The sequence below is a fragment of the Streptomyces sp. G7(2002) genome, assembly GCF_028870195.1.
GTDB lineage: Bacteria > Actinomycetota > Actinomycetes > Streptomycetales > Streptomycetaceae > Streptomyces > Streptomyces nigrescens.
In genome coordinates this window covers 7,213,203-7,270,873 of sequence record NZ_CP102609.1, presented here as the reverse complement: position 1 = coordinate 7,270,873, position 57,671 = coordinate 7,213,203, and the positions used below count along the sequence as shown (strand labels likewise).

The 57,671-nt window shown below is 68.8% G+C and carries 49 protein-coding genes and 2 pseudogenes (2 of these 51 cut by a window edge); 31 read left to right on the top strand and 20 right to left on the bottom strand.

What is annotated here, in order from left to right; genetic code table 11:
- Positions 1–1,748: the 5' portion of an aconitate hydratase AcnA gene (acnA, locus tag NUT86_RS31005; protein WP_018088863.1), read on the bottom strand. Its footprint begins 967 nt before the window's first position; only the first 1,748 of its 2,715 coding nucleotides appear in the window; it begins with the start codon at positions 1,746–1,748; its stop codon lies off the left edge, out of view.
- 278 nt (positions 1,749–2,026) lie between these two features.
- Positions 2,027–2,656 (bottom strand): TetR/AcrR family transcriptional regulator, encoded by a 630-nt coding sequence (locus NUT86_RS31000; RefSeq protein WP_274738568.1) that lies wholly within the window; start codon positions 2,654–2,656, stop codon positions 2,027–2,029.
- A 239-nt stretch (positions 2,657–2,895) separates the two neighbouring features.
- On the opposite strand from NUT86_RS31000, the gene NUT86_RS30995 reads away from it, so the two are divergent.
- From NUT86_RS30995 to sigJ, 7 genes are all read left to right on the top strand, one after another.
- Positions 2,896–3,639: a dienelactone hydrolase family protein gene (locus NUT86_RS30995; protein ID WP_148589787.1), complete on the top strand. Its 744-nt coding sequence runs from the start codon at positions 2,896–2,898 to the stop codon at positions 3,637–3,639.
- Between the two features lie 168 nt (positions 3,640–3,807).
- The gene (locus tag NUT86_RS30990) at positions 3,808–4,470 is read left to right on the top strand and encodes a HEAT repeat domain-containing protein (protein WP_148589786.1); all 663 of its coding nucleotides are present in this window, start codon (positions 3,808–3,810) and stop codon (positions 4,468–4,470) included.
- A gap of 6 nt (positions 4,471–4,476) precedes the next feature.
- Positions 4,477–5,586 carry a HEAT repeat domain-containing protein gene (locus NUT86_RS30985; protein WP_274738565.1) on the top strand — a complete coding sequence of 370 codons (1,110 nt, stop codon included), beginning with the start codon at positions 4,477–4,479 and terminating at the stop codon, positions 5,584–5,586.
- Between the two features lie 7 nt (positions 5,587–5,593).
- Positions 5,594–6,754 (top strand): GDSL-type esterase/lipase family protein, encoded by a 1,161-nt coding sequence (locus NUT86_RS30980; protein ID WP_274738563.1) that lies wholly within the window; start codon positions 5,594–5,596, stop codon positions 6,752–6,754.
- Positions 6,755–6,981: 227 nt separating this feature from the next.
- A complete protein-coding gene (locus NUT86_RS30975) occupies positions 6,982–7,575 on the top strand; it encodes a DinB family protein (RefSeq protein WP_018088857.1) in 594 nt (197 codons plus the stop codon).
- A 26-nt stretch (positions 7,576–7,601) separates the two neighbouring features.
- The gene (locus tag NUT86_RS30970) at positions 7,602–8,009 is read left to right on the top strand and encodes a RidA family protein (RefSeq protein ID WP_274738561.1); all 408 of its coding nucleotides are present in this window, start codon (positions 7,602–7,604) and stop codon (positions 8,007–8,009) included.
- A gap of 131 nt (positions 8,010–8,140) precedes the next feature.
- The gene (sigJ, locus tag NUT86_RS30965) at positions 8,141–9,025 is read left to right on the top strand and encodes an RNA polymerase sigma factor SigJ (RefSeq protein WP_018088855.1); all 885 of its coding nucleotides are present in this window, start codon (positions 8,141–8,143) and stop codon (positions 9,023–9,025) included.
- Positions 9,026–9,097: 72 nt separating this feature from the next.
- Here sigJ and NUT86_RS30960 read toward each other — a convergent pair.
- A pseudogene (locus NUT86_RS30960) lies at positions 9,098–9,912 on the bottom strand (S16 family serine protease).
- Between the two features lie 328 nt (positions 9,913–10,240).
- Complete coding sequence (locus NUT86_RS30955; RefSeq protein WP_274738559.1) at positions 10,241–11,179, bottom strand: nucleotidyltransferase domain-containing protein; 939 nt, start codon at positions 11,177–11,179, stop codon at positions 10,241–10,243.
- Between the two features lie 121 nt (positions 11,180–11,300).
- Here NUT86_RS30955 and NUT86_RS30950 point away from each other — a divergent pair, with 121 nt between their 5' ends.
- Entirely contained in the window at positions 11,301–12,620 is a 1,320-nt protein-coding gene (locus NUT86_RS30950; RefSeq protein ID WP_274738558.1) for an MFS transporter, read from the top strand.
- Positions 12,621–12,833: 213 nt separating this feature from the next.
- Here the strand turns inward: NUT86_RS30950 and NUT86_RS30945 are convergent, their stop codons facing one another.
- The gene (locus tag NUT86_RS30945; RefSeq protein WP_093648684.1) at positions 12,834–13,193 is read right to left on the bottom strand and encodes a GntR family transcriptional regulator; all 360 of its coding nucleotides are present in this window, start codon (positions 13,191–13,193) and stop codon (positions 12,834–12,836) included.
- Between the two features lies 1 nt (position 13,194).
- Positions 13,195–14,184 (bottom strand): DUF1648 domain-containing protein, encoded by a 990-nt coding sequence (locus tag NUT86_RS30940; protein ID WP_274738556.1) that lies wholly within the window; start codon positions 14,182–14,184, stop codon positions 13,195–13,197.
- Positions 14,185–14,271: 87 nt separating this feature from the next.
- On the opposite strand from NUT86_RS30940, the gene NUT86_RS30935 reads away from it, so the two are divergent.
- Positions 14,272–15,801 carry a helix-turn-helix domain-containing protein gene (locus tag NUT86_RS30935; protein WP_018088849.1) on the top strand — a complete coding sequence of 510 codons (1,530 nt, stop codon included), beginning with the start codon at positions 14,272–14,274 and terminating at the stop codon, positions 15,799–15,801.
- A gap of 124 nt (positions 15,802–15,925) precedes the next feature.
- Here NUT86_RS30935 and NUT86_RS30930 read toward each other — a convergent pair whose 3' ends face one another.
- The 3 genes from NUT86_RS30930 to NUT86_RS30920 all read right to left on the bottom strand — a co-directional run bounded on the left by NUT86_RS30930 (position 15,926) and on the right by NUT86_RS30920 (position 18,234).
- The gene (locus NUT86_RS30930; RefSeq protein WP_274738554.1) at positions 15,926–17,197 is read right to left on the bottom strand and encodes a tyrosine-type recombinase/integrase; all 1,272 of its coding nucleotides are present in this window, start codon (positions 17,195–17,197) and stop codon (positions 15,926–15,928) included.
- Between the two features lie 29 nt (positions 17,198–17,226).
- Complete coding sequence (locus NUT86_RS30925) at positions 17,227–17,529, bottom strand: helix-turn-helix transcriptional regulator (RefSeq protein ID WP_274738552.1); 303 nt, start codon at positions 17,527–17,529, stop codon at positions 17,227–17,229.
- 420 nt (positions 17,530–17,949) lie between these two features.
- Complete coding sequence (locus NUT86_RS30920) at positions 17,950–18,234, bottom strand: helix-turn-helix domain-containing protein (protein WP_274738550.1); 285 nt, start codon at positions 18,232–18,234, stop codon at positions 17,950–17,952.
- 260 nt (positions 18,235–18,494) lie between these two features.
- Between NUT86_RS30920 and NUT86_RS30915 the strand changes: the two genes are divergently transcribed.
- From NUT86_RS30915 to NUT86_RS30900, 4 genes are all read left to right on the top strand, one after another.
- Positions 18,495–19,388 carry a hypothetical protein gene (locus tag NUT86_RS30915; RefSeq protein ID WP_274740674.1) on the top strand — a complete coding sequence of 298 codons (894 nt, stop codon included), beginning with the start codon at positions 18,495–18,497 and terminating at the stop codon, positions 19,386–19,388.
- Positions 19,385–20,083, top strand: coding sequence for an ATP-binding protein (locus NUT86_RS30910; RefSeq protein WP_274738548.1), 699 nt, complete (start codon positions 19,385–19,387; stop codon positions 20,081–20,083). The genes NUT86_RS30915 and NUT86_RS30910 overlap by 4 nt, the downstream gene beginning before the upstream one ends.
- An 844-nt stretch (positions 20,084–20,927) precedes the next feature.
- Positions 20,928–21,269, top strand: coding sequence for a plasmid mobilization relaxosome protein MobC (locus tag NUT86_RS30905; protein WP_274738546.1), 342 nt, complete (start codon positions 20,928–20,930; stop codon positions 21,267–21,269).
- On the top strand, positions 21,266–22,981 hold the full coding sequence (locus NUT86_RS30900) for a relaxase/mobilization nuclease domain-containing protein (RefSeq protein WP_274738544.1): 1,716 nt from the start codon (positions 21,266–21,268) through the stop codon (positions 22,979–22,981). The genes NUT86_RS30905 and NUT86_RS30900 overlap by 4 nt, the downstream gene beginning before the upstream one ends.
- On the opposite strand, the gene NUT86_RS30895 is transcribed toward NUT86_RS30900, so the two are convergent.
- Both NUT86_RS30895 and NUT86_RS30890 read right to left on the bottom strand, forming a co-directional pair.
- Positions 22,982–23,539: a flavoprotein gene (locus tag NUT86_RS30895; RefSeq protein ID WP_274738542.1), complete on the bottom strand. Its 558-nt coding sequence runs from the start codon at positions 23,537–23,539 to the stop codon at positions 22,982–22,984.
- A complete protein-coding gene (locus NUT86_RS30890; RefSeq protein WP_274738540.1) occupies positions 23,536–24,807 on the bottom strand; it encodes a helix-turn-helix domain-containing protein in 1,272 nt (423 codons plus the stop codon). Before NUT86_RS30890 ends, NUT86_RS30895 begins: the two co-directional genes overlap by 4 nt.
- A gap of 176 nt (positions 24,808–24,983) precedes the next feature.
- Between NUT86_RS30890 and NUT86_RS30885 the strand changes: the two genes are divergently transcribed.
- The 12 genes from NUT86_RS30885 to NUT86_RS30830 all read left to right on the top strand — a co-directional run bounded on the left by NUT86_RS30885 (position 24,984) and on the right by NUT86_RS30830 (position 37,465).
- A complete protein-coding gene (locus tag NUT86_RS30885) occupies positions 24,984–25,427 on the top strand; it encodes an ATP-binding protein (protein ID WP_109893437.1) in 444 nt (147 codons plus the stop codon).
- Positions 25,424–26,746: a UDP-N-acetylglucosamine 1-carboxyvinyltransferase gene (locus tag NUT86_RS30880; RefSeq protein WP_274738537.1), complete on the top strand. Its 1,323-nt coding sequence runs from the start codon at positions 25,424–25,426 to the stop codon at positions 26,744–26,746. Before NUT86_RS30885 ends, NUT86_RS30880 begins: the two co-directional genes overlap by 4 nt.
- Positions 26,743–27,963, top strand: a complete 1,221-nt coding sequence (locus tag NUT86_RS30875; RefSeq protein WP_274738535.1) for a metallophosphoesterase — start codon at positions 26,743–26,745, stop codon at positions 27,961–27,963. Before NUT86_RS30880 ends, NUT86_RS30875 begins: the two co-directional genes overlap by 4 nt.
- Positions 27,960–28,499, top strand: a complete 540-nt coding sequence (gene dcd / locus NUT86_RS30870; RefSeq protein WP_274738534.1) for a dCTP deaminase — start codon at positions 27,960–27,962, stop codon at positions 28,497–28,499. The genes NUT86_RS30875 and dcd overlap by 4 nt, the downstream gene beginning before the upstream one ends.
- Positions 28,496–29,032: a dCTP deaminase gene (locus NUT86_RS30865; protein ID WP_274738532.1), complete on the top strand. Its 537-nt coding sequence runs from the start codon at positions 28,496–28,498 to the stop codon at positions 29,030–29,032. Before dcd ends, NUT86_RS30865 begins: the two co-directional genes overlap by 4 nt.
- Positions 29,029–30,126 carry a glycosyltransferase family 4 protein gene (locus NUT86_RS30860; protein WP_274738530.1) on the top strand — a complete coding sequence of 366 codons (1,098 nt, stop codon included), beginning with the start codon at positions 29,029–29,031 and terminating at the stop codon, positions 30,124–30,126. Before NUT86_RS30865 ends, NUT86_RS30860 begins: the two co-directional genes overlap by 4 nt.
- 84 nt (positions 30,127–30,210) lie before the next feature.
- Positions 30,211–31,257, top strand: coding sequence for a serine hydrolase domain-containing protein (locus NUT86_RS30855; protein ID WP_274738528.1), 1,047 nt, complete (start codon positions 30,211–30,213; stop codon positions 31,255–31,257).
- Between the two features lie 817 nt (positions 31,258–32,074).
- Positions 32,075–32,515: a hypothetical protein gene (locus NUT86_RS30850; RefSeq protein ID WP_274738526.1), complete on the top strand. Its 441-nt coding sequence runs from the start codon at positions 32,075–32,077 to the stop codon at positions 32,513–32,515.
- 35 nt (positions 32,516–32,550) lie between these two features.
- Complete coding sequence (locus NUT86_RS30845; protein ID WP_274738524.1) at positions 32,551–34,584, top strand: hypothetical protein; 2,034 nt, start codon at positions 32,551–32,553, stop codon at positions 34,582–34,584.
- Positions 34,581–35,369, top strand: coding sequence for a hypothetical protein (locus NUT86_RS30840; protein WP_274738522.1), 789 nt, complete (start codon positions 34,581–34,583; stop codon positions 35,367–35,369). Before NUT86_RS30845 ends, NUT86_RS30840 begins: the two co-directional genes overlap by 4 nt.
- A gap of 690 nt (positions 35,370–36,059) precedes the next feature.
- The gene (locus NUT86_RS30835) at positions 36,060–36,581 is read left to right on the top strand and encodes an SLATT domain-containing protein (protein WP_274738520.1); all 522 of its coding nucleotides are present in this window, start codon (positions 36,060–36,062) and stop codon (positions 36,579–36,581) included.
- On the top strand, positions 36,578–37,465 hold the full coding sequence (locus NUT86_RS30830) for an SMODS domain-containing nucleotidyltransferase (protein ID WP_274738518.1): 888 nt from the start codon (positions 36,578–36,580) through the stop codon (positions 37,463–37,465). The genes NUT86_RS30835 and NUT86_RS30830 overlap by 4 nt, the downstream gene beginning before the upstream one ends.
- Positions 37,466–37,936: 471 nt before the next feature.
- On the opposite strand, the gene NUT86_RS30825 is transcribed toward NUT86_RS30830, so the two are convergent.
- On the bottom strand, positions 37,937–38,182 hold the full coding sequence (locus NUT86_RS30825) for a hypothetical protein (RefSeq protein ID WP_274738516.1): 246 nt from the start codon (positions 38,180–38,182) through the stop codon (positions 37,937–37,939).
- 235 nt (positions 38,183–38,417) lie between these two features.
- Here NUT86_RS30825 and NUT86_RS30820 point away from each other — a divergent pair, with 235 nt between their 5' ends.
- Positions 38,418–40,193, top strand: coding sequence for an Hsp70 family protein (locus NUT86_RS30820; RefSeq protein ID WP_274738515.1), 1,776 nt, complete (start codon positions 38,418–38,420; stop codon positions 40,191–40,193).
- A 183-nt stretch (positions 40,194–40,376) separates the two neighbouring features.
- Complete coding sequence (locus NUT86_RS30815; protein ID WP_274738513.1) at positions 40,377–40,928, top strand: hypothetical protein; 552 nt, start codon at positions 40,377–40,379, stop codon at positions 40,926–40,928.
- Positions 40,929–41,238: 310 nt separating this feature from the next.
- Here the strand turns inward: NUT86_RS30815 and NUT86_RS30810 are convergent, their stop codons facing one another.
- The 5 genes and pseudogenes from NUT86_RS30810 to NUT86_RS30790 all read right to left on the bottom strand — a co-directional run bounded on the left by NUT86_RS30810 (position 41,239) and on the right by NUT86_RS30790 (position 46,565).
- On the bottom strand, positions 41,239–43,254 hold the full coding sequence (locus NUT86_RS30810; protein ID WP_274738512.1) for a DNA recombination protein RecN: 2,016 nt from the start codon (positions 43,252–43,254) through the stop codon (positions 41,239–41,241).
- Between the two features lie 5 nt (positions 43,255–43,259).
- Entirely contained in the window at positions 43,260–43,835 is a 576-nt protein-coding gene (locus tag NUT86_RS30805) for an ABC-three component system middle component 2 (RefSeq protein ID WP_274738510.1), read from the bottom strand.
- A gap of 47 nt (positions 43,836–43,882) precedes the next feature.
- Complete coding sequence (locus NUT86_RS30800) at positions 43,883–44,914, bottom strand: serine/threonine protein kinase (protein ID WP_274738508.1); 1,032 nt, start codon at positions 44,912–44,914, stop codon at positions 43,883–43,885.
- A 45-nt stretch (positions 44,915–44,959) separates the two neighbouring features.
- Positions 44,960–45,249, bottom strand: a pseudogene (locus NUT86_RS30795) (XdhC family protein); the annotation flags it as partial.
- Positions 45,250–45,707: 458 nt separating this feature from the next.
- Entirely contained in the window at positions 45,708–46,565 is an 858-nt protein-coding gene (locus NUT86_RS30790; RefSeq protein ID WP_274738507.1) for a hypothetical protein, read from the bottom strand.
- A gap of 216 nt (positions 46,566–46,781) precedes the next feature.
- Here NUT86_RS30790 and tsaD point away from each other — a divergent pair, with 216 nt between their 5' ends.
- Positions 46,782–47,849, top strand: a complete 1,068-nt coding sequence (gene tsaD / locus NUT86_RS30785; RefSeq protein WP_159485667.1) for a tRNA (adenosine(37)-N6)-threonylcarbamoyltransferase complex transferase subunit TsaD — start codon at positions 46,782–46,784, stop codon at positions 47,847–47,849.
- Positions 47,850–47,980: 131 nt separating this feature from the next.
- Here the strand turns inward: tsaD and NUT86_RS30780 are convergent, their stop codons facing one another.
- Positions 47,981–49,387, bottom strand: a complete 1,407-nt coding sequence (locus tag NUT86_RS30780) for a short-chain fatty acyl-CoA regulator family protein (protein WP_274738506.1) — start codon at positions 49,385–49,387, stop codon at positions 47,981–47,983.
- 375 nt (positions 49,388–49,762) lie between these two features.
- On the opposite strand from NUT86_RS30780, the gene aceA reads away from it, so the two are divergent.
- The 3 genes from aceA to NUT86_RS30765 all read left to right on the top strand — a co-directional run bounded on the left by aceA (position 49,763) and on the right by NUT86_RS30765 (position 53,641).
- Positions 49,763–51,046: an isocitrate lyase gene (gene aceA, locus NUT86_RS30775; RefSeq protein ID WP_274738505.1), complete on the top strand. Its 1,284-nt coding sequence runs from the start codon at positions 49,763–49,765 to the stop codon at positions 51,044–51,046.
- A 136-nt stretch (positions 51,047–51,182) separates the two neighbouring features.
- On the top strand, positions 51,183–52,775 hold the full coding sequence (aceB, locus tag NUT86_RS30770) for a malate synthase A (RefSeq protein ID WP_274738504.1): 1,593 nt from the start codon (positions 51,183–51,185) through the stop codon (positions 52,773–52,775).
- Positions 52,772–53,641, top strand: coding sequence for a 3-hydroxybutyryl-CoA dehydrogenase (locus NUT86_RS30765; RefSeq protein ID WP_274738502.1), 870 nt, complete (start codon positions 52,772–52,774; stop codon positions 53,639–53,641). Before aceB ends, NUT86_RS30765 begins: the two co-directional genes overlap by 4 nt.
- 301 nt (positions 53,642–53,942) lie before the next feature.
- Here the strand turns inward: NUT86_RS30765 and NUT86_RS30760 are convergent, their stop codons facing one another.
- Entirely contained in the window at positions 53,943–56,423 is a 2,481-nt protein-coding gene (locus tag NUT86_RS30760; RefSeq protein ID WP_274738500.1) for a hypothetical protein, read from the bottom strand.
- Between the two features lie 166 nt (positions 56,424–56,589).
- Positions 56,590–57,671, bottom strand: partial view of a caspase, EACC1-associated type gene (locus NUT86_RS30755; protein ID WP_274738499.1) — the 3' portion only. Its footprint extends 622 nt past the window's final position; the window shows 1,082 of its 1,704 coding nt (coding positions 623–1,704); its start codon lies off the right edge, out of view — the gene reads right to left on this strand; it ends in the stop codon at positions 56,590–56,592.

The following is a 57,671-nucleotide window of genomic DNA, read 5'->3' as shown; positions in this document are numbered from 1 at the left end:
AGGGCGTCCTCGGTGATGTTCACCTTCATGGAACCCGCGAGGGCGTACGCGACGACCAGCGGCGGGGACGCCAGGTAGTTCATCTTGACGTCGGGGTTGATCCGGCCCTCGAAGTTGCGGTTGCCGGAGAGCACCGAGGTGACGGCCAGGTCGTGCTCGTTGACGGCCTTGGAGACCTCCTCCGGCAGCGGGCCGGAGTTGCCGATGCAGGTGGTGCAGCCGTAGCCGACGAGGTTGAAGCCGACCTTGTCGAGGTACGGGGTCAGACCGGCCTTGTCGAAGTAGTCGGTGACGACCTTCGAGCCCGGGGCGAGGGTGGTCTTGACCCACGGCTTGCGGGTCAGGCCCTTCTCCACGGCCTTCTTCGCGACCAGCGCGGCGGCGACCATGACGTACGGGTTCGAGGTGTTGGTGCAGGAGGTGATGGCCGCGACCGTCACCGCACCGTGGTCGATCTCGTAGGTCGAGCCGTCGGGGGCGGTGACCGTGGTCGGGCGGGTCGGCACGCCGTCGGTGGCGGCCGGGGAGTCGGAGGCCGGGAAGGACTCCTGGCCTGCCTCGTCGGCGTCGGAGACGTAGTTAAGGACGTCGCGCTCGAACTGCGTGGCGGCCTCGGCGAGGACGATGCGGTCCTGCGGGCGCTTGGGACCGGCGATCGACGGGACGACCGTCGACAGGTCCAGCTCCAGCTTCTCGGAGAAGTCGGGCTCGGCGGCCGGGTCGAGCCAGAGGCCCTGCTCCTTGGCGTACGCCTCGACGAGCGCGAGCTGCTGCTCGCTGCGGCCGGTCAGCTTCAGGTACTTGATGGTCTCGTCGTCGATCGGGAAGATCGCGGCGGTGGAGCCGAACTCCGGCGACATGTTGCCGATGGTGGCGCGGTTGGCCAGCGAGGTGGCGGCGACGCCCTCACCGTAGAACTCGACGAACTTGCCGACGACGCCGTGCTTGCGCAGCATCTCGGTGATGGTCAGCACGAGGTCGGTGGCGGTGGTGCCGGGCTTGAGCTCACCGGTCAGCTTGAAGCCGACGACGCGCGGGATGAGCATGGAGACCGGCTGGCCGAGCATCGCGGCCTCGGCCTCGATGCCGCCGACGCCCCAGCCCAGCACACCGAGGCCGTTGACCATGGTGGTGTGCGAGTCGGTGCCGACGAGGGTGTCGGGGTAGGCCTGGCCGTTGCGGACCATGACCGTACGGGCCAGGTGCTCGATGTTGACCTGGTGCACGATGCCGGTGCCGGGCGGGACGACCTTGAACTCGTCGAAGGCGGTCTGGCCCCAGCGCAGGAACTGGTAACGCTCCTTGTTGCGGCCGTACTCCAGCTCCACGTTCTGGCCGAAGGCGTCCTTCGTGCCGAACTTGTCGGCGATGACGGAGTGGTCGATGACCAGCTCGGCCGGCGCCAGCGGGTTGATCTTCGCCGGGTCGCCGCCGAGCTCCTTGACGGCCTCACGCATGGTGGCGAGGTCGACCACACAGGGCACGCCGGTGAAGTCCTGCATGATCACGCGGGCCGGCGTGAACTGGATCTCCTGGCTGGGCTGGGCCTGCGAGTCCCAGCCGCCGAGCGCCCGGATGTGGTCGGCGGTGATGTTCGCGCCGTCCTCAGTGCGGAGCAGGTTCTCCAGCAGCACCTTCAGGCTGTACGGAAGACGGGCGGACCCCTCGACCTTGTCCAGCTTGAAGATCTCGTACGACTCGTCGCCCACCTGCAGCGTGCTGCGGGCGTCGAAGCTGTTCGCCGACACGACAGTCTCCTTCATGCATGAATTCGCGCGTACCACCGCAATGCTGCCGTCACCGTCCTTGCCCCATCCGCTAAGGTGGGCCTAAGTTAGGTATGCCTTAGTTGCGCGGCAGCGGTACGCCTCTCGGCAGATATCTCGATGTCGAGATAACTCTAGTACATCGTTGCGGCCTGGTCATGCCCTGACCGGGATGACCGCGCTCACTACCGGGCCGTCGATCACACCCCGGGCGCGGAAGGTACTGCCGCGCCGAAGGATGCGCTCGACGCGAGGACGCATCACCGCGGCGCGTATCCCTGCAGGAAGGCCCGTACGCCCGACTCGATGATCGTGCCCTCCGCCTCCTCCGAGAGCGGCAACGCCCCGTGGAAGCTCCGGTCGTCGATCTCGGCCACCGTGAGCAGCAGCAAATGGCGGGCCGCCCGCGCCGGATCGTCCGCCGCGAGCAGCCCGTCGGCGGCCAGCCGCTCGAACCGCTCGGCCACCGCCTCGGCCGCTCGCTGCGGTCCGCTGCGCCGCCAGGCCGTGAGGAACTCCTCCGGCACATGGGCACTCTCGACCCGCATCTGCCGGACGACCGCGAAGTGATCGGAGAACCGGTGCAACGGGGCGACCCAGGCCCGTACGAACTCGACGAGGTCCTGCTCCAGGTCGGCCGCGGTCACCTTGTGCAGCCGTCGGTCGATCGCGTCGAGACGCGCCTCGACGACCGTTTCCGAGCCCTCGACCACCACGGCCCGGAAGAGCTGGGCCTTGCCGTCGGGGAAGTGGTTGTAGATCGTGCGGGTGGAGACCACGGCCTCCTTGGCGATCGAATCGATACTCGTGCGCGTATAGCCGTCACGCCCGAAGACCTTGCGCGCGCCCCGCACGATGGCCGCCCGCTTCTCCGCCATGCCCTGCCTCATGGGTGACTTCCCTCTCTGCCGCTGCCGCCCTGGTCAAGGTATCCGCCCGAAGAAAAAGTACAACGGGCGTTGCATTCACTGCCATACACGTTGTACTTTACTCTGCGTGACGAAGTGCGCGGGCACCGAGGCCGAGGAGCCGGCGGACAGCCGTCGCCGCTGAGAATGATCAACGGGGTGACCTCACCCCTGGCAGGGGCTGTGCACCGGCATCAGCCCAAGGAAAAGAGAGGAAGAGCTTGCCCACCAAGACACTGCAGATTCCCACCGCGGACGGCCGGGCCGACGCCTTCGCCGTCTTCCCCGACCACGGCGAGCGGCACCCAGGGGTGCTGATGTACGCGGACGCCTTCGGCATCCGGCCCGTGCTGCGGGAGATGGCCCGCGAGCTGGCCGAGCACGGGTATTACGTACTCGTCCCCAACTTCTTCTACCGGCACGGCCCGGCACCGCTGATCGAACTTCCCGAGTACATCGGAGAAGAGGTCCGGCCCGCGGTCGTCGACAAGCTGATGCCCTTGATCGAGGCACACACCGCCGAACGTGTGCTGAGCGACGCCGACGCCTACCTCAGGTTCCTCACCAGCCGGCCCGAGGTCGGCGACGGACCGGTCGCGGTGACCGGCTACTGCATAGGCGGCCTGCTGGCGATGCGCACCGCGGCGGCCCACCCCGGCCTGGTGGCGGCCGTCGCCAACTTCCACGGCCCCGTGGGCGCCGACGGGCCCGACAGCCACCGTCTCCTCTCCAAGCTCACCGCCCAGGTCCACCTCGGCCACGCCGAAACCGATATGACGCCCGAGGCCCTCGGCGAGCTCAACCAGGCCCTGGACGCGGCGGGTGTCGACTACACCTCCGAGATCTACCCCGGCACCCTCCACGGCTTCACCATGTCCGACACCGACGCCTTCAACCCCGCCGCGCTGCAGCACCACTGGGACCGCCTGCTCCCCCTCCTCAACCGCACCCTGACCAACAACTGAGGCTCCGGCTCGGAACTCAAGCCTGAAAGGACACGGCTCCGGAGTGCTCGGCGCACACGCCGGCCGCACCGTAACGGCCTGCTCCTGGTGAGCTCGCGGCCTGGCTCCGCTTGACCTTGACACCGTGACAAGGTCTTCACTGGCGTCAAGGAGGTGGTCCGGACGACCATGCAGAAACAGGACACGGACACGACGCGAGCTCTCCAGGGGCTGGAGGACAACCGCTCGTCGGTGCGGCTGCGGGCAGCGCTTGCGGTCGGCACGACCCCTGACCCACGGTTCATCGACAAACTCATCGAACGATGCGCGAGCGAGCCCGAGTTCTACGTGCGCGAAATGCTGACATGGGCACTCACCCGCCACTCACCCTCAATGACGGTTCCGGAGCTTCTCCATGAAGTCCGCTCGGAGCGTGCGCAGGCACGGAGTCAGGCGTTGCACACGCTGTCCAAGATCGGGGACCGGCAGGCCTGGCCGGCGATCACCCGGGCACTGCTGTCCGACGCCGACGAGGAGGTGGCGCGGAGCGCTTGGCGGGCAGCGGTCGTGCTCGTGCCCGAAGGTGAAGAGGCCGAGTTGGCCGCAGTGTTGACGACACAGCTCGGGCGCGGCGAACGGGAGACGCAACTGAGCCTCAGCCGGGCGCTGATCGCGCTCGGAGAGGTGATGTTGCCGGCTCTGCGCCCGGCGATGACGGATGTCGACCCTCGTGTGCGGGCACACGCGATCGCCACGGAACGGCTGTTGCGCGATCCGGATGCGGGTTTCGAGTTCGCGATCGAAGAGGCGAAGCGCGTCGTGGCCCTCGGCAGGACCGGCCAGGAGGAGTGAGAGGCAGTGTTGATCGGTGAGGTGGCACGACGGTCGGGGGTCAGCGCCCGCATGCTCAGGCATTACGACTCGCTCGGCCTCGTGCGGCCCACGGGACGTACCGACGGTGGCTATCGCGAGTACTCCGGCGAGGACATCCGGCGGATCTTCCATATCGAGAGCCTGCGGTCCTTGGGGCTGTCGCTGCGTGACGTCAGCCGCGCGCTCGATGATCCCGGCTTCACGCCATCGGAGCTCGTCGACGACCTCATCCGCCAGACGCGAGAACGCATCGCAGGGGAAACGGAGTTGCTCACACGACTTCGCCGGATCGGTACCGCGGAACCCGACGGCTGGGAGGACGTCCTCCAGATCGTTGCCCTCCTCCAGGCGTTGGGGTCGAAGAGCGCCGGGACGCGCCAGCGCGCGGCCTTGTCCTCAGTGGAAGAGGTGGGGGTGCCAGTGGAGGCACTGGTCGAGGCAGCGCTGAACGAGACGGACGAGAACGTCGCCGGAGCACTTCGATGGGCTCTGGCGCAGTCGGGCGAGGGCGCACCGGCGCTGCTGGCGGAGGGCCTCGGCTCACCGGTGGCCGAGGTACGGAAACGTGCCGTCCGCTCCCTCGCTGAGATGCCGAACGGTGAGGCGACCGCGCTGCTGCAGGACGCCCTCGCGAACCCCGACCTCGTGGTCCGCAGGTATGCAGCGCTGGCGCTCGGGGCACGTGGAGTGGCCGATGCGGTCCCGACGCTCGTCGATATGGTCGTCGAGGACTCGAATGACGTCGACGCAGCCGATGCGCTGAGCACCCTGGCGAGCGATCCCGCGTTGGCGGAGCAGATCGCCACCGGGCTCATTGATTGCCTTGCCCGCACCACCCTTGAATCGTCTGCCCGGCGACGGCTGACACAGGCGCTCGCGGACATCCCGGGAAGCACCACGTCACGTGCCCTCGCGGAGCTGTCCCATGACGAAGACCGTGTCGTTGCGCTGACTGCGGCCTACATTCTCGGGATACGCGAGTCTCATCGACGCGGCCACCACACACGATCGAAGGTTGCTGCGGGTCGTGAGGGACCGGCGGCCGGCGCCGCACATCCGGAGCTTGGAGTGCGGGACACGGGACGGGAGAGGTGAGGTGACGATGAAGGCGGTTCAGCTGGTGGGCGGGCCCGTGGAGTTACGGGGTGCGCTGGACCTGGAGGTCACGGAGGCGGGGGTGATGCCGCGCCGGTTGCCCGCGTGGACCAAGGAGCAGTACCAGGACCCGTCGGTCCACGGGGTGACCGTGATGCCTTCGGGCGTGCGGCTGGTGTTCCGTACCGATGCGCGCGAGCTGGAGTTCGAGGTGCTGACCTCCACGGGGCAGCTCGCCACCGACCCCCGGCCCCGCCCGACCGGGATGCTGGAACTGCTGGTGGACGGCGCCCCGGCCGGGCGACGGCAAGCGCCGGTGGGCAATGTGCTGCTGATGGCGGGCCCCGGGACCGTACAGCGAGTGATCCCGGGCGAGCCGGGGACCGTACGGTTCGCCGGGCTGCCGGCCGGGATGAAGCAGATCGAGCTGTGGCTGCCGCAGCAGACCCCCACGGAGCTGGTGGCACTGCGCGCCGACGGCGAGGTGCTGGCGCCGCTGCCGGACGGGCGGCGCCACTGGGTGCACCACGGCAGTTCCATCAGCCACTGCCTCGAGGCGGACGGCCCGACCGGCACCTGGCCGGTGGTGGCGGCCGCGCTCGGGGGCGTGGAGGTGATCAACCTCAGCCAGGCGGGCAACGCGCTGCTGGATCCCTATGTGGCCCGGACGATCCGCGATATGCCCGCCGATCTGATCAGCCTCAAGGCCGGCATCAACATCGTGAGCCTGGCCGCCTTCCGGCTGCGGACGTTCGGCCCGGCGGTACACGGATTCCTGGACACGATCCGGGACGGGCACCCGGACACCCCGCTGCTCCTGATGTCCCCGGTGAGCTGTCCGGCCCTTGAGGAGACGCCCGGTCCGACCGCGACGGGCCCGGACGGAAAGCTCACCGCCCTGGGCGACCCTGCCGAGGTGGCCGGTGGGGCGTTGTCGCTGACGGTGGTCCGCGCCGAACTGGCCCGGATCGTGGCGGCCCGGCAGACACACGATCCCCACCTGCACTATCTCGACGGACGCGAACTGCTCGGCCCCGACGAGACGGATGACCTGACCGACGGCCTGCACCCCGGCGCCGCCGCGTACCGCCGGATGGGCAGACGCTTCGCCGCCCATGCCTTCGGGGACGAGGGTCCCTTTCACGGAAGCGGTGCCGAACCCGGGTGACTTGCGCGGGCCACCCGGGTGCCTGGGAACCCGGGCACCGGGGACATGGCACCGGCGACATGGCGCCGGTCTCAAGTGGCCCGTCCGATGCGGTCGTTGCGTCACCTGACCCGGTTCGCCGCGGGCGGGGACAAAACGGCGGGGACAAACAACAGGGACAAGCAGCAGGGACAAGCAGCAGGGACAAAAACGGTGGACAGAGATCATGCGAACCGCAGACTTGGCACATGACCGCATCGGGCCCCAAGGCCGACCTTCACCGCTACCTGCAGTCCGCCCGCGATGCCCTGCTGTGGAAGCTCGAAGGGCTTTCGGAGTACGACATCCGCCGCCCGCTGACGCCGACCGGCACCAACCTCCTGGGCATGGTGAAACACGTGGCGAGTGTGGAGCTGGGCTACCTCGGCGACACCTTCGGACGGCCGTCCGGCGAGCCGCTGCCCTGGCTCGAAGACGGCGCTGAGCTCAACGCGGACATGTGGGCCACCGCCGACGAGTCACGCGAGCAGATGGTGGGGCTCTACCGCCGGGCGTGGGCACACGCGGACGCGACGATCGACGCACTGGCGCTGGACACCATCGGCAGGGTGCCGTGGTGGCCGAGCGACAAGAACGAGGTGACGTTGCATCATGCCGTGGTGCGCGTGATCGCCGATACCCACCGGCACGCGGGACACGCCGATGTCCTCCGGGAACTCATGGACGGCGCCGTGGGGATGAACAAGGGCAAAGACGACATGCCGCCAGTCGACTCGGCGTGGTGGGAGAACTACCGCAGCCGGCTGGAGCGTGCGGCGCGGGAAGCCGACCGAGGGGCGTAACTCCGGGCCGGAGGGTAGCGCCGAGGGTGGCGTTCACCGGAACCACGGTCGCTGTATCGGGACAGGTCCCGGTGGACGGCGACGGCCGCCTCGTCGGTGAAGGGGACGCCGAGGCGCAGGTCCGCCAGGTCTACGCGAATCTGGCCACCGCGCTGGAGGCGGCGTCCTGCACCCTGGACGATGTGGTCAAGCTGACGGTCTATCTGACCGATCTGGCAGACCTGCCCGCGTTCCGCCGCGTACGGGACGAGCACCAGGACGCGCGGCGCCCACCGGCCTGCTCGCTGGTCCAGGTCGCCGGCCTGGTCCAGCCCGGCTTCCGGGTCGAGATCGAGGCGCTGGCCGTCCGCCCGGCGCCGGCGGAATCCAACGACCGGCGAGACCCAACGACCGGTGAGACCCGCCAACCGGTGAGACCCGCCACTTGCCTGTGAGACCGGGCCTGTGAGAGCGGACAACGGGCGGGGCGCAACTCGCACACCCTCACCGGGGCTCCCCCGTGTCACGTTCGGCCCGTGACATCCGTCAGTGCGGTGACGGACACCGACGGGGAGGAATGAGGCCCATGAACGACCACGAGTGGCTGGCGGAACGCTTCGAGGAGAACCGCAGGCATCTGCGGGCGGTGGCCTACCGCATGCTCGGCTCGCTGAGCGAGGCGGACGACGCCGTCCAGGAGGCCTGGCTGCGGCTGAGCCGGTCCGGTGCGGACGACGTGGAGAACCTCGGCGGATGGCTAACGACGGTCGTCGGGCGGGTGTGCCTGGACCAGCTGCGGATGCGCAAGGCCCGCCGGGAGGACTCTCTGGAGGTGCATGTCCCCGAACCCCTCGTGAGCCGTCCGGACGCCCTCGACCCGGAACAAGAGGCACTGCTGGCCGACTCGGTCGGACTCGCGCTGCTCGTCGTCCTGGAAACCCTCACCCCCGTCGAGCGGCTGGCGTTCGTCCTGCACGACATGTTCGCGGTGCCCTTCGACGAGGTCGCGCCGCTCGTCGACCGCACCCCCGCCGCCGCGCGGCAGCTCGCCAGCCGCGCCCGCCGCCGTGTCCAGGGCGCCGCCCCGGCACCGGACACCGATCTCGCGCGCCAGCGGGAGGTGGTCGATGCCTTCCTCGCCGCCTCGCGCGGCGGTGACTTCGAGGGGCTGCTCGCGGTCCTCGACCCGGATGTCGTGCTGCGCGCCGACGCCGGTGGTACGCCCGAGGGACTGTCGAAGCTGGTCCGCGGAGCGCGCGCGGTCGTCGAGCAGGCGCTCACCTTCTCCCGGTTCGCCCCGTTCGCCCGCCCGGCACTGGTCAACGGCACCCCGGGGCTCGTCACGGCGCAAGGCGGGCAGCCGCTGTCCGTCCTGGGCTTCACCATCGCCCACGGGAAGATCGTCGAGATCAATATCCTCGCCGACCTCGCGCGGCTGAGCCGGCTGGATCTGTCGATCCTCGACGACTGACGGAGCGGGACCGGGGCGGGGCGGGCGAACCGGTCGGAGGGCGAGCGGGGCCGGGCGGCGGGGCGGCCGGGTTCAGCAGCCGGGGACCGGGCCGCCCTTCGCCAGTGCGCGCAACGCCTGCACCGCGCCCTTGAGGTTGCTGACGGGGACCAGCCGCAGCCCCTCCGGCGCGGGCCGCACCTGCGCGCACTCCGCCTTCGGTACGAGGAAGACGCTCGCCCCGTCGCGGCGGGCCGCCTGCATCTTGAGCGGCGCCCCGCCGACCGCGCCCACCGTTCCGTCGGCGTCAATCGTCCCCGTGCCGGCGATGGTGCGGCCGCCGGTGAGATCGCCGCCGCTGCCGTCGCCCACCAGCTTGTCGACGATGCCGAGCGAGAACATCAGTCCGGCGCTGGGCCCGCCCACATCGTCGAGCCGCAGCCGCACCTTCACCCGGTCCGGGTCCCGGTGCAGAAAGCGGAGCGCGGCCGTGGTCGCGTCCCGCTGCGAGGACTTCATCTCCGCGACATTGTGCTGCGCGATCTCCGCATCGGACATGCCGGAGGGAAAGACCGCCTCCAGGGGCATCACCGCACGGTCCTTGCGGAACCACCCCTCGATTCCGCCCCCACGCGGATACCGGCGTCCGGCGCGGTCGCCTGGATCGCCACCATCCGCAGCTGCCCGGAGGTCTTGCGCACCGCGGCACCGCTCGGCGAGATGACCTCCCCGCCGCCGTGCGTACCCAGCACATCCGTGGTCTGGCCCGGCCGCGCCACCGAGTACGGCAGCGGCGCGAACCCCGCAACGGCCAGCAGCGCCACGACAGGCACAGCGCCGAACACGAGGGCACGGGGGCGCGAGAGGGTGCGGCGGCGGGCCGGGGTTCCGGTGCGGGAGGGGCGCAGGGTCGTCACCCCGCAAATCTAGGGCAGGGCAATTGTCCGGCTTCATCCGACCCGGCACGACTGCCTTGAGGGGGTGCCGGGGTCCGGCTGACCTATCTTCCGGCACCACACGGCGAGTTCACGTCGTACCGGTCGAATTGCCGGTCGTGCGTCACCCGTTGAGGGTCAGGCGCACCACAGACGGGCGAGCGGACCCGCCACCGCCTCCGTACGCGTACGCCACTCCCCCGGTTGCCGTACACGCGCCGAAGGGCCGTACACGAGTGGCCCGTTGGAGCGGGCGGCGGTCAGCGCACACCGGACACCGGACCGGGCTTTCGGACGACGGTCAGCCGGGTGGGGCCGGAAAGGTGTGGCCGTACGTCGCCAGGGTGCGGTCGATGGCCGGGCCGAGGAACGCCCGGGTCAGGTCGGCGCGGCGGCCGAGCCGGTCGGAGGGGCGAGCGGGGCCGGGCGGAGGGGGCGGTGCCGCGGGCCCGTAGCGGCGGTGCCGGATGTCGGCGATGACCTCGTCCGGGGCGCCGAGTTCACCGAGGACGGCCAGCGCCTCGCCCTTGCTGATGAGCGTGCCGTCGCGGAGGGTCACCGTGGCGCGGGCCAGGGTCAGCATGCCGAGGTCGACCCAGATGTCCTGGAGCCACTCTTCCGGCTCGTCCAGGGCGGGCCGCCAGAATTCCCGCAGGTCGGTGCGGATGAACGTGGCGAGCTCCGCGTCGGTCACCGGCGGGAGGAGGGTAGTGGGGGCGTCACCGTACAGGACGCGTCCGAACGTGTGGAGTTCGCGTCGGGTGACCGGAGTGACCGTGCGGCGCTTGAGTTCCCGGTGGGCCCAGGTGAGGTGGATATGTGCGGGGTCGGCCGTCTCGTCGGCCGCCAAGTAGCTGCAGTGCAGCTTCGCGGCGAGGGGGTCGGTACGGTCCAGGGTCGCGTGCAGCTCGCCCAGTTGCCGTTCCTCCTCCGGCGTACACGGGCGGTCGACGATCGCGATCAGGTCGAGGTCACTGCGGCCCTGCTGGTAGTCGCCGCCTGCGAGGGAGCCGTGTGCCCAGAGCGCCCTGAGCGGGAGCCGGGGCCGGAGGGCGGCCAGAAAGCGGTCCAGGAGATGGGCCGTTGCCCGGTCGGTGGCCGGCCGGACAGGGGTGACTCGGTCAGGGGGGACTCCGTCAGGGGTGGTCCGGTCAGCAGGGTTCCGTTCGCCGGTGGCTTCGGCGGCCGCCCCGGGCGGGGCGGGCTCGGGGAGCGGGGCGGGTCCAGGGGTGGAGGTCATGACCGCAGTCTGGCCCTGACAAGGAGGCGGCGGCAGGAGGGCGGCCCCGTGCACCGCACATTCCCGGCCGATGTACGGAGTTCCGCGCGCGGCACGGACATCCGGCTCCTACGCTGACGCCGTGACGGCCACTCCGGAACCCGCGCCCGCCTGCCCGTCCCCGCCCGCCGCCACCGCCCCGCCATCTGCCGACCCGCCTCTCTGGCGTGACCGGCGGTTCGTCCTGCTGGCTGCCGCCCGCATAATCTCGGTCCTCGGGAACGGCTTCGCCCGGGTGGCGCTGTCCTTCGCGGTGCTGGCGCTGCCGGGGGCGGGTCCCGGGCAGCTGTCGCTGGTGCTGGCCTGTCAGGCGGTGCCCCAGCTGGTGTTCATCCTCGCCGGCGGGGTGATGGCGGACCGGATGTCGCGCTCCCGGCTGATGATCGTCACCGATCTCGTCGGCGCCGCCGCCTACGCCGGTCTCGCCGCCATGGCGCTGACCGGGCATGCCCCGTTGATGGCGCTCTGCGCACTGGCGGCGCTGGCGGGAACGGCCACCGCGCTGTTCTCCCCCGCGATGGACGGCGTCATTCCGCTGCTCGTCCCCGCCGGACGGCTGCAGCAGGCGAACGGGCTGCTGCGGGTCGGTATGAACAGCTCGATGCTGCTGGGGCTCGCACTGTCCGGTGTGGCCGTCGCCGTCGTCGGCGCGGGCTGGGCCCTGGCGCTCAATGCCGTGTCGTTCGTGGTGAGCGCGCTGCTGGTCCGGGGCCTCCGGCTGCCCGCGCGGGCCCGTACGGGGTCCTCGGGGTGGGCCGATCTGCGGGACGGCTGGCGGGAGTTCGCCGGACGGCAGTGGCTGTGGGTGGTCGTCGCGCAGTACTCGGTCGTCGTCGCCGCGCTCAATGCCAATGCCGGAGTGCTGGGGCCGCTGGTGGCCGAGAACGAACTGGGCGGGGCACGCTCCTGGTCACTGATCGTCGCCGCGCAGGCGCTGGGCACCATCACGGGCGCCGGGCTGGCCGCCCGTATCCGGGTGCGCCGGCCGGTGCTGATCGCGGTGCTGGCCACCTTCCCGCTGGCCCTCCCGATCGCGCTGCTCGCCGTGCGGGCGCCGGTGCCGTGGATCGCGCTGGCCATGTTCGGTTCGGGTATCGCCGCCGACATCTTCGGTGTGCTGTGGGCGACCACCATCCAGCGCGAGGTCCCGGTGGCGGCGCTGTCCCGCGTCAGCTCGTACGACTGGTTCGGCTCACTGGCCTTCGCGCCGCTCGGCCTGCTGATCGCCGGGCCGGTCGCGGCACGGACCGGCGTCGGCCCCGCCCTCGCCGGCTGCGCCGCCCTGATCGTCCTCGCCTCGGCTGCCGCCCTGCTCTCCCCCCAGGTACGCGGCCTACGCGCACCGGGGCCGGCGCCGACGGGCGAGGAGAGGGACGAGTGCGAAGCCGAGCGACCCCGCTGAAGTCCGGTGCGGGGAGGGGGGCGTCCCCAAGGGCGCAGGTATCCGCGCGACCAGCCACGACGCAGCCACAGCCGCAGCCACAGCCACATGACGCCACCTCTCGGCACTTCCCACGAAGCACTCGGCAGGGCGGAGGAGCCTCGGCAATGCGGAGGAGCCTCAGCAGCGCGGCGGAGCCTCGACGGTGAGGTAGGTGACATTGCCCGCTTCGCCTTACCGTCCCGCGAGCCCCACCCGTACCACCGTCACGATCTCCTCGTCGGAGAGCCCCAGCTTGCGGGCCTCGGCGATCAGCCGCTCCGCGGTTTCCCCGAGGCGGGCGCGGGCGGGGGCGGCCCCACCGATGACCACCGCACCTCGGCCACGGCGGAGTTCAATCAGCCCCTCCTCCTTGAGGCGCTGATAGCCGCGCAGCACGGTATGGACGTTCACGCCGAGGGACGCGGCGAGCTCGCGGGCGGCCGGCAGCCGCTCCCCGGTGTCCACCGTGCCGTCGGCGATGGCGCCGCGGACCGAGGCCGCGATCTGGTCGCCGAGCGGGACGGACGACCCGGGGTCGACCCGGAAGAGCACCTCAGCCTCCTTGCCGCGCCTGCGCGCGGTCCGCATACGTGTTGAGCAGTGCGGCGGCCGTCGAGGCATCATCGACCGTCACCGCGAACTCCCTGCCGTTGGTCAGCCGCACCACGACACCCTCCCCCGAGCGCAGTACGAGGCCGCTGGCGCCGGACCGGATGCGGTAGCCCCAGCCGCCGAACTCGGCGAAGCAGGCGATCCGGCGGCTGCCGGCCTCGGCGATACGGTCGACGGGGATGCGCCGCAGCCGGAAGCGACCCGGAAGCAGCGTCGGCGACAGGGCCAGCCCGCGCCGGTCCACGGTCACCCGCACAGAGGCCAGGGGCAGCACCACGGCGCCGCCGAAGAGCAGTCCGGCGGCCGGGAACCAGCCGGCGAGGATACCCACGACGAGTCCGGCGCCGAGCAGCAGGACACCCAGCATGATCAGCGGGGGTGAGCTGATGGTACGTGACCAGCCGGCGGTCGTGCCGGCGGGGACGTCGAGCCGGGACGTCGCACCGGGTGCCCGCCGGGGCCATGGGGGCGCCGCCCCGGCGAGCAGCCGCCCGAGCGCGCCGGCGAACAGCGCCACACCGAGACCCACGGGCAGTTGCCACCACGGTTCCCGGACGGCCGAGGCGTCGCTGACGTCGGCGTTGGCGAGCAGCGTCTCGCAGAAGACGTAACCGAGCTCAGCGGAGGTGAAGTAGCAGCCGGCGATCAGCCACGGTATGTGGGGGGCCGGTACCCGCAGATGGATGAGCAGGCCGAAGACGGAGCCGAGGGCGAGGAGCAGGGCGAGGGACCCGGTCAGAAAGCCCGGAACCGAGGAGAAGCCGTCGGCGCGTTCGTCGCGGAAGTGGGTGGCCAGCGGATCGGGCAGCCGGTCGGCCACCCCCATATAGATACCGGCGAAGACCACGATCACGACAACGAAGGGGACGGCGGCGAGCCAGGTCCGCGCGGAGCCGTCCGAGGGCGAGGGGGAACGTAATGCACTCTTCATGACTACCTCTCAGTTGTTCGCATAGTAGTAGAACAACTCGGCATGTCGCAATACAGCTCCATCTCATATCTGAGATACGGTCACCCCATGGCAGACGACTACCTCGTACGCATCGGCAGGCTCATCCGTGACGCCCGGCAACACCGTGGCTGGACACAGACGCAGCTTGCGGAGGCTCTGGGCACCAGCCAGAGCGCCGTCAACCGCATCGAACGCGGGAATCAGAACATCAGTCTTGAGATGATCGCCAGGATCGGCGAGGCTCTCGACAGCGAAATCGTCTCGCTCGGCTACGCCGGGCCGATGCATCTGCGGGTGGTCGGCGGACGCCGGCTGTCCGGCAGCATCGATGTGAAGACGAGCAAGAATGCCTGTGTGGCGCTGCTGTGCGCCACACTGCTCAATGCGGGCCGCACAACTCTGCGCCGGGTGGCCCGTATTGAGGAGGTCTACCGCATCCTCGAAGTACTGGGCAGCATCGGCGTACGGACCCGGTGGATCAACGACGGCAACGATCTGGAGATCGTCCCGCCCGCGGAGCTCGACCTCGACTCGATGGACACCGAGGCGGCACGCCGCACCCGCAGCGTCATCATGTTCCTCGGCCCGCTGCTGCACCGCATGGACCACTTCAAACTGCCGTACGCGGGCGGCTGCGATCTCGGCACCCGCACCGTCACGCCCCACATGACGGCACTGCGCCACTTCGGCCTGGAGATCACCGCGACCGACGGCACCTACATCGCCGAGGTGGACCGCAGCGTCGCCCCCAAGCGCGCGATCGTACTGACCGAGCGCGGCGACACCGTCACCGAGAACGCGCTGCTGGCCGCCGCCCGGCACGACGGCGTCACGGTCATCCGCAACGCCTCCTCCAACTACATGGTCCAGGACCTCTGCTTCTTCCTGGAGGAGCTGGGCGTCCGGGTCGACGGCATCGGCACCACCACGCTCACCGTCCACGGCGCCGCACACATCGAACGCGATGTGGACTTCGCGCCGTCCGAGGACCCGGTCGAGGCAATGAGCCTGCTGGCAGCGGCAGTTGTCACCGAGTCCGAGCTGACGATCCGCCGGGTCCCGGTCGAGTTCCTGGAGATCGAACTCGCCGTCCTGGAGGAAATGGGCCTGGACCACGAGCGCAGCACGGAGTACGCCGCCGACAACGGCCGCACCCGGCTCATCGACCTGACGGTCCGCCCCTCCAAGCTCCAGGCCCCGCTCGACAAGATCCACCCGATGCCCTTCCCGGGCCTCAACATCGACAACGTCCCCTTCTTCGCGGCCATCGCGGCCAGCGCCCAGGGCCAGACCCTCATCCACGACTGGGTCTACGACAACCGCGCGATCTACCTGACCGACCTCAACCGCCTCGGCGCACAGGTCAAACTCCTCGACCCGCACCGCGTCCTGGTCGACGGCACGACCCGCTGGCGCTCCGCAGAAATGATGTGCCCCCCGGCCCTGCGCCCGGCCGTCGTCGTCCTCCTGGCCATGATGGCCGCCGAGGGCACCTCCGTCCTGCGCAACGTCTATGTCATCAACCGCGGCTACGAGGACCTGGCGGAACGCCTCAACTCGATCGGGGCGCAGATCGAGATCTTCCGGGACATCTGAGGGGCGGATGCCGCCGCACCCTTTCTGACCTGCGTGAATACGGGCCAGGAGGGGGTGCGGCGGCATGCCTGGGACTTCTCTGGGACTTTGCGCCAGGACCGAGCTTCTGCCAGTCGGCTTGCGGCTACGCGAAGACCGCGTCGATGGCGACGCCGCCGCGTGCACCGGCGCGGGGCAGGAAGTGCGCGTACTTCCGGAGCGTGAAGCCGGGGTCAGAGTGCCCGAGCCACCTGGCCAGGGAGACGACCGACTCGCCTGCCTCCAACTGCTCGGAGGCGTAGAAGTGACGCAGGGCGTGATAACCGTGCTCCCGCGAGGGCTCCCAGACGCGGGATCCGTCCGGTGCGCTCTCCTCAAGCGCGGCGATCACGCCGACCTCGGCCAGGGCGGGCTTCCAGACGTAGGAGTTGAAGTAGTTCCGATTGATCGCCTTATGCTCGCGGCCCGTCACCAGGAGGTTGTACGTCCTGGGCCGGCGGTGCTTGGCTTCTACCGGGGTCTGCGGCGGGCGCGGATCGTCCCATGGCATGGTGACCGGCACGGGTGCGAGGAACTCCACATGCTGCCGTAGTGCCTTGGCCACGCTTGAGGGCAAGGGCACGTCGCGGACCTTGCGCCCCTTGGGAAGCGCGAAGCACAGCTTCGTCCCCACCATCTTGACCTGGCGCCGGACATGGACGGTCTCCGCGTCGAAGTCGATGTCCTCCACCGACAGGCCGAACGCCTCTCCCTGACGCAGGCCGAGTCCAGCACCAATCTCGACAAGCACGCGGTAGCGGTCCGGGATAGCTGCGCGTACGGCCAGCACACGCTCGGGCAACCATGCCTCGACCCGGCCCGGTGCAGCCGCCGGAGGGCGAACTGTGCTCGCACGGCACGGGTTACGTGCGAGGCGTCGGTCTTCGACAGCGGCCTGGAGAACACCAGACAGTGTGGCCCAGACGAGACGGATGGAGGTGGGGCCCAAATCCTTCTCGAGTCGCTTCTTCCAACTCCGCAGCACTTCGGTACCGACGCCATTGAGCGGCAGGGCACCGAGGTGCGGGACGATGTGCCGGCGGACCCGTTGCTCGATGCGTTCGAGGGTGGACGGGTCTCCACTCTGGGTGGGCCACCAGTGGGTCGCGATGTAGTCCTTGAGGGAGATGGCTCCATCGCGTGTATCGACGAACTCGCCCCGACGTGCGTCGGTCTGAGCCTGGGCGAGCCAGGTCTTGGCGTCCTGGAGTACGTCGAAGGAACGGTCCTTGACGCCGGGGATGCCCTTGACGCGGTAGCGGGTGCACTTGCCGTACATGGTCGTGCGTTCACGCTTGCCGGTCGTCGGGTTGGGGCGCTTCTTGAGCCACCGGTCTTCTATGTAGCCGGTCAGGTGGAACTCCTTGATGTAGAGCATGGAGACGGCGTTCTACGGCGCTGGGAGCGTCAAGCGCTGGTGAGGCGGGTGGACCGTTCCTGACGAGAAGCGTTCAGCGGGTTGAGAGCCTCGTTTGAGCGCGAGTCGGCCTGCTCCTGCTCGCGGACCCAGGCGTCGAGGGCTTCCAGTCGGTACATCACGCGACCTCGTGGACCCATGCGGAAGCTCGGAGGTCCCTGTCGACGGTGGCGCCAGACGTAGAGGGTGTGGGGTGAGAGGCCGAGGTACTCGGCGGCGTCCTTCACGGTCAGGAAGGCCGTGTGTAGGGCACCCGGGGAAGTTGTGGGGGCACGCAAAGATCGGGCAGGCATAGGAGGTTCTCTGTGAGGTACGGGAGGGAGCGGACCTTGAAGGGCCGGTTCGTCATGCGCGGCACTCGCAATCGGTGGGCCAGTTCTCCGGATGATTGCGGAGGATACGCAGAATGGCGTTCGGAAGTTTCACCCAGCGGGGCACCTGGCCCTTTTAGCGTCAGTCATGGAAAGTCGACCAGGAGACCTGAAGCTCGGCGCAGAGTTCGTCCACGGTCATTTTGTCGCGCGAGCGGCTGAAGCCATTCATCAGCACCCCGCCTCCTCGTTGCCGAGGGGGTTTCGGGCAGGGCTTATGAGGGGTCGGGGCAAAGGGTCTCCTCGCACAGAAAGAGCGGATTACCGAAAGAAGGCACGACGAGGTGCCGGGACATTCAATGATGCGGAGCATCGCCGGTTTGGCCAACCGGCGATCGTCGGCTATGTTTCCGCCCGCTCCGCATGGCCCCGGTCTCTCGGAGAGCTGGCGAGGAGGGTGTGCGGGGCGGCTCCGAGCGCGGTGGCGATGGCGACGAAGTCGTCGATGTCGCAGCGCCGGACCGTGCGTTCGATGCGGGAGAGCGCGGTGGCGGTCATGGGCCGGCCGAGGGCGGTGACGCGGGCGGCGAGCTGACGCTGGGAGTAGCCGCGGGCGGTACGGGCGCGCACGATGGCCCGAGCGGCGGTCTTTCCTGCGGGGCCGATTTCAAGGGAACGCGGTGGCATGGATGTGTTGTAGCTTGCGTTCCCCGGCGACGGGAACCCTTTCCCGTCTGCTGTGAGCGATGCACCGACCGTCAGAGATTTCGAAGGGCCGATTTCGGCAACCGGGGATCCGGGTCTATTGTTTCCGACCGACCCGGAAGTAGTACAGAGTTTGAGAACCAACTCTGGACTTTTGCGCCCCTGGTGTGGCTGTCTTGTCCATGGCCCCCGGCACCGCCGAATTCCCTGCCCCCGATCTGCGACGAAGGTGGTCGATCGACATCGCCCGTATCCGCACCATCAAGCCCGAGGCATTCCACTCGGAGTCCCTCGCGGCGGTCTCCCTGTCCGCCGAGCGGACGTTCTTCGGCTTGCTCACCCAGGCAGACGACCACGGCCGGTTCCGCGACCAGCCCGCCGTCATCGCCGGCCTGTTGTGGTCCCTGCGCCCCGAACACGGCCCTCTGGGCGTTGAAGACGACCTCGCCCAGCTCCACACTGCCGAGCTGATCTGCCGTTACCAAGGCGCCAACGGCAAGCGGTACCTGCACGTCGTCACCTTCGCCCAGCACCAGAAGGTCAACCGTCCCAGCGGGGTACGCCATCCTGCCTGCCCCCACCACGATCAGGGTGTTCCGCGTGAGCCCTCACCGCCGACGCACGCACCCCTCACTGAGCCCTCCGCACCGGCACCCGGAGGTGTCACGCAGGACGCGGTGAGCGACGAATCCGCAGGTCAGAAGCTATTCAGTGAGTCCTCATCGCCGACGCAGGGAGACCTCACGGAGCCCTCGACGAGTGCGCACGGTCCGGATCTAGGACCTAGGAACAAGGATCTAGGATCTACTCCGTTGGGGGGCGCGAGCGCCCCCGCGCCCCAGACCGTCTCGGCGAAGGACCTCATAGGCGAGTACGCCGCCGCCTGCAGCCACCGACCGCCTGCGGGCGTGCTCGGACACCTCGGCAGCGAGGTCAAAAAGCTCCTCGACGAGGGCATAGCCCCCGACCACATACGTGCCGGTCTTGACCGTCACCGGGCCAAGGCCATGCACCCCAGCACCCTGCCCAGCTTCGTCCACGAGGCCATGAACGCCGCCCCGACCGCATCCGGCACCGCCCACCGGTCGTGGACGAATCCGACCGACGTCGCCGCCGCCTACGGGGGTGACCTGTGACCGCCACCCTCACCCACGCCCCAGACCGCCTCGGCCCGCTCGCCGAGCGGCTCGGCGCCATCCTCACCGCACGCGGCATCGACCCCGAGGCAGCCACCACGCAGGAGCCACCGAGCGAACCGGTCACGGCCCTGGAGCTGGCCGATGCCCGCATCCCCGCCCGATACCGCCGCGCCCTGGGTGACGACCCACAGGTCACCGCCTGGACCGAGGCGATCGCCGCCGCCGGACGCCCCGGCCCCAGCGGCGCGCCGGGCATCGCCGAAGGCCCCTCCCTGCTGATCGTCGGTCCCACCGGCACCGGCAAGACCCACCAGGCGTATGGCGCCATCCGCACCCTGCTCTCCGCCGGAGTCCGGCTGCGCTGGGAGGGCGTCACCGCCGCCGACCTGTACGCCCGCCTGCGCCCTCGCTCCGGCCACGACGCCGAACGCGACCTGCAGACCCTGGCGCGCTGTCCGCTGCTGCTCCTGGACGACCTCGGCGCGGCCAAGAACAGCGAGTGGACCGAGGAGCTCACCTACCGGCTCGTCAATCACCGGTACGAGCACATGCGCCCCACCCTCATCACCACCAACCTCCCCACCGACGCCCTCCGCACCGCCCTCGGCGACCGCATCTCCTCCCGCCTCGCCGAGATGACAGAACGCGTCATCCTCACCGGTCCCGACCGCAGGCGCCCGTCCCAAAACTGACGGTCCCGGGGACCAGTCCCCACCGCACAGGGACCGGAAGCCCCAGACGGTTCGGGACCGTGCACCACCGACTCAGGGGACCGAGCAGGGACTCACCAGGGGACCGGTCCCGCTCGCGGTCCCCGCCGGAGACGGTCCCCCTGACACTCCGTCGGGGACCGGTCCCGCCAAGACCCGGGGACCGGTCCCGGTCGAAAGTTGGGACCGGTCCCCAGACGCTTCGGGGACCGGTCCCCATCGGACACAGCAGATTCGGGGACCGGTCCCAAGAAAGGCGCAGGTCACCCCGCCTAGGGTCACCAAGCCCCGGTCCTCGAACGGGGCTGAAAGGGCAATCCGAGGGCTTGGACCGTCGGGGCACTGCCGACCGCCGCGCTCGCGGGAAATGGAAACCAGGCACCAGAAGCGCGGTCCCCGAACTCAGTGATTCGCGGGGACCGGTCCCCGTCGTCGCCCCGGCCCCTGAGACAACCGCGCCCGGCCCCGGTCCCGACGACATCTCCTGCGCACAACCACTACGCGCTCACAGCCGAACTCCCCACCCGTCCCACTCCCCCAGAGAGGCCCCATGCACCATTCGCGCCACGAAACCCCCACCGATCCCAACGCGGAAGCCGCCACCCCGGCCCCAGGCGGAGCAAGTTGTACCGGGAGCAATGCTCCCGGGTCTCCCGCCCCGGGGGTGGCGGGAGCGGACCGGCGCCAGGGGGCACCGGACCGGCAAGCTGCGGCCGAGGGCGGACCGCAGCCTGGAGAGGGACGGCAGGCCGAGACCCTCTCGCCGAAGCGTCAGCGCGCCCGTCAGCCGAAGCCGCTCAAGCGTCTGCACCAGCCCAGCTGCCGCATGAACGAGCCCGAGTACGCGCGCTTCACCGCCGCAGCCGCCCACTGCAAGATGACCAACGCCGCCTTCCTCGCCTACGCCGTCGACAAGGCTGCCCGCGACCTGACCCGCACCGCCGCCGAGATCGCCACCGAACGGGAAGTCATCGACGAAATCTTCGCCGCCCGCCGGCACCTGGGCCGCATCCACGGCCTCTTCAACCAGGTCGCCAAGGCCCTCAACTCCGGCGCCGAAGCATCCCACCTCGACGCCACCGCCAGGGCGGTCCACGACGCGGCCCGCCGCATGGAGGAAGCCGCCGACGCCCTGCTCGCCCACCGCGACGGCGGCGAGTCGGCGTGATCCCCAGCATCCACAAGCGCGGCAGCGAGACGATCGGCTTGATCCGCTACCTCTACGGCCCCGGCACCCACGAGGAGCACATCGACCCGCACCTGGTCGCCGCCTTCGACCCGCTCACCCCGGATCCCGGCCGCGACCTCAGCGCCACCTATGAGCAGCTGCAGCGCCTGCTCGACCAGCCCGTCAACGCCCTGACCAAGAACCGTCGCCCCGACAAGCACGTGTGGCACATCTCCGTGCGGGTCAGCCCCGAGGACCCGGTGCTGTCCGACGAAGACTGGGCCGCCATCGCCCGCCGCACGGTCGCCGCCACCGGCATCGCCCCCGACGGCGACGAGCAAGCCTGCCGGTGGGCGGCCGTCCGTCACGCCGACGACCACATCCACATCATCGCCACCCTCGTCCGCGACGACGGCCGCCGCCCACGCCTCCACAACGAAGCCCGCCGCGCCCAGACCGAGGCTCGCCGCATCGAGGCTGACTACGGCCTCCGCCGCATCGCTCCGGGCGACGGCACCGCCGCCAAGCGCCCCACCAGTGCCGAGCGCCACAAGGCCGAACGTCGCGGTCAGGACGCCACCTCACGTGACCTCCTTCGTGAACGCGTCCATCGGGCGCTGGCCGGGGCCATGGACGAGAGCGAGTTCTTCGACCGACTCGCCGCCGAAGGCGTACGCGTCAAGAAGCGGATCGCGCCCTCCGGCGACGTGCTCGGCTACTCGGTCGCCATGGTCGGCGACCGCAACAAAGACAACGAACCCGTCTGGTTCTCCGGCTCCAAACTCGCCCCGGACCTGTCCCTGCCCAGGATCCGAAAGCGATTGACGGCCACGACGGACATGCCCGAGCCTCCCGCAGTCTTGGAGCGCAGCGCAGCCTCCGCGCCCGTCCGCGCCCGCCACTTCGCCGCCGAGGCCACTGGCTCCGCACTGGCGTCGATGTCGTCCGACGACGACAGCGCGACAGCGGCCCAGCTGATCGGAGTCGGCGAGGTCCTCGACGCCCTCGCCCAAACCTCGCTCGGCCCCACACAGACAGAACTGCGAGAAGCCGCTCGGTACTTCGAACGCGCCGCTCGCTCCCACATCCGCGCCAAGAACGAGGAGATGTACGCCCTGCGTCGTGCGGCCAACCAGATCGTCCACTCTGGGACCGCGCTCGGCAGCGGTCAGGACGGTGCCGCCACCGCTTTGGTCCTCGACGTCATGATCCTGGCCGTCATCGGCGCTGCCCGCTGGCACGCCGCCCGCGGCCATGCCCAACAGGCCGAGGCCGCTCAACAGGCCGCAGACCGCCTGCGCGCCGCGTACCAGGCAACTGCCGCCGGACCGCTGGCCGCCATGCGCACCTACGGACAGCGACTGTCCGGCCCGGCCCGGGGGCGTCACGCCGCCACGATCCGTGCCACGCTCCCCCACCTCGCCGACCGCCTCGAAGCCGAGCCTGGCCGGGACGCGCTGACTGCTGTACTCGACCAAGCCGAGCGTGCCGGCCACGACACCGTCGCCCTGCTGACTAAGGCCGCTCAGCAACGTGAACTGGGCAGCGCCGAGTCGATCAGTGACGTCCTGGTCTGGCGACTCCACCACCTCGGGTACATCGCCCCGACGGCGTCCGTACCCCGGCCGCAGCGTCCACACAGCAGTCCCCCTGCTGCTCCTGCCGCGGCGGCAGTCGTCCACCAGGAGGCGCCGCGGCCACGACTCCGGTGATCACGACCGCCCCGACACCTTCGGGGCGAGCAGTTCCAGCGCTTCGTCCCACCGGAAGTGGTCGGCCCCGCCGCCGGCCTTGGGCCGGTGAGGCTCGTACCCACCGATCAGGACGCCCATCTCGCGCAGCCGGTCCAAACTCTGCCGGTACGCGGGATGGGCGGCCTGGGCCGAGTTCAGATACGGCAAGACGGCGGTCGGAATACCGAAGCCGTACGCCTCGCACAGGATGCCCAGGGCCAGGGTGTCGGAGATCCCGGCCGCCCACTTGTTGATCGTGTTGAACGTGGCCGGGGCAACCGCTATGGCGTCGGCGGGCGGCAGAGGCCGGGGGTCACCGGGTGAGCGCCAGGCCGAGCGGATGGGATAGCCGGTCTGCGCTTCGATCGCCGTCGTGTCTATGAAGCCGAGGCCCTGTGGGGTGGCGACGACACCGACATCCCAGTTCGCCTCCTGCGCAGCCGTGATCAGCTTGCCGACGTCGTCGGCGATTCCGGACGCGCACACGACGACGTACAGGAAAGGCTTCTTGGTCTGCTGGTCAGGCTGATCGCTCACGCGGGGACTCCCAGTCGACGGCTGAAGTGATGCAGTTCCGGCAGGGTACGACGGCGGTCGCGGGCGGCCATGTCGGCAACTAGTTCCCGGATAGCCGGGCGGCGGATGTCCTGGGCCGCGCAGCTCTCGGCGATGCGCAGTGCCTGGTAGCCGTCGGCGAGGCGGCCCTGCTGACTGTAGGCACGGGCGGATTCGACCCACAGGGCAGCACGGCGCTCGGGCACAGGGATGTGGCGACGCATGAGGGGTCGGGCGGTCTGCAAGGCGATTCCCGCGTCGCCGAAGGCGACGGCTGCACTGACCCCGTGCAGGGCAACATTGGTCGGGCTGAAATTGGCCCAGGCATCGGGACGGTCCAGCGCGACATAGCGGGCGACTTCCTTCGCCTCGGTGAGGAAATCCTGGGTGGCGGAGCGGTCGTCGCCGGTGCTGGCGGCGGTGACGCCGCGCAGGAGCAGCAGGCCGAGCGCGGCGAGGTATTTCGGGGAGCGTTGGTCGTACGCACCTGTGAGCTGGTCGGCAGTGTGCCGGACGAGGGTGATGGCCTGGGCGGTGTGGCCGTCACGGGCGAGTACGTGGGCATGTACTCGGACACTGGACGCAAGTACCACCGGATCGCCGGAGCGCTCGGCCTCGGCCATGGCCCTGCCGACCGCGAGCCAGGCGTTGCCGTGATCACTCTGTTTGAGCAGCAGGCTTGCCGAGGTCTGGTAGGCCGTGGCCAGTAGTGCGGACAGGTCGGTCGAGCCGGGGGATTCGCCGATGGCTTGCCGGAGCTGCCCGATCAGTCCGGGCAGCGTGCGCTCCAGTTGCGTGTAGTGGCAGGTGCAGAAGAGGCGGCGTGCGGCGGCGACGTGAACTCGCATCTCCGGCAGACCCGGTACGGGGTCTGTGGCCGCAGGGCTCGGGCCGGGGAGAAGGGACTGGATCAGATCCTGGTGTGCGCCGGCGGGACTAGTCGGGGCCGCAAGCGCGGCGACGCCCGCAGCGAGAAAGGTACGGCGGTGCATGTCTTCTGTCTCTAGGTTGGAGGAAGTGGCATCCGGAGCAGCGCCGAGGCCGAGGTGGTGCGGCGGGATGCCCAACACCCGCGCGACCTCGCGCAGCATGTGGACGTCCTGGGCACCTCTGCCGGCTTCCAGGCGGCTCACTTTGGACTGGTGATACCCCAGTGCGGCAGCGACGTTCTTCTGCGAGCGCCGCTGTAACACGCGTGCCTGACGGATCGCTTCACCGATCCGTCTCGCTTCGCTCTGCGCTTCGGCCATCTGTGCCACGGCTCCTCCCGCCGTCGCCGATCCTGCCTGCTCAACCGAGCGTAATGGAAAGGTACTTGGCTGTGATGCAGCTCGTGCATAAGTGATGCAGCCCCAGCACACGGACTGGCTCCGCTTGCTCCTGGAGCGGTTGCGTGGAGCAGCCGCACCCATCCAGGAGGCCACTCATGGAAGTGCACGACATCCGCTTGTCTGTCTTCGGGACACCCGCTGCTGCGGCGTCCGCGCGACGTCGGCTCGTCGCCGCGATACGCGACTGGGGCCTGCCTGCCAGCAGCGAACCACTGCACGTCGCTGAGCTGATGGCCGGCGAACTGCTCTCGAACGCCGTGCAGCACGCAGGTCCCGGCGCAGTCACCGTGACTGCCCGCTGTGATGGCAACGCCATTCGGGTCGAGGTCAGCGACAGCAGTCGCGATCTGCCCCGGACTCGGTCGCCCAGCCAGGACGACGAGCACGGTCGGGGCCTGTCCATCGTCGCGGCCCTGGCCGACCGGTACGGCACCGAACCGACCGCTTCCGGCAAGCGGTGCTGGGCGGAGGTCCGCCTCCAAGCAGTCTCAAGTCCCGAAGTCGCACCACCCGTTCCACTTCCGAGGAGACGACCGTGACAACCGCTCGGACACCAGCCATTACCTCCGAGGTGATCGCCATCCGTCCCGGCCCGCCGCTTTCCGGGACCGTGACTGTCGACGGCTCCAAGAACGCCGCCCTGCCGCTCCTCGCTGCGGCAGCCGTACTGTGCCGGCCCGTCCAGCTGTCCAATGTCCCGGCCAACGACGATGTCCAGGCCATGCTCATGCTGCTCCAGCACGCTGGCCACGGCATCACCCACCCGGTCGGCAAGCCTGACACGGCCCTTGTACTGCCGAGCGACGGTGTGCACATCGCGCCGGACTTCCACGAAACCGCCGCTCGTATCCGGGCTTCGTACTACCTGGTTCCGGCTCTCCTCGCCGTTCACGGGCGGGCCGTGTTGCCGTGGCCGGGCGGCTGCCGGATCGGTGACCGCGGGATGGAGCAGCACTTCAAGGTGTACGAGGCGTTCGGCGACCGCACGCTCGTCAACGACCATGGCTACAGCGTCGAAGCTGGTGAGAGCCGCACCGGCTCGGTGTCGGTGATGCTGCCGTTCCGCTCCCGCGGCGCGAGCATCGCGGCAATACTGCGCGCCGCCGTCGCCGGGCGACCGCTGCGGCTGGGCCAGCCCAACCTCTCGCCCGAAGTCATCAGCGTCCTGCAAGCGCTCCAGGTGGCCGGTTGGGAGACACGGGCCGACGAGCGCGTTCTCTCCCTGACTCAGCCCGCCTCCGCATCACAGGAGCCGGTGGCCTGGGAAGTCCCCGGAGACAAGGTGGAAGCAGGCACCTTGGCCTGCGCCATCGCTGCCACCCGCGGAAACGGCCGCGTCAAGGGCGTACGCAGCAAGGACGTGGCGCCGATGGTGGCCGCATTGCGCTGGCTCGGCATTCCCGTCGACGCCCAGCACGACGCCCTCAACGTCCGTGCCGAGGGCGCTCGGCCCACCCACCAGCCCCTGCGAGCCATCGCCTCGCTCTCTCCCCGCGGGCTCGATGCCGACTTCGAACCCGCTCTGATGGCAGTGGCGCTGGGAATGCACGGCACCCATCTGTTCGCCGACGCGATCAACCCCGGGCGTCACAGCAATCTGATCCCCCAGCTCGCTCGCCTCGGTGCCGACATCCACCAGACCTCCCCCACCCAGTGCCGCCTGACCGGGCCACAGCAGCTGATCGGCACGGGAGTGGAGGCCACCGACATCCGCACCGGGTCGGCCCTGCTCATCGCCGGCCTCACCGCCCGCGGTGTCACGACCCTCGGCGGCCTCGAACAGCTCCGCCGAGGCCACGCCGACCTTCCCACCAAGCTGCTCGCACTCGGCGCCGACATCTGCGAGGTCTCCCCATGACCGGTCCACGCACCCTGCGACGGATCGCAGCCACCACCGACGTCCACAGCTCGTTCGACGACGTCCTGCCGATGCTGACCCATCTGCACGCCATCCGGCCGGACACGCTGATCGTCGATTGTGGCGACTTCTTCGAAGGCAGCGGCTACTACCGCCTCGGCCATGGCCGTATTGAGACAGCGATCCTCCTTGGCCTCTACGACGTGATCGCGCCCGGGAACCACGGCTGGATCCACCACTTCGAATCCCCGCTCCGGGACATCACCGTGTGCGCGAACGTTGTCGATGCCGCCACCGGCCAAACCCTTTTCCGCCGCCTGCGCACCACCCGCATCGGCGAACAGCGCGTCGCCATCACCGCGGTCATCGGCTCACAGGCATTCCACTCCATCCCCATCGACCAACGAGCAGGTCATCGCGTCACAGAGCCAGCCCAGGCTCTGCGCGAAGTGATGCTGGCGCACCACCACGAGGTCGATGCCTGGGTCGTGCTGAGCCACAGCGGCTTCGACGAGGACCTCGAACTGGCCGCCGCCTGCCCCTTCCTCGATGTGATCTTCGCCGGGCACTGCCACAGCGACCAGTACGGTCCCACCCAAGTAGGCGAGACCCTCGTCCTCAAGGGCCGCGAACTCGGCGTCGGCTACGCCCTCGCCGAACCGGCCCCCACGCGATGGACAGCGCACAACACCTGCTTCCTCAGCACCAGCACCGCAGCACTACCGTCCCAACTCGCCTCCATCCATGACTGGATCGAGGACCTCAGAGATCGCCTGGCACTGCCCATCGGCGCAGTCGCCAAGCCGTACCGAGGCCAGGTCCTCGATCGCCGACTCCTCCTCGGCGACCTCGCCACCCGACTCCACACGGCTCTCGGCGCCGAAGCCGTCATCCTCAACGAGACGGCCCTGCGCTCCACCCAGCTCGATGACGTCCTCACCTTCGGCGACCTCCTCACCATCGAGCCCTTCAACAACCAACTCGTCCACGCCCGCGTCCCCGAGACGCTGCGTACCAGCCCTCACGCTCTGCTGGCCCACCTCACCAAGAGCACCGGCCCCTTGGTCGCTGAACCGACCCCGTTGCCGCCGGAGCTACCGACAGCGCTGACCACCGACTACCTAGCCGAGAGCCATCTGGACGGCCGCACCCACCAAGCCGGCCTCCGTCTCCGCCAGGCCCTCCAGCGGATCCTGACCGAAGGACCTCATCGATGATCCTCACCGGCCCCGAGATCACCGCAGCCGCGACCGACGGCCGCCTGCGCATCGCCCCCTTCGACAATGCGCAGGTCAACCCCAACAGCTACAACGTCCGCCTGGGCCCGACCCTGCTCACCTACAAAACCCCTGTCCTCGACGCCCACCAGCCCAACCCGACCCACCGCATCAAGATCGGCGCCGACGGCTACGTCCTCAAACCCGGCCAGCTCTACCTGGGCCACACCGTCGAGCAGGTCGGCTCCGACACCTTCGTCCCCCTCCTGTTCGGCCGCTCCTCCGTCGGCCGGCTCGGCCTGTTCGTCGAGATCACCGCCCCCATCGGCGACATCGGCTTCCACGGCCAATGGACCCTGATGCTCTCCCCCATCCGCCCCTTACGCGTCTACGCGGGCATGAAGATCGGGCAGATCATGTTCTTCGTCGCCGTCGGGCCCATCACCCCGTACTCCGGCAAGTACCAGGCAGCCAGCGGGCCCAAGCCCTCCGCCTACTGGCGGGACGTCGCCCCACTGGAAGCGGTGGCGCCGTGATCCTCACTGGCGCCGCCATCGCCGCAGCCCACGCCGCGGGCGAGATCACCATCGACCCGTACGACCCCGACAGGCTCTCCCCCAATGCCTACGACTGGCGCCTCGGCACCCACCTGCGCATCTGCGATGGAGACCTCGACGCCGCCGCCCCAACCTCGTCCACCGAGATCGCCATCCCCCGCACGGGGTTCGTCCTGGAACCCGGTGTGCTCTACCTCGGCGTCACCCACGAGAAGACCGGCTCAGAGACCTACGCACAGCTCCTCAACGGCGACCGCGCTACCGGCGCCCTCGGCATCTGGGTCCATGTGTCCGCCCCACTCGGCCACCAGGGCCACGCCATCCGCTGGACCCTGGAGATCCGCGCCAGCCAGCCCGTTCGCATCTATCCCGGCATGACCTTCGGCAAGCTCGTCTTCCTGCAGCCCCTCGGTGCCACGGCCAGCTACCAGCAGCACGGCCTCAAGTACACAGCCAGCCAGGGCATCGAGACCTCCCGCCTGTTCGAGGAGATCTCCGGAGGCCAGCCATGAGCGCTGAGGTTGCCACGGTCCTCGACCTCCCCTTCCCCAGCCCCGGCGGAAGCGTCGAACTCTTTCTCGACCTCTACACCGGATCCCCGCCCCTCATCCCGGCTCGGGCATTCATGCTCGCCCCCGCCGGGCAGCGCCCGCGTACGCCCCACGGGCTGAACCTCCTACCTGTGACGGGCAAATGTCTGGAAGGCCCAGCCTTCCGCCGGTACACCGCCGATCTACGCCACACGCTGAGAACAGCCATCGACCCGACACGGATCAGCGTCCTCCACCTGCATCACCTGGCCTTCGGCGCGACACCCGCCCTCATCCAGGCCCTGCCCACACCTCCCCGCATCGCCCTCGTCCACGGAACCGACCTGCTCTTCGCCGAAACCCACCGCGATCAACTGGGTGTCCTCCAGCAATCCGCCCGCGCCGCCGACGCGATCGTCGTCCCCACCGGCGCCATGGCCGACCGCCTGCTCCAGCTCACCCCAAGGACCAACCCGCGAAAGATCGCGAAGATCCCCTGGGGCATCCCGGACCGGCTCCTCACCACCCCACCACCGCGACCGGCCCACCGACAGACCAACCGCCTGCGCCTGCTTTACGCCGGCCGCCTCAGCGCCGAGAAGGGCATCGAGGCTCTCCTCCATGCCATCCCGGTCACCCAGGGCGTAGAACTAAGCATCGCCGCCCCACCAGCCCAGCTCCACGCCCTCACTCCGCTACTGCGCCGCCTGGGGGTACGCGTGCAATACCTCGGCTGGCTCCGTCGCCCACAGCTGTGGAGAGCCTTCGGCGACCACGACGTGCTCGTCATGCCCTCCACCACTCTGGAGGCCATGGGGCTGGTCGCACTCGAAGCCCAAGCCTGCGGCCTGCCCGTCCTCTACCAGCCTGTGCCCGGCCTGAACGAGGCTCTCGCCGCCACCGGCCTGGCCACCGACTTCACTAATCCGGCCACCCTCACACGGGACCTCAACCGGCTCCGTACCACACCGGGCCTCATGCCCGCCCTCCGGGAAGCAGGCCAGGCCAACGCCAGACGATTCCCCCTCAGCGCCACGGCGGCCGCCCTGACCGACCTCGGCAAACAGCTCAGCTGACCCACGTTGTGGCGCAGCCGGGCACAACCCGGCTGCCTCACTACCCTGACCAACAGGGCACCCACGGCACACGATCGGGAGACCATGACGCTCGACATCGACAGCATCGACAAACTTCTGCATGACGGCGTCCGCGACGAGGTCTACCCCGGCGCCGTATGGGCCATCGGCGACGCCACCGGTACAAAGGCGAACGGCGCCGTCGGGCTACTCGATCCGAGGCAGCCCGACCAGCCGATGCGACTCGACACGATCTTCGATGTCGCCAGCCTCACCAAGGTCCTCGCCGTCTGGGCATCGATTGGCACCCTCGTCGAGGACGGCAAGCTCCAACTGAACCAGCCGCTCGACAACTTCTGGCCTGAGGTCCACGGCCACCCACTCGGTCAGGCCACCGCCCACCACCTTCTGACGCACACCGCCGGCCTCCCCCTCCGGGCCAACCTCAAGAACCTCTACGGAAGCGACGCCCAGGACATCCGCGACGGAGTCCTCCACGAGGCCCTGCACCGCCCGCCCGGCGAGGCCGTCGAATACACCGACCGCGCCGCCCTCGTGCTGGGCTACCTCGCCGAGTACCTCGCGGGGCAGCGTCTCGACCAGCTAGTCGAGAAGCGCGTCTGGCATCCCCTTGGCATGGCAGAGACGACCTTCGGTCCCCTTCCCGCCGGGGCTGCGGGCCGCTGCGCACCCACCGAGGTGAATGACGCCACGAGGCTTCACCTCCGGGGCACTGCCCATGACTTCTCCGCGCGCCTCCTCGGTGGCGTCTGCGGGATCGCTGGCGCCTTCTCCGTCCTTGCTGACCTCGCCGCCTTCCTGCGCCACATGCTGGATCCCGCAGCCGCTGCGGAGCAGCCGGGATTCGGGACCAGCTGGGTGGAGAGGTCCCTGCAGGTCCACACGGGTGAGCTCACGCCAGAGCGCGGTTTGTTCTGGCACCCAGCCCCGGGCACAGTTCCGGCAACGGACGACATCTGGGTGCACTACGGCTTCACCGGTACCGGCATGTGGATCTCGCCGTCGAAGGGCCGCTGGGCCATCCTCCTCACCAACAAGCTCTACTACACCCGCGACCGTGAATCCCTGGCCGTGATTCGCAATGCGTTCCGCACCACCGCATTCCTGTAACGGCAGCCTACGAACGACTACTCGCCGCCCTCATCAGTCGGCCCCATGATCAGGGCGGGCTCTCCTGACCTCCCCCTCAGAGCGGCCTCGGCCGAGCAGATTGGCCGAGAGGGGCCACTCGGCGCCATACAGCTGGGTCGAGCTCTCGTAGAACAGGCCACATGCGCCGGCCAAGGTCATCCGCGGTGTCGCCGACCCGCTCTGCAAGAACGCCGTCGTCGCCAGCCAAGTGGCGGGGAGCGACCGAGTACACCGGGTCCTGTGCGTCGGAGCCAAAGGGATCGGGTTGATGTGAGCCTACGGGCAGCGCGCCAGTCCGTTCCCAATCTCTTCCGTGCTCCGGGCGAACTGGAGAGGTGGCAGTCACAAGTCCGCATAGGACCGCTTATGCCGCACTGCAAGCGAGCGAAGCAGCGCCATCCTCACCCATCGGAGTGCGTGAGCCGCCCGCCGAATGCCACACGCCACCATGTCGTCCAACTGCTCATCGCCGGGGCCCGCGCTGTTGACGTCAAGTCCCCTGCTGAGCCCCACCGATGGCAAGGCCGCGAGTATCGCAGTGGTCCGAAAGCGGGTTCCACCCCACTGACATCGTCTCAACAGTCGTCTTAACATCCCAGGTCCTCTGCGGACAGTGGTCCTCAGCCTCCAACGCTCGTTGCCCACCGCAACATACGAAAAACCACACTCGAGGTGAGGTGGCATGTTTTGGTCACACAACACTCCGAATGCGTCAGCTTTCACTGTGTAACTGCGCGCCGGGCAGGCAAAGAGAAATGCTTCCCCTCGTCAGCGTCATCACAGGAGGGGGACTGCCTTGGATATGTCCGGGGAACTGGCGATGGTAGGGACGACCAGCGCATTGGCGCTGGTCACAGCCATGACGACGGACGGGTGGCGCAGCGTCAGGGACCGCGTTGCTCAATGGCTCGGTCGTGGGCGCACCGATGGTGGCTCAGCACTGTTGACGCGCTTGGACGGTGACCGGGAGTTGCTCCTCGCCACACGGGCTGGCGAGCAGGAAGCACTCGCGGGAGAGCTGGCCAGTCATTGGGGCGTGCGGCTGCAGGACCTCGCCGATACAGATGACGATACGGCGCGTGAGTTGCTGGAGTGGGTAAGGAGGTGGCAGGAGCAGAACCCACAGGAAGCTCAGCGGGCAAACGTCATCCGCCAAAACGCCAAAGCGAGCGGGCGAGCACGGATCACTCAGGTCGGTGGCAACCAAACCATCATCCGCCCGGAGCGTCGTTCATGACTGGAACCGGCCCAAAGGCGCAAGAGCATGTTCTGATGGAAGCTGAGGCGTCTGACAACGCAGTACTCACCCAAGTGGCTGGTGACTACGAAGAACATCACCACACCTATCAGCGTGCGTGGCAGTACCTACGCGCTTCTCACTTCGAAGAGGAGGAGATCGACCTCGTCCAACAGACCTACGTACACGAGGCCGCGTCCGCGGGGCAGGAGCGTCAGGTCGACCGTGCTGCGAAAGCGCTGTCCAGAGCCGAGGGCCAGCGGAACGTCATTGCGCTGCTGGGTCAGGCGGGGACGGGGCGCAGGACAACAGCCCTGCGTGTGCTGATGAACGCAGGCGTGCAGGGAAAGAACCTCTGCAGCTTGGTCCTGGACTGGGACCGACCGAACACGGAACAGATCCCTCATACGCCCCACCACGGGTTCATCCTGGACCTGTCCAACTATCGGAGCCTACCGGCCGACTTTTACCAAGGAATCGCCGACTACGAGAAGAAGGCCCGGTCGGTCGATGCGTATCTGGTCATCCTCGCAAGGCCCGACGCTTGGAACCCTGGCACGCTCACAACGGTTCCCCGTGTTGACCACGTGGCCCCGCCAGCCCTCGAGGTCGCCAGATGCCACTTGCGCCATCGCGAAACCCAGCGCCTGGACTGGCTCGCAGACGGCAGTGGCCCAGCTGGGCTCCTCAACGACGCGGCATCACCTGGGGACGCGGTCTGGCTGGCCGAGATCATCGCCAACTGCGCCGAAGTCGACAGGGATCAGGTCGAAGACGCCTACCGGGACTGGGCCAAACACCTGAGCACCTGGTTTAGGAACCACGACGCACCGGAGCACCTGCGTGAGCGCGCGCTGCTGATTTCCGCTGCACTGCTTGACGGATGCCCTGCCGACATCGTCATGCGAGCTGCCGACCGCCTATTCACTCTGGTTAAGGGCCATCTGCCGCCCGGCGGCGCACTGGCTGGGCCGGACCTGGAAGAGCGCTTGAAGCTCATCGAAGCGAAGCGAGTCGACGACACCATCTCCCTCGACGCTTCCCGTCGCGGACTGGACAAAGCCGTCCTGCTCCACGTTTGGGAGGAGCGACCGCCTCTGCGAGAGACTCTGCTGGACTGGGCCTCGCAGATCAGCGCCCCCAAAGGCGTCGCCGTGGGCCACCTGCCACGCATCGCCCAGGCCGTAACTCAGCTGGCTGCTGGTCCCGACGGACATACCGTCATGCAGATCGTCATGCAGTGGACCGAGGCAAACAGTGCTCAACACCAGCGCCTCGCCATTGGGGTCCTGGAAGCCATGGCCATCGATCCCGTGATCGGCGTCAGCGTCCGCAAGCTCCTGTACGACTGGGCGGGGAAGAAGACGGCGAGCGAGGCGCTCGTGGAAACAATCGCCGGTGTGTGCGCCGGAGCCCTCGGACTAAACTACCCGCGGGTCGCACTTACCCGCCTCAGGCTCCTCGCCTCCCGCTCCGACCAGCGCGGTGCCGCTGCTGTAGCCCAGGCCATCCGGTCGCTGGCCGAGGAGTCTGACCTCAGCGACTTGGTGCTGAGCGAAATCGTCGACTGGGCAGAATCCGATAGCCAGGCCATGCAACAGGCCGGCGCGACCGCGTTCCTCGCCTTGACCGACGTAACAGGCGAGGACCCCATCGGGCTGCAATTGGCCCAGAAATTGAGCGACGCCCCAAGCGACATTCTGGGGAAACAGCCGTTCGTCCGTGGATGGCGCGCAGCCTGGCGGCACCAGCCCACAGCCGCCCAGGCCACCACCTCCCTCACCGCGTGGCTCGACTCACCCAACGTGCCCGACGACCACGTCATCGACATCTGCGCAGCAGTACTCCGTGGCCGACTCTCCGACGCCACCGTGGCCGACCTCCTGGTTGGACAGAACGTCACCACGGAAGCCGGTCGAAAGCGCAGGATCAACTTGGTCGCGCGCCTGCTTCCTCCGCCGCCGGAGTCCCACATCGCGACCGACCGAGCCGAAAAGCCGCAGACGATTGATACCGAAGAGGAATTTCCTGATGGAGCGGCTGGAGGGCAGGACCCAACGACCGCATGAGCCTTTTCGCCCGTCGGTCGAGACGCCTGGAGCCTCCGCACGCCACGAGCACCACGACGGCTCCAGGCTGCGGCACTGGGGCACATCCCATCCGCATCCAGCAGGAACGGCTGCCCAGCCATGTGCCCAGTGTCTTCTTCACCGTCACTATTGACGGCATCTGGCAGGTCCCGGACGACACGACGCCTCCCCACAACGATCTCGCTGGGCTGGCACGCCACCACTTACGAGAACACGCTCGTCACACGCTTGCCGGGTACAGCGTTCTTGACGCCACTGCCGCGCAGGACGCCGTCAATTCCACCCTCAGCCAGCCGTTAGAGCCCGTGGCTCCCCTCACCACGCAGGGTATGGCTCAGCTCACCGTCTCTGACCACGACCGAGCCTTGGCCCAGGAACATGTGCGCAAGGAACAGCTAGGCGACCTCGACCGCGAGGAGACTCGCCGACGTATCGCCTTCCTCCAGCGTGTTCTGGCCGACCCTGATCAGCGCAGCGTGTGGTGGATCGACCAGTATCCCGACCGACTCGCCGAGCTCGATCTTCTCAACGACAAGGCAGGCACTATCCAGCCACCGCGCGAGACATCACCCAATGTCTTGCGCGATGAAGTCGTTCGCTTCATCGATCAACTGCTGAATGACATTCGCACCCCTCAGCAACGCGAAATCTTCCTGCGCGCTCTGACGCAAACGCTCCAGACGATCGGCACAGACGAACTACACAAGACAGCGACCCATTGGCTCGCCGCCATATCACTCCAGACAGAGAGCGGATCCGCATGAGCCCCCCGGTCAGACGCTGGCTACTAGCCCCGCTCCGCCAATGGCAGACCCACCGCCTGATGGCCCAGCACGGTCGCAGTCTGCCCTACCACACTGCCTGGGCCCTGGTGACACTGAGCAAAAAGCCCCGCGAGTTCCTTCTCCTGCAGCAGTGGGTGCACGAAAACCAGGGCCCCGGTCAAGCAGGGATTCATGTTGACGATTGGAACGACCTACCCGACCACGAACGCCGCCGTAGAAGACGCTGGCTCGCCCGCCATAGTCGCTCACCCATCCAATGCCTGGATATTTCGCAGGCACTTATCGAACGAAGTGGACTACGTATCGTCGACTGGGGAAGACCCAGTCCTGACTCGACGGATTGAATAGCAAGACCTGGCTAGCTGGGGTGACGAACTTCGGCCACTGGCCCGTCCGCGGCCGTAGGAATGCTGCTGATCTCCTTCCTCACGAGCGATATGTGAGCGGATTTCCGCACAGGCTCCAAGACCGATTTCGGCGCCATCGCCATCGAGGCAAACCTCCCAACCCCAGCCGCACTGATCACCCCCGCCACGAGGAAACCCCTCGTGGCCCACCTCAATTTCCATGCGGGCGGGTGGCGGCAGAAGGGCGACCCCAACTACACTGCCGCTCCCCCCACTTGTCATGATCCGCCCTAGATACCCGGCTGCGGCAGGTGAGGTGTGCGTGTCTCTGATCCCTGACGGCCTCCCCGAGTCGCATCGCTCCATCGCCCAGGAGGCCGACCGCATCCATGAGAGCGCCCTCTGGAGCGCGCAAGGCCAGTTCGAGCAGGCTAAGTTGTGGCGCCTCATCAACTTGATGCTCGGTGTTCCAGCTGCCTGCCTGGCCGCCGTGTCCGGCGGTACTGCGCTCGCCGGCGACGTTGGCATGTGGCCAGGTTTCCTCGCGCTGGCGGCTGCAGCCTTCAGCGCCACCCTAACGACCGTCAACGCCTCACGGAGGATGACGCAGGCCCAGGCGTCGGCGAACTCCTACCTGGAACTCCAGACAGCAGCCCGCCAGTTCCTCACAATTGACCTGGCCGACCTTGCCCGCGAGGACTCGCGGGGTGTCCTGCGCGGTCTGACCAACACGCGTGACGAGCTCAACAAGACCTCCGATCCCCCAGGACGCTGGGCCTTCAAACTGGCCGCTCGCAACATCGACAAGGGCCGGCAGACCTACGAAACCGATGAGAGGGCATGAGTATGGCGCTCACGGTGGCATCTGCATTCAACCAGTTTGATGAAAACATCAAGCCTGGTCAGTTGACCTGGAACAAGGTCTACGAACGGCGCGATGCCGTTGTGAAGGCACTACAAAGCGCCTTCCCCTCCACCAGCACCATCACCTACGAGTCGACGAAGATCATCGGTTCCTTGGGGCGTCACACGGCGAGTCGCCCCGTCAGCGACATCGACTTGCTGACGCACCTGTATGTCGACTCCGACCTATGGAATCGGAGCTACCGGGATAATTCCACCGACTTCCTCTATCGCGTACGGCGCAGCCTGAATGGCGCTTCCACTGTAAGGAAAATTGGCGCACGAGGTCAGGCAGTTCGACTCTTCTACGTCGACGGCCTAGAGGTGGACGTGGCAGCTGTCGTGAAATATGACAGCGGCAGTTACGGCATTCCGGACGGGTCCGGGAAGTGGCTCACCACCGATCCAGTGAAGCACGAGAATCACCTCAATGAAATCAACAATCGAGTAGACGGAGACATAAAGAAGATCATACGTTTCGTGAAGCAATGGAACAAAACGCACAGCAACCACTTCAGTTCCTTCCACCTCGAATCCTTGGTTGCTCGCACCTTTGAATGGTCACTCGGCACCGACTCACGCGACGCGCTGGAATATTTCTTCCGGCACAGCAAGGGGAACTTGTCGGTACACGACCCTGCCGGATACGGCGGCGATCTATCGAACGGCATGTCATGGACGACGCGATTTGCCGCTCAAACAGCGATGGAGCGAGCATGGGAACGCGCCGTAGCAGCGAACAGGGCAGAGATTGACGGGGACCACAAGGAAGCGTTGCGCCTGTGGCGCATCATCCTTGGCGAAAAGTTCCCCACTCGGGGATGACCGCTGCGTTAGCAGGTCGAACGGCGCTGCGGCGCGCCACCGCATGCAGTGTGGGGCATACCGCCGAAACGGGCGACGACACGTCTGGCCACGAGGGTGGCACGTGAGCGGTGCGTGAGCGAACTGCCGCGGAACCGGCCGGGTGGGTGCTGATCAGCAAGAACAGCACCCACACTGCCACCGGTTCAGCCGCCGCTAGTACGCGGGCCTCCGGGCTGAACCTCAACTCCACCGGCAGGAGTTGCCACGCCCTGCCGTTGTGGAAAACGAACTGGATGGCTGGAGACAGCAGGCCCAACACCCGCCCTGACCCAGGCGACCGCTCAGGCAACGGCGACAGCAGCGGCTCGATCAGCGTCCACAACCCGTCATCGACGATCCACCGCCGAGTAGCCACACCTCTCGAACGGCCGAACCCTCACACCAGTCACGACCAACCAGCATGCTTCACCAAGCTCGCGTTACGAGCCGCTAGCCGATCCCGTGGTTCTTCAAGACACTCCGAACCGTGTTACGGGAGTGTCCTGAGAGCTCGGCGATGGCCACCTCGCTGAGGCCCTCCTTCTTCGCTTCCAGAATGAGGCGATCCCGTTCCTCGCACATGCTCCGGTACTCCGCGAGCTTCGCACGGATCAATGCTTCGCCCGTTGGCTTCGCCGGCGGTGCGATCCAGGTCGGGGGACCTGGCGCGCACATGTTGCGCCTATCAAGTTCCATGCGAGGCAGCGTAGAACCGTCGGCGGCGAAACATAGGCCACCACGCTGTGCAGAAGTGAACAGAATGCTCAAAAGTGCACAACGATGTTGATCTGTATGGGTGAACTCCGCGCTCCTGTCAGGGCTTGAGGTTGAAGAGCGCAGCCGCCCCCTGGGACACCTTGGCTACTCCGCCCCACTGGCGGACTCGCCGGGGGAACTCATCCTGCGGTGCCATTCGAGTAAGGAACGCCCCGTGTTCGACGCTCGCGTCTTCGCCGCAGTAGACATCGGTACCTACGCGATCGGCGGAGGATGGACCACGGCCTCACCAGACAACGAGTCACCCGAATCGCGAAAGATCCACTTCTTCAACAGCTGGGAATCGCAGCCGGGACCCACCGTGAAAAACCTCTCGGCGCTCCTCTTGGACGCCAGAGGCGAGATGATCGCGTGGGGTTTCGAGGCTCGGCGCATGTGGCTCACCCAGGGCATGGCCCTGCGCACCGCAGGCGCCAGGTACTACCACGGCTTCAAGATGGACCTCGGCGCTCTGCAGGAAGCCACGAGTCCGGACAGGAGCGCGAACACGGATGACGATGCCTCCGAGCCCGGACGGACCGACAACGCCTGCGGCGTGAGCTCCCGCGACCTCTTGACCACGAACCTGCTCACCATGCTGTTGCGCCAGGTTGTTCAGACCATGCTCCATCAGATCATGGCCAGCGGCTACGACGAGGACGACATCCGCTGGGTGCTGACCGTGCCCGCGTGCTTCACCGACTACCAGAAGGCCATCTACCGCGATGTGATTAAGAACGCCGGACTGCCCGGCGAAGACGGCCGGGTTCTTCTCTCGCTGGAACCCGAAGCGGCAGCCCACTACGCCCGCGTATCCGGAGCACGCCAAGGCGACGGTGGCCCCCCGCTGATGGCCCCTGGCGCCCGCTTCATGGTCGTTGACTGCGGAGGCGGCACGGTCGACATCACCGCCTACCAGAACGACCAAGACGGCAAAATGATCGAGATCGGGCGCTCCCTGGGTGACCGCCTCGGCTCCGACTTCCTCAACCGCCGAGTCGAGAGCGAATACATCCACGAAGGCTTCGGCAAGGACGTCATGGAAGACATCCGCGAGGAGTGCCCAGACGCCCTACTGCACATGATCGACCAGTGGGAACGCGCCAAGGTCGCAGTGAGGCTCGACCAGGAGGAGAACATCAACCTCCTCATCCCCACCGGGATCGACCGGAAGGTGGGAGCAGCGGGCCGACGCCGGCTGGCCCGCCGCCAGAACAAGGTCGACGACGCCATCGTCCTCACCCCTGCCCAGCTGCACGCGCTCTTCGATACCGTCGTACCGGGGACCCTCGATCTCATCGAGGCGCAGCTGAGCGAGATGGAATCCACTCAGGACGACCCCGAGGTCCCAAACGTGATCGTCCTCGCCGGCGGCTTCAGTAACTCGCCGTACCTCCAGCAGGCCATCAGGGAGCGCTTCACCGCCCGGGCCACCATCGTCGTGCCACCGAACCCCGACATCGCCGTCCTAGCTGGGGCCGTCCACTTCTGCTACGACCCTCAAACCCGCGCCCGCCGCAGCCGGTTTACCTACGGCATCGATACCTCCATGCTCTTCGAAGAAGGCGTCGACCCCGAATCGTCCCGCCTGAGCACACCGGACGGGGACAGGTGCGCGGACCGCTTCAACGTCTTCGCCACAGCCGGACAGTCAGTGCCGACGGACGCCGAGGTCTGCCACGTGATCTTCCCCCTGTTCGACGAGCAGAAAAGGATCACGTTCGGTGTCTTCGCCACCCGGGACGCCGAGCCCCGATATGTCACCGACGACGGCTGCGACCAGCTGGCAGAGGTCACCATCGACCTCGGCCCGGTCATGCGTTTCGATCGAAAAGAGCGCGGAGTACGTACCTTCATGAAGTTCGGCGAGACCGAAGTCAAGGTGCGCTCCGAGCTCGTGCAGGGAGGCGGCGAAGCCGCTACACAGGTCCGCTTCCACTCCAACTACTGATCCGAGACCATGTTCTTCCTTGAGCCCAGGCAACCGAAGCGGCAGTCTGCCAGCTGGCCAACAGACGCCGAGTACGTCCCTCCGGCCCCCGCGCCAAGCACCGAAGAAGCTCTGGAGACCGCCCTTCAGCGGATCGGAGCGCTGGAGTTCGAGGTGCAGCGCGGGGCCACTGAGCATAAGCGCATGTGGGCACACATCAACCGCCTCGAACGGCAGCTCGGCACCCTCCTTGCCTCCCAACTCGATCAACGTGACGATCTCGCAGGAACACAGCACTGCGAACACCAGGAGCTCTCCCGGCAGACCCGGACACTGATTGAGCAGCAGTGCCAGAACTTCGCCCGCCGGTACAGCGACAAAACCGACATCGCCCGAGACCGGCCCCACCGGGAACGCACCGCCTACCTGATGTCCATGCTCATCCGACAGCTCCTGAACAACAGTCCAGCGTCCAGCTGGTCCATCCAGCAGTCGCTACGCCTAGCGGAGGACTCTGGCATCGAGGGTGCGATCAACCGGCTGCGGACCGACTGCGTCACCCTGATGGAGCGCATCGCCAGAGTCGGGCTCGCACATGAATGGAACTACGACCACTTCGCAGGAAGGCATCTAGACCTCGACAGACAGGAAGCCTGGGGGGCATGCGACCCTGATGCGCCGATGTCCTTCCTCGTAGCGCCGGCGTACCTCGTCAACGGGCGCGTCTACGGCCGCCAGCTCGTCTACACCGTCTGATGGATCGGGGCCCATGGCTGTGGGCCCCGATCCATCTTGCCTCCGGCGACAGGTAACCGAGCCGACGATCGCCAGGCCCACGGAGCTGACTGCGGAGCTCTTCAGCTTGCGCTTCCTATAGTCGGCGATCTTGAGCTGCGACTCCCCGGGCTCCACGTCGACGTCTCGCGCTGCTGGTCGGTCTGCTCAGCGTTTCCGGGCCCGTTCCGGCCCCTGCGGGCGGCCTGATGGTCGTAGACCGAAGCCAGCTGGCCCCTTTCGTTCTCCCCTGCCTCGCACCAACAGCGAGGCGCTTAGCCGTGATCACGTGTCAGAGGTCGGCCTCCGCCTCTTCGTCCGCACTGGTTTCGTCCTCGATTAGCCCGTACGGCGGACGGTCTTCGGTGCGGCTGTAGCGCACCACCACACTGTTCTCCACCGCCGGTGGCGGGCTGTTGTCGGCGACGATGAGCTGTGCTCGGCTGCCGCGGTCTGCGAGCCAGAGGGAGAGGTGGTGGTAGAAGTCGTCGATGGCGACGGCGTCCGCGATCACGGCATCGAGGGTGCCTCCGTGGCCGAGGTTCTTCTGAGGGCTGTCGATCATGAGGAATCCGGGGTGCGCGGCCCCTTCTTCGAGGGCTATCTCGAAGACGGCGAGCTGCCAGGCCAGGGTCAGCAGGGTGCGGGCGCCGGACGAGGCTTCCTGGTACGGCTCGCCGCGTACGAAGGGGGTGAGGTCGGTCTTGATGAAGGGCGTACTGACCTTGGGGTAGCGCCAGGCTCGCAGGAGCTCGCCGTATCGGCTGCTGATCTTGGCTATGACACGGTCGCGGTCGTGGGAGGCGTCGCCGAGCCGTGCGAGTTCCTCCCGGAGGCGACCGATCTCAGTTTCGTGGCGTTCCACGACGTCGGCCCTTTTGGTGAGTCCTTCGCGGAGCTTGACCGCGCTCTCGGCCTGTTCGAGTTGGCGCAGGACCTGTTCGCGCCTTCGGTGAAGGTCGTCGCGTGCGGCGAGGAACGGTGAGACGGAGGGAGACGTCGCGGCGTCCAGCGCGGCGGCGGCTTCCTCTTCTCGGAGGGCCGCGTCTTCGGCCTGGAGCTTGAGTGCGGCAAGCGAGCCACCGAGCTCATCGATGTAGCTGGTGATCTCTTTGAGGCGGGCCTTGGTGGACCGGGTCTCGGCCGCGACATCCACCCTGCTGTCCCCGGCCTGGCTGCCGGTGTCGGCAGCGCCCAGGACCAACGCCCCCTCTTCTGTGGTCAGTCCGTGACGGCACAGACTGCAGCGTCCGCTGTCGGCGGTGGGGGGAGCCGACAGCCGGTTCAGGCAGGCGGGGCAGGTGGTGACGCTCAGGGGGTCGAAGAGCTGCTGTGCTTCGCCGAGCATGCCGAGCTTGAGGAGATCATCCGCGTACTGTGCCCGGAGAGGCATCAGGCGTTGGAGCTGCGTTTCGCAGTCCCGCAGGACCGCTGCCGCCCGGCGAGAGGTCTGGGCCGCCGTTTTGTGCTGGTTGCGCAGCTGGGCCGCGAACTCCGTTCCCGCCTGCGCTCGCCGGTCCAACTCCTCGAGTTGGCTGGTGATGTCGGCCAGCTCCCGTTCGTGGACGGCAGGTGTTGGTTCGCCGTCCACCGCGGTGGGAGCCTGCTCCACCACGAAGGTGCGAGCTGCTGCGAGTTCGGCCTTGGCGCGGTTGAGCCGGCCGCCGAGTTCCTGGATGCGCTGGCCGAGTTCGACGGCGCGGTCGTCGTGGACTCCGAAGGCGACGTCGAGGACCTGCCGCAGTTTGTGCTTGCGCATGTAGTCGTTCTCAAACAGGAAGTTCTTGTCCGCGACGCGTTCGTTGGGAAGGAAGGCGAGCCACATCAGGTCGCGGAAGCTGAGCGGGTCTGTGCGCGATTCGCTGTTGGTGGGTGCTTCGCGTAGTTGGACCCCTTCGAGCTTGCAGTGCCTCAGCAGGAGGGAGGACAGGCTCTCCGGTGCTCCGGGCGGGTCGATGGGCCTGCTCTCGGCCCTGGATGCGGGCCTGTTTTCGAGCGTTCCGCGGCGGACGAAGGCGACCTTCGAGGGTTCTCCGACCGACCGCTCGATCACGTGCGGCTCGCCGGAGAGCTCGACTTCCAGGAGGCATGAACGGACCCTGCGCAGCACCTCCTGGTGGCGGGGGTGCCGTTTCGCGCCGAGGCCGTAGGCGATGAACTCCAGTACCGCCGTTTTGCCGGAGCTGAACGCCCCGGCAATGACGGAGAGGTTCCGCACCCGCTGTTCGGCGGTGAAGTCGACGTCGTAGGACCGTTCCATGCCGACCAGGCGCAGGCGGCGGATGCGGATGCCGGGAAGCGGCTCCATGGTGATCATCCCTCCCAGGACGTTTCCAGCACGGGCCCTGGCCCCAGGACGCTCATGAGGGCAGTAGCGGGTCCGTCGGTTCCGTCCGGCCTCAGCCACCGTGCGGTCTGCTCGCGCAGCCTTTTGTCGCTGAGTTTGCGGAGCTGGCGGACGACGATGCCGGCAGCGGTGGTGAAGGAGGTGGCGTAGGTAGCGGTGAACTGCCCGCCGAGGTGCTGACCGGCCTCGGTGATCGAGTAGGTGAGGAAGCCGTTGCGATTACGGATGCGGCAGCACCCATAGGCCACCAGGAGCGTCAGGTCGTGCTGGATCCGTTCTCGTCGGCTCGTGAATCGCTGTGATGAGGACGCGTAGGCGAGGACCTGCGGATCGAATCCGGCCAGCCGCAGGAGGCTTGCGTCCCGGCCCTCAGAGGGAACGACGAGGAAGGGGTTCGCGGACAGGAAGTCGTAGTACCCGATGCGTTCCAGGGTCGCCCCGTTCGCATCCTGCGCGGCAACGGCGTCCAAGAGCAGCAGCAGTTGAGCGAGGCGGAAAGGCACCTCGTCCTCGGGCATCACGACCGGCCGGTCTGCGTGCACGGCATGCTCCTCATCAGTGGTCGAGCGGTACGGGCGGTCGGGAGATCTCAGTCGTCGGCGTGACCGCTCGCGATCTGCCGCCAGTGCGTGACCCACCCCGCCCGACGGTTGTCGACCAGCCGGTGGACCAGACCCCAGCTGTGCGTCACCTCCAGACGCAGCACCTTGGGTAGTTTGTCGTGCTCTGAGCGCACCTCGCGCCATACCCGGCCGTGCAGAGCTGGGAGGGTGCCCTCGGCCGAGCACTCGTTGAACTGCATCTCCCACACTCCGTGAAGGGTGGCGTCGGCAGAGCTCAGTGCGGCAACCTCGGCCAGCACGCCCTTGTGTGCGACTTCGCGCGCCACCAGGTCGGCGTTGAAGAACTGACGTTTGGCCGAGTCCAGTTCGACGTGGCCGGCCTCGGTCATCTGGCGCACGAACAGGGCCGAGTCAAGCGCCGCGGCCTTGTTCTCCTCCACGTCCAGCACGAGGCGCATCTGCTCCTGGGCGGGGGCGGCGCGTGCCGTGAAAACTTCGTAGTAGGCGCGGCGTACCTGGTCAGCTTCGGGGCTCTGCAGCTTCTTCACGAGCGTGGTCTCGTCCCACAGCTCGATGACGAGGCCGTGCTCCTTTTCCTTCCGCTTCTTCCAGCTGTCCCACCATTTGGTTGTCGGACCGTCCATGCTGGAGGGGATGCACAGGATCCAGAGCGTGATGGTGTGACCGTTGGCCGCCGCGGCTTTCAGCCCGTTCGCGAGAGACTCGCGAATCTGCTGTGACTGGCTGGTTGTGGTCTTCGGCATGAAGTACTTGGCCTGCCACACCGTGATCGAGCCCCCAAGGTCACCCGCGAAAGCGTCGATTCCCCAGTCGCCCGGATTCACCGCGATCATCCGGACGTTCGGATTGGTCGCACTGGCGAGCTGAGCAAGCATCTGCTCGAAGTCGGCCCGTGCCCCGTCCGCGCTTCCAGTCCGCACCTCGTGCACGCCGAAATGGATGGGCGGAACACCGGCCGCCACCGGCATGGAGCTGTCCAACCCGCACCCCCGAACCCCCAGGCAACCCGAACGAACCGCGTTCAGCGTGCTGTTCACCCTGCGCCACGCACAGTAACGGGCGTCAGCGTACGTGGTGCGGAATCATCCGATCAAGGTGCTTGCGGTGGGCAGTATCCCGGCGGCAGCGGAACAGTGGATGGGGCCGGTGCGCAGCGACAGCGGCAGTCCGCTCGCCCCGTTGGCGTGGGCGATGATCTCGGCGGTGATGGACGCGGCCGTCTCCTCGGGCGTACGAGCTCCCAGGTCGAGGCCGATGGGGAACGCAGTGCGGCCAGCTGCTGTGCCTCGATGACGGCCTCCCGCAGGAGGCGTAGGCGTTCGTCGCGGGTGCGGCGGGAACCCATCACGCCGACGCAGCCGACGGGCAGGCGGTCCAGGGAGCCGTGCTGCCGTTCGATCAAGGCGACCGCTAGCGCACAGGTCCCGGCGTCGACGCACCGTCCTACGTCCAGGAGAATCGAAAAGGCGCCGTCAGCAGTGGGAGTCCCCTGGGACTTTTCTGGGACTTCCGGCCCCATCAAGCGGCACGAGCGTGAAACAGCCGAAAGGCCATCAGCGCAGGTCAGCGCCCCAAAGCCGCCCATCGCAGCAGGTCACGGCGCCCCCTGGTCTCTTCCGGGACATTTGAGGGGCGGGTGCCGCCGCGTCCTTCCTGAACCGCAGTGATGTGGGCCGGGAGCGGGTGCGGCGGCATCTGTGGGGTGCATGCGGCGATACGTGCACCACGTTCACCTTCCTGCGCGAGGGGCGTCGGGACACCCTGCGTCGTGGCGGCTTCTCTCGCGTTCTCTCACGGCGTGCCGTACCGCGATCCTCGCGTCCTGAGCCGTCAGGTGGAATGCGGCAACCGCCCCGCCGCGTTGGCCGGTTCGGTCTCGAAGGCCGAGAGGACCAGGCCGGTGACGTGCATGACGGCGTTCCATTCGTCTTGGTTCAGGTCCGGGAATTCCTCCAGTACTGAGCCAGGCACAGGACAGCCGTCGGCGCTCAGCAGTACCTGCCCGAGCGAGAGACCCGAGCGGCTCAGGCACAGGCGCATCGCCGGCTGCGGGGGTGCTGTGGACAGTACTGCGATGTGTTGAGCGGCCTCCTGGTTGTCGGGAGTCTCTGACGCGAAGGCCAGAAGCGTGGTGCGCAGCAGGGCTGTGAGTTCGTCCTGCGGATTCCCGTGTTCCGCGATGGCGGTCAGCGACCGGCAGAAGCTCTCCCTGCCCGGCGCTCGGGCCGGCCGCGGGAGGCGCTGCGGATGCGGTACGGCCTTATCGCGTACGGGTACGGGTTCGGGGGCAGGGGCGGGGTCGGGCTCCGACTCGAGCACTATGAGGATGAGCTTGCCGACCAGTAGCGCGGCTTCCCACTCGTCCTGGCGCAGCGCCGGGTGCGTCTCCCGTACCCGTGCCGGGAGAGCGCTCCCGTCCGCTTTCCAGAGCAGGTTCGGCAGCCCCACGTCATGGCCGGCAAGCCGCAAACCGAGGTTCCGCCCCCAGGTGTGGTCCGCGCTGCCGAGGGTGACCGAGCCGACGCGGGAGCGCTCGCCCAGCATCTCCTCGGCCAGTTCGGACAGTGCGCATTCGAGGTCGGTACGGAGGTCGGCCTCGGGGGCGTGCCGCCCCGCTCCGATGCGCAGCAGCGCGTGGCGCAGGCGGGCGCGCGGCGATGGCGATGGCGATGGCGATGGCGAATTCATCGTCTCCTTCTACGGGAACCACCGGTTCCTACGGGAGCCGCCGGTCGGCGCCGTGTGGCACTCGATGATGACTGGGCATTCCTGGCGTGTGCGTCCGGTGCCGGTTCTGGCTCCGTTCCGAGGATCTGTGCGCTAATTGGAGTGCTTATTGCGCATCGTTAGCAATAGCGAGAGGGAGGCAATTAACCTGTTCCCAGTAAGTGAGAGGAGCAGTGCATGCGTGGGGCACCCGTGGTGCTGGGCATTGAGTCGTCCTGTGATGAGACGGGGGCCGGGCTGGTGCGGAACGGCCGGCTGCTGGGGCATGCGGTGGCGTCGAGCATGGATGAGCATGCGCGGTTCGGGGGTGTGGTGCCGGAGATCGCGGCACGTGCCCATGTCCACTCGTTCAACCCGGTGGTGCGGCGGGCGCTGGACGAGGCCGGGCTGGGGATGTCCGATATCGGGGCGGTCGCGGTGACGACCGGGCCGGGGCTCTCCGGGGCGCTCCAGGTCGGGCTGGCCGGGGCGAAGAGCCTGGCGTATGCGCTGGATGTGCCGCTGTACGGGGTTCACCACCTGGCCGGTCATGTCGCCGCCGACACCCTCGCACACGGCCCGCTGCCCGATCCCTGTGTGGTGCTGATCGTCTCCGGGGGCCACACCTCGCTGCTCCTCGTCCGGGACCTGGCCCGCGAGCCGATCATGCATCTCGGCGACACCCTGGACGACGCCGCCGGGGAGTGCTTCGACAAGGTCGCCCGGGTCTTCGGGCTGCCGTACCCCGGTGGCCCGGCCATCGACCGGGCGGCGCGCGAAGGTGATGCCCGCGCCGTGAGCTTTCCCCGGCCGCTGACCGGTCCGCGCGACGATCCGTACGGCTTCTCCTTCTCGGGGCTGAAGACGGCCGCCGCGCGGTGGGCGGAGCGGCACCGGGGGCAGGTCCTGCCGGTGGCGGACGGGGCGGCCTCGTTGCAGGAGGCGGTCGCCGATGTGCTGACCCGTAAGGCTGTTGCCGCCTGCACCGCCCACGGGGTCAGCACTCTCGTCGTGGTGGGCGGGGTGGCCGCCAACTCCCGTGTCCGGAGCCTTGCGGAGGAGCGGTGTGCCGCGGCCGGAATCGCGTTGCGGGTGCCGCCGCTGCGGCTGTGCACGGACAACGGGGCGATGATCGCCGCCATTGGGGATCTGCTGGTCCGGGCGGGTGCCGAACCCGCCCCGCTGGATGTTTCGATCGATCCGTCGGCGCCGTTGGAGTACGCCGCGCTGCATCCGGTGGCCCGCGCCGCCGCGATGGTGTCCTGACGGCCGAAGGGCCGGGAGTTGCCCCCCGCTAGCGGCTTGCACCGGAAGCGGAAGCGGAGGCGGAGGGTGCCCATGCCGCGTACGCCGATGCCTTGGCGGGCGGCCGGGCGTGTAGGAGGCCGGTCAGGCCGTCATGCCGAGTGATCCGCCACCGGATACGGGATGAACGTGCCGCTGTTCTGGTCGATCTTCAGGGGTCGACCCAGGGGCGGGGCGGCGCGCTGGGGGCAGTCGAGGCGTTCGCAGACCCGGCAGCCCATGCCGATGGGTGTGGCGGCGGAGGCGCTGTCGAGGTCGAGGCCGTCGGAGTAGACCAGGCGTGCGGCGTGGCGGATTTCGCAGCCGAGGCCGATGGCGAAGGTCTTGCCCGGTTCGCCCCAGCCTCCTCGGTGGCGGGTGACCGCGCGGGCCGTCCACAAGTAGCGCTGCCCGTCCGGCATTTCGGCGATCTGGACGTGGATGCGGCCGGGTGCGGCGAAGGCTTCGTAGACGTTCCAGAGCGGGCAGGTGCCGCCGGCGCGGGAGAAGTGGAATCCGGTCGCGGACTGCCGCTTGGACATGTTGCCGGCGCGGTCGACGCGGACGAAGGAGAACGGCACACCGCGCAGGCGGGGCCGCTGGAGGGTGCTCAGGCGGTGGCAGACGGTCTCGTAGCCGAGGCCGTAGCGGTCGGTGAGGCGTTCGATGTCGTAGCGCGCCTCTTCGGCCGCCTCGTGGAAAGGGCGGTAGGGCAGGATCAACGCGGCGGCGAAGTAGTTGGCGATGCCGATGCGGGCCAGGGCGTGGGTGGGTGAGCCGGCCGGGAAGTCCTGGGCGGCCTGGCGGTCCAGTTCGTCGCCGTATTCGAGCAGGGCCAGCTGGGTCGCCATACGGAACGCGCGCTGTCCGGGGCGGAGGCGGCCGGAGAGGTGGAGGGTGCGGGACGCTTCGTCGTAGTGGTGGAGGTGGTTGCCGGTCCGGGCGGCCAGGCGCACGCCGTGGCCGTCGGCGAGGCGCGCCGTGAGGGCCCGTACGACGTCGCCGGGCCGGATGCCGATCTCCTCGGCCAGGTGCTCCGCCGCGAGGTCGGTGTCGTGCAGGTAGTTCTGGCGGCGGTAGAAGAAGTCCCGGATCTCTTCGTGCGGTGAGCGGGGTGCCTCCTGTGCGGTGTCCCGGCCGTCCGCGGCGTCGGCGAGCCGTTCGGCCAGGAGTTGGTTGCGGCGGCCCAGGTCGAGCAGGACCTTGGCGACCGCGGGCATCCGTGCGGAGAGTTCCGCGAGGTCGGCCGGGGACACCCGGGCCTCGGTGAGCTCCGTGGCCAGCGCCTCGCGCAGATCCGCCACCAGGCGGGTCGTGTCGCGCTCCGAGAAGAAGCCGGGGTCGACGCCGAAGGCTTCGGTCAGCCGCAGCAGAACCGGCACGGTGAGCGGGCGGGAGTCGTGCTCCATCTGGTTCAGATAGCTGGGTGAGATGCCCAGGACCCGGGCCAGCTCGGCCTGGCTCATCCGGCGCTCCTCGCGCAGCCGTCGCAGCCGCGCTCCCGCGTAGGTCTTGCTCACCGCGCACCTCCGTAGTCCGGGACGGTCGTCAGCGTACGTGAACCATGCGTCGCAACACCCTTCGCAAAGTTGGCAAATGCGGCCATGAAGATTCGCAGAAGTTGGCACACGGCCATAGTTGTTGGCACTCAGTGCCGGTGCCAGAGTTCCTGTGCGGCCCGCCGGACCATGGCGGCCAACGCGCCCCACCGGGTCCGATTCACGGCCCTGAAGTCGGAGATCCCGGCAACGGCAGCAGGCTGACCGGCGGCATTGCTCAGCTCCACCCAGCGGCGGGAAGGCGGGCCGCATCCCAGACAGGACACCCAGTGCCATTCCCTTTCGCGGGCAGCGGGGAGATTGGCAGACCGGACAACCGAGGAGACGGTGACGACCATGGCAGAGGCAAGGACGACGGCGGCCGAGGAGCTCGCGCAGCGCTGGGCCACCGATCCCCGGTGGCAGGGCATCGAGCGCACCTACGGCGCCGAGGAGGTGGTCCGGCTCTCCGGCAGCGTCCGCGAGGAGCACACCCTGGCCCGGCGCGGTGCCGAGCGGCTGTGGCGGCAGCTGCACGAGCGGGACTACATCCACGCGCTGGGCGCGCTGACCGGCGGGCAGGCGGTGCAGCAGGTCAAGGCCGGGCTGCAGGCGATCTACCTCTCCGGCTGGCAGGTCGCCGCCGACGCCAACCAGGCCGGCCACACCTACCCCGACCAGAGCCTGTACCCGGCCAACTCCGTTCCGCAGGTGGTGCGCCGGATCAACAACGCGCTGCTGCGCGCCGACCAGATCGCCACCGCCGAGGGCGGCAGCGACACCACCGACTGGCTCGCCCCGGTCGTCGCCGACGCGGAGGCCGGTTTCGGCGGTCCGCTCAACGCCTTCGAGCTGACCAAAGCCATGATCGCGGCCGGTGCCGCCGGCATCCACTACGAGGACCAGCTCGCCTCGGAGAAGAAGTGCGGCCACCTCGGCGGCAAGGTTCTCGTCCCCACCGGCCAGCACATCCGCACCCTCAACGCGGCCCGTCTCGCCGCCGACATCGCCGATGTGCCCACCGTGATCGTCGCCCGTACGGACGCCCTCGCGGCGAACCTGCTGACCAGCGACATCGACGAGCGCGACGCCGAGTTCGTCACCGGCGAGCGCACGGCGGAGGGCTTCTACCGGGTCCGCAACGGCATGGCACCCGTCATCGCGCGGGGCCTGGCCTACGCCCCGTACGCCGACCTGATCTGGGTCGAGACCGGCACCCCTGATCTCGCACAGGCCCGGGAGTTCGCCGAGGCGATCCACGCCCGGTACCCGGACCAGATGCTGGCGTACAACTGCTCGCCGTCCTTCAACTGGAAGGCGGCGCTGGACGACGACCAGATCGCCAAGTTCCAGCGGGAGCTGGCCGCGATGGGCTACCGCTTCCAGTTCATCACCCTGGCCGGCTTCCACTCCCTCAACCACGGCATGTTCGACCTCGCCCGAGGCTATGCCGAGCACGGGATGACCGCCTATGTCGACCTGCAGGAGCGGGAGTTCGCCGCCCAGGAGCACGGCTTCACCGCCGTCAAGCATCAGCGTGAGGTCGGCACCGGCTACTTCGACCAGGTCTCCACGGCCCTCAACCCCGCCTCCTCCACCACCGCGCTGACCGGCTCCACCGAAGAGGAGCAGTTCCACTAGGAGGCGTCTCCCTCTAGTAGGAGGTGTCTCCCCCTAGGCCGCCCTCGGGCGCCTGCCGTTCCGGCCCGTGACCGGGCGAGGGCCGGGCGACCGTCTCCGGCCGGCCCTCGCTCCGCTTCCCGATCAGGAGAACCTGATGTCCACCAGCGCACTGACACACCGCGTCCGGGTCCTCGCGGCGCCGGGCGACCGCCACGAGGAGATCCTCACGCCCGCGGCCCTGGACTTCGTCGGCCACCTGGCCGCCGCCTTCGGCGAGCGTCGCCTGGACGTCCTGCGGGAGCGCCGCCGCCAGGCGAGCCGTCTCGCGGCCGGCTCCCCGCTCGACTTCCGCCTCACCACCTCCGCCATCCGCGCGGACCGGTCCTGGCGCGTGGCGGCCCCGGCTCCGGGGCTGGCCGACCGCCGGGTCGAGATCACCGGCCCGCCGGACCGCCGTATGACCGTCAACGCCCTCAACTCCGGTGCGCACGTGTGGATGGCCGACTTCGAGGACGCCACCTCCCCCACCTGGGAGCACGTCATCGGCGGTCAGCTCAACCTGCTCGACGCCACCGAGCGCCGGATCGACTTCACCACCGAGGCGGGCAAGGAGTACCGGCTGGGCGACCGGCTCGCCACCGTCATGGTCCGGCCCCGCGGCTGGCACCTGGACGAGGAACACCTGGAGTTCGACGGCCGGCCCGTGCCCGCCTCCCTCGTCGACTTCGGGCTCTACTTCTTCCACTGCGCGCAGCGCCGGATCGACGCCGGCCACGGGCCGTACTTCTACCTGCCGAAGCTGGAGAACCGGGGCGAGGCCCGCCTGTGGAACGACGTGTTCGTCCTCGCCCAGGAACTGCTCGGCATTCCCCGCGGCACCGTCCGCGCCACCGTACTCATCGAGACGATCACCGCCGCCGTCGAGATGGAGGAGATCCTCTACGAGCTGCGCGAGCACAGCGCCGGGCTCAACGCCGGCCGCTGGGGCTACCTGTTCAGCCTGATCAAGACCTTCGGGCACCGTACGGACTTCCTGTTGCCGGACCGGGCCAAGGTGACGATGACCGCCCCGTTCCTGCGGGCGTACACGGAACTGCTGGTGCGCACCTGCCACCGGCGCGGCGCCCATGCGATCGGCGGCATGGCCGCGCAGGTGCCCGGCACGGACCGGGCCGCCCATGAGGCGGCGCCGGCCACGGTCCGGCTGGACAAGGAACGTGAGGCGGAGGACGGCTTCGACGGCTCCTGGGTCGCCCACCCCGGGCTCGTGCCCGTCTGCCGTGAGGTCTTCGACGGCGTCCTCGGGGACCGGCCGCACCAGATCGAGCGGACCCGCGACGATGTGGAGGTGACCGCCGCTGACCTGCTGTCGGTGCGCCGGATCAACGGTCCCCCCACACCGGAGGGGCTGCGCACCAACATCGCGGTCGCGCTGCGCTACTTCGACGCCTGGCTGCGCGGCAGCGGGGCCGTCGCCCTGTACGGCCTGATGGAGAACGCGGCAACCGCCGAGATCGCCCGTGCGCAGATCTGGCAGTGGCTGCGGCACCGCGTCGTCGACCGGGAGACGGTGCTGCGGATGCTCGACGAGGAGAGCGCCGCCCTGGGTGCCGAGTACCCCTGGGCGGATGTCGACGCGGTGCGGGATCTCTTCGAACGGACCGCCCTGGCACGGGAGTTGCCGGCTTTCTTCACCCCCGATGCCTACACCCGTCACCTGGTCCGGCACGCGGAGGCACGGTCATGAGCGGGAGCATCCAGCGCGTCGGGGTGGTGGGCGGTGGCCAGATGGGTGCGGGTATCGCCGAGGTGTGCGCACGGGCCGGACTGGACACCGTCGTGTGCGAGGTGGACGCCATGGCCGCCCGCGCCGCGGAGGAGCGGGTGGCGGCCTCGCTGGACCGCGCGGTACGGCACGGAAAGCTGGAGCGGGACGCGGCGCAGGACGCCCTCGCGCGGACGGTCTTCACCGCCGGTCTCGACGGCCTCGCCGACCGGCAGCTCGTCGTCGAGGCCGTCGTGGAGAACGCGGACGCCAAGACCGAGATCTTCACCGCGCTCGACAAGATCGTCGAGGATCCCGGTGCCGTCCTCGCGTCGAACACCTCTTCCCTCCCCGTGATGCGCCTGGGGATGGCGACGCGGCGCGCCGACCGGGTCGTCGGCCTGCACTTCTTCAACCCCGTGCCCGTGCTGCCGCTGGTGGAGGTCGTGACCTCCCTCCACACGGCGCCCGAGACGGTCACGGCCGTCGAGGACTTCGCCACCCGGACCCTCGGCAAGAGCGTCATCCGCTCGCAGGACCGGGCGGGCTTCGTCGTCAACGCCCTGCTCATCCCGTATCTGCTGTCGGCCGTGCGGATGACGGAGTCCGGCTTCGCCTCCGCCGCCGACGTCGACGCGGGTATGGAGCTCGGCTGTGCCCACCCCATGGGACCGCTGAAGCTCGCGGACCTGATCGGCCTGGACACCGTCGCCGCGATCGCCCGGTCCCTGTACGACGAGTTCAAGGAACCCCTTTACGCGCCGCCCCCGCTGCTCCAGCGCATGGTGGAGGCGGGCCTGCTGGGCCGCAAGACGGGCCGGGGGTTCCACACCTACCACCGGGGCTGAGGGGCCCCGGTCCGCCGCCGGGCAGAGGGACCCGCGCGGCTGCTGTGGAACGGGGTGCGGAGCAGAGGGGGGCCGAACCGAACTGCTCCGCACCCCGTCACGGGGCCGTCCCGGCCGCAGCTGATGGCCTGGTCGGTCTCGGAGAGGGGAGGTGGGTGGTGGTCGGCCCGTGGTGGTCCGCCCGTGGTGGTCCTCCTGCGGTGGTCCTCCCTGTTGGCGCTCCCGCGGCGGTCCTCCCCCGTTTCTCCTCCCCGTTGGCCCTCCCGCAGCGGGCGCCCCGTCAAAATCAGGCACTCGCCGCTCAGGCCGGAACACGGGTCACTGCTCCGGCCGTTGCGGCGAGTTCGGGGAGGGTGCCGACGAATGTCGGGAGCAGCCGGAGGAAGACGGACCAGGCTTCGACGTCCGTGCCCAGATGTTCCCGGACTAGCGCCGCGGCCCGCTCCCGCACGGGCCGCCACATCTCTTCGGGGAACCGGTCGTCGCGGTGCCCGTAGCGGTAGCGGTGCAGGAGGTCGAGCGCCGCTTGGGCGGGGGCCGTGTGGTCGAGGAGGTCCTCCAGGGTGAGTGATCCGTTCCGCAGCGCGGTATCGGTCCAGCTTCCCCATCGCTCGGGGGAGTTGGCCAGCCCTGCCAGCAGCAGTTCGCGGGGGCAGTCCGGGTGCTCCGTCACGAGGGCGTTCACCAGGTCAGCGGAGAGCGGACCGGCGCGGTGCGCCGCCACCAGGGCTTCCCAGGGCAGCTCCATGCCCTCGCTGAGAAGCCGGTTCAGCCGTATATCGGGCCGGTCGCCCGGCCTGGTGAGATACGCCGCCAGCCGCTCCGGCGCCGCTTCCTCGGCGAGCCGGGCCCGCAGCCGCTCCAGACCGTCGGGGACGTCCAGCAGTTTTTCGGTCCAGCGGCGGAGGGTGACCGGGAGGCGGTTCATGGCCAGGATCTCCCGTACGGCGTCCGGCCCGCCGCGCTCCCACACGGCGCTCAGCAGCCGCAGCCGGCCGGCCGGAAGATAGAGGCGCAGCTTGTCGAGGATCCGGCGGGCCACGTTCAGGTCGCCGGATTCCAGGCCGTCCAGCAGCCGGTCGCGGTCCTGGCTGATGATCAAGTCGTCCAGCTCGGCGAGCAGTTCGCCGGACACCGGGCGGATGCCGCCGCCGCGCAGCCGGCCCGCGAGCAGCCGCGCGCGTTCGGACCGGTCGAGGAAGTGGTCGCGGAACAGCTGGGCGTCCACCGCCGGTTCGTCGAGACCGAGGAGGTACTCCAGCTTCTCCTCGCGGACGGCTCCGGCGGCCATCGCCAACTGGGCGGGAAGCCCGTGGGCGGCGACCACCGCCTCGCGGACCACGGGGGACGGATTCCCCTCCCGGAGGAATTGCTGGACGGCCAGCGGATCGAGGGAAGGGACGACGGCGATCTGGACCTCCTCCGGGGCACATTCGAGCATCCCGAGGAACGCGGCCCGGGACTCCTCGGGGGTGTCGCCCGGCGGGAACTGCGCGTTCCGCGGCCGTGGCCAGCTGGTGCAGCGCTTCTTGCGGGAGCCCGGGTCGGTGACGTCCGCGACCAGGGCGGCGACGCTGTTCCGGGGGAAGCGCCGCATCCGGTCGTAGTACGTCAGCCAGTTGACGGGGTCCGCGCCGAGCGGGGCCACGAGATCGGCGACGGCCTTGCGGGTCGGTTCGTGGGCGTACGGCAGCGCGCGCAGGATGTCCGCCGCCGGTGTCAGCTCGGTCAAGACCCGCTGCGGGGACAGCCCGCCCTCGCCGATGCCGCGCTTGAGGACGTGGCTCAGCGGGATGTCGTCCGCGGCGATTTCCGAGAGGAACTCGAAGGGGAGGTCGGCGGCCTGCCAGGCGGTCTGATAGGCGTTGTGACGGAAGCTCTCCCTCACCAGGTCGGCGGGGCAGCCCTCCCACCGGGTGAGCTGGAGCAGCCCCGAGCCGTAGTTGCCGGAGTGCCCCGGTGCCTTTCCCAGGGGCAGTCGTTCGTGCTCGCGCCGGATCAGGTCCCAGTCGAGGCCGTCGGGCCGCACGGCGGGGCCGTCACCGTAGCGGAGTTCCAGCAGCGCGCGGAGGTGCTCGGGGTCGGCCCACTCCCCGTCGGGCCGGTGCGCCCTCAGGAGGGACTCCGGATCGGGGGCGTCGATGGCCTGCCGCAACAGCTCCGGCAGCCATGGATGCCCGGATTCCAGAGCCGGGATCTCCTCGGACAGCTCCAGGAGCTGGGTGAACGGTTCGGTGCTGCCCCAGAGTTCCAGGAGGCCGATGCAGGCGTCCACGACCACCGGCGGGGGCAGATGCACGCCGAACAGGGCGAGGCCGACGACGTTCACCCCGGGGAATCCGCTGGTGAGGAGGGGGACGAGCGAGGAGCCGACGCGCTCGTTGCAGAGGACCGGGAACAGGCCGTCGTCCTCGTACCAGCGCGGATCCGTGAGGTCGGCGGCGTCCAGCAGCGCCGCCGGCAGGCCGGGTACGTGGTTCATCGCACGCCGGCGGTCCTCCTCGTCGTCGCGGAACACCGCGTACCACAACGCCCGGCCGACCGCCGGATCGCCGAGCTCGGCCGCCCCCAGGAGCCATTCCCCGGGCTCGATGAACAGCGCGGCCCGCATCTGCGCGGCGTCCCCGCCCAATAGCTCCTCGACCATCCCCTCCGGGAGCCCGAACCGGTCCGCGAGAACGGCCAGCAGCTCCGGGCGCAACCGCTCGGCTAGCCCCTCAGCGGTGGCCGGATCGGCGAGACTCAGCGCGAGGCGGAGCGCGAAGCGGTTGGTGTGGTTCACGGGTGGTTCCCTTCCCGAGCTGCGACCTGGCCGGTGGTCGCTGCGCGCACACCGGCCGTACCCGAGCGATCGTCACATGGACCACTGACAACGGCCCCTTGCCGCTGTGCCGATGTCCCCGCAGGGACCGGCAGCCACTACTGAAGGGCAGCCGTCACTTCGCGGCTCAGGCCCTGCCCACGCACTCGTTCCCGTCCCAGTCCCCGCCCTCGTCCTCGCCCTCGTCAACATCGAGATGGAGCAGCAGATCCCCGCGGCCGCCCTCGCGCAGATGCATCGTGCCGTGCGCGGCAAGCCGCAACGTCTGTCCCGAGCGCAGCCCGGCGGGGATCCGGACGGACTTCGGGCCGTCGAGCGTGGTCACCTCGATCGTGCCGCCGCTGCGTGCGAGCGCGCGCGGGATGCGCCGGGTCAGGTGCAGGTCGTCGCCCTGGCGCGCCAGCTCCGGGTGCGGGAGTTCGATAACCTCCAGGTAGAGGTCGCCGGGCGGGCCGCCGCCCGGTCCCACCTCGCTCTCCCCGGCGAACTGGATGCGGGTGCCGTGGTCGACACCTCCCGGGATCCGGACGGTGAGTGTCCGCCGTACGGGCACCCGGCCGGTGCCCGCGCACGGGGCGCACGGTGACGGAATGCGCACCCCGCTCCCGTCACAGGCGGAGCACTGGAGAGAGCTGCCGCCCGTCGGCCCCGGCCCGGACGTCCCGAGGCCGGAGCAGGAGTGGCAGGGGTATACCGGTGTGCCCACGGCGACGCCCGCGCCCTGGCACTGGTCACAGACCGCCGCGGTATCGATCTCGATGTCCTTGTCCGTGCCCAGCGCCGTCTCGGCCAGCGGGAACTCCATCCGGATCAGGGCGTCCTGGCCACGACGGGCGAGCCGGCGCGGGACGGAGGGGAGGCCGGTGCCCGGGCCGGTGCCGGGGCCCGCGCCGTTGAAGGCGTCCTTGAGCCGGGCGAAGAGGCCTTGCTGCGGAGGCGCCGTCTGCTCCCGGACCGCGGTCGGAGTGTTCCGGGGCGCGCTCTCCGCCGACGGTGACGGAGCCTCGGGAGCGGGAGCGGGGGCCGGATCAGGGGCCGGATCGGGAGCGGCCGACCCGGCGGGCGCCCCAGAGGCCGTACGGACGGGTGTCCGGGCGAGGATGACCCGGTACTCCAGATCGGCCCACATCCGGGGGCGCTGGCGCGCGCCGGCGTGGTGCAGGTGCTCGTAGACGTAGTCGTACAGCTCGGTGACCGTGATCCGGCCGT

Coding starts and splice junctions, on each gene's coding strand:
- NUT86_RS31000 (WP_274738568.1), bottom strand. CDS start 2,656: ATGAGGCAGGGCATGGCGGAGAAGCGGGCGGCCATCGTGCGGGGCGCG.
- dcd (WP_274738534.1), top strand. CDS start 27,960: ATGATCCTCACCGGCCCCGAGATCACCGCAGCCGCGACCGACGGCCGC.
- tsaD (WP_159485667.1), top strand. CDS start 46,782: ATGCGTGGGGCACCCGTGGTGCTGGGCATTGAGTCGTCCTGTGATGAG.
- NUT86_RS30975 (WP_018088857.1), top strand. CDS start 6,982: ATGACCGCATCGGGCCCCAAGGCCGACCTTCACCGCTACCTGCAGTCC.
- sigJ (WP_018088855.1), top strand. CDS start 8,141: ATGAACGACCACGAGTGGCTGGCGGAACGCTTCGAGGAGAACCGCAGG.
- NUT86_RS30825 (WP_274738516.1), bottom strand. CDS start 38,182: ATGGAACTTGATAGGCGCAACATGTGCGCGCCAGGTCCCCCGACCTGG.
- NUT86_RS30885 (WP_109893437.1), top strand. CDS start 24,984: ATGGAAGTGCACGACATCCGCTTGTCTGTCTTCGGGACACCCGCTGCT.
- NUT86_RS30790 (WP_274738507.1), bottom strand. CDS start 46,565: ATGAATTCGCCATCGCCATCGCCATCGCCATCGCCGCGCGCCCGCCTG.
- NUT86_RS30905 (WP_274738546.1), top strand. CDS start 20,928: ATGAACGAGCCCGAGTACGCGCGCTTCACCGCCGCAGCCGCCCACTGC.
- NUT86_RS30840 (WP_274738522.1), top strand. CDS start 34,581: ATGAGCCTTTTCGCCCGTCGGTCGAGACGCCTGGAGCCTCCGCACGCC.
- NUT86_RS30990 (WP_148589786.1), top strand. CDS start 3,808: ATGCAGAAACAGGACACGGACACGACGCGAGCTCTCCAGGGGCTGGAG.
- NUT86_RS30765 (WP_274738502.1), top strand. CDS start 52,772: ATGAGCGGGAGCATCCAGCGCGTCGGGGTGGTGGGCGGTGGCCAGATG.
- aceB (WP_274738504.1), top strand. CDS start 51,183: ATGTCCACCAGCGCACTGACACACCGCGTCCGGGTCCTCGCGGCGCCG.
- aceA (WP_274738505.1), top strand. CDS start 49,763: ATGGCAGAGGCAAGGACGACGGCGGCCGAGGAGCTCGCGCAGCGCTGG.
- NUT86_RS30890 (WP_274738540.1), bottom strand. CDS start 24,807: ATGGCCGAAGCGCAGAGCGAAGCGAGACGGATCGGTGAAGCGATCCGT.
- NUT86_RS30935 (WP_018088849.1), top strand. CDS start 14,272: ATGGCAGACGACTACCTCGTACGCATCGGCAGGCTCATCCGTGACGCC.
- NUT86_RS30980 (WP_274738563.1), top strand. CDS start 5,594: ATGAAGGCGGTTCAGCTGGTGGGCGGGCCCGTGGAGTTACGGGGTGCG.
- NUT86_RS30855 (WP_274738528.1), top strand. CDS start 30,211: ATGACGCTCGACATCGACAGCATCGACAAACTTCTGCATGACGGCGTC.
- NUT86_RS30815 (WP_274738513.1), top strand. CDS start 40,377: ATGTGGGCACACATCAACCGCCTCGAACGGCAGCTCGGCACCCTCCTT.
- NUT86_RS30955 (WP_274738559.1), bottom strand. CDS start 11,179: ATGACCTCCACCCCTGGACCCGCCCCGCTCCCCGAGCCCGCCCCGCCC.
- NUT86_RS30875 (WP_274738535.1), top strand. CDS start 26,743: ATGACCGGTCCACGCACCCTGCGACGGATCGCAGCCACCACCGACGTC.
- NUT86_RS30860 (WP_274738530.1), top strand. CDS start 29,029: ATGAGCGCTGAGGTTGCCACGGTCCTCGACCTCCCCTTCCCCAGCCCC.
- NUT86_RS30940 (WP_274738556.1), bottom strand. CDS start 14,184: ATGAAGAGTGCATTACGTTCCCCCTCGCCCTCGGACGGCTCCGCGCGG.
- NUT86_RS30830 (WP_274738518.1), top strand. CDS start 36,578: ATGAGTATGGCGCTCACGGTGGCATCTGCATTCAACCAGTTTGATGAA.
- NUT86_RS30845 (WP_274738524.1), top strand. CDS start 32,551: ATGGAAGCTGAGGCGTCTGACAACGCAGTACTCACCCAAGTGGCTGGT.
- NUT86_RS30810 (WP_274738512.1), bottom strand. CDS start 43,254: ATGGAGCCGCTTCCCGGCATCCGCATCCGCCGCCTGCGCCTGGTCGGC.
- NUT86_RS30925 (WP_274738552.1), bottom strand. CDS start 17,529: ATGCCTGCCCGATCTTTGCGTGCCCCCACAACTTCCCCGGGTGCCCTA.
- NUT86_RS30920 (WP_274738550.1), bottom strand. CDS start 18,234: ATGCCACCGCGTTCCCTTGAAATCGGCCCCGCAGGAAAGACCGCCGCT.
- NUT86_RS30930 (WP_274738554.1), bottom strand. CDS start 17,197: ATGCTCTACATCAAGGAGTTCCACCTGACCGGCTACATAGAAGACCGG.